Consider the following 57,671-nt stretch of genomic DNA (forward strand, 5'->3'; position numbering starts at 1 on the left):
AGCTTTTCCACCAGCCCCGGCAGATCCTCGAGCCACCGCTGCCCCACCGCCCCGAACACCTCCAGCACCGTCTCCTCGACCTCCGGCGGCACCTCGATCGGCAATGTCATCACCCACCCCACCCTGCCACGCCCACCCGCGTCGGCCCATTACCGCCTGACCGGGGCACGGCGCGATGAAAGTCCCGGACCGTCGGCACCTCGGCAGACGAACCCTTCCCGGTCGGCTCGAAACCCTGCCGGGATTGCTCCCTGCTCAAAAGGCCAGCGACGACCAGGGAATCTCGATCGAGAACGGGTACGGGAAGGAGATACCAGCAGTCGCCCCAGGGCTCCACTCGCCGGCGAGCAGGTAGTTCGCGTGCCGGAGCGGACGCACTCCCGGCGGAAGCTCGGCGTGACCGATTTCGAGGATGTAGACGCGAAGGGCTCCGATGCCGGTGAGATCCTGCGTCAGCTCGACTTCCCAGTACGACGGAATGCCCGCACCCGCATAACGGGCCTTCTTCGCTTCGATCTCGGTGGTTGTGTTCGACGGCGACAGCACCTCACCGACGAGCACCGTGTCGGAGGCGCGGACATCGGCGCCCGGCGACAGGCAGCGGTGAACGAGGAAGTCCGGGGTGACGAAGTCGGACTTTCCGGTGTTGCCGAAGAAGACATTCGTCTCGAGATTTCCTCGCCAGCATCGTTCGGGGTGCGACAACCTGTCGTCGCTGGAACAACGCCTGATTTCCTGCGCAAGTAGCAATGTCGCCAATTGATGTTCACCTGGCCCACGACGCACCCACACAACTCGCCCGTCCCACAACTCGATCTGGGCGGCGACCTCCTCGGGTAGCTTCTCCAGCTCTTCCCAAGTCATCGCCTCGGGCAGGTCAGGGCGGTCGACGCTCGGCACGGCCATTCACCCATGCTACGCAGCGGCGACGACATCTCTCGCGAGACGCAATGCGGCCCCGCCCGGAAACCCGGACGGGGCCGCATTGCGCTCAGCGACGAGACCTTATCCCTTGTGGGACTTCACGGCCTCGGTCAGCTGCGGGGCGACGTTGAACAGGTCGCCCACGATGCCGTAGTCGGCGATCTCGAAGATGGGAGCCTCTTCGTCCTTGTTGACCGCGACGATGGTCTTCGAGGTCTGCATGCCGGCGCGGTGCTGGATCGCGCCGGAGATGCCCAGGGCGATGTAGAGCTGCGGGGAGACCGTCTTACCGGTCTGACCGACCTGGAACTGGCCCGGGTAGTAGCCCGAGTCGACAGCGGCACGCGAGGCGCCGACGGCAGCACCGAGCGAGTCGGCCAGCGCCTCGACGACCGCGAAGTTGTCGGCGGAACCGACACCACGGCCACCGGAGACGACGATGCTCGCCTCGGTCAGCTCCGGACGGTCGCCGCCCACGATCGGCTCACGCGAGATGACCTTGACGACGCCCTCTTCCTGGGCCGGAACCTCGACGACGACCTGCTCGCCCGCGCCGGCCTGCGGGGCCGCCTCGACGGCGCCAGGGCGGACCGAGATCACCGGCACGTCGCCGGTGGCCTTGGCCTCGACGGTGAACGCGCCACCGAAGATGGAGTGCACGGCCGAGCCGTCGGCGTTGACGCCGATGACGTCGACGAGCAGGCCGGAGCCGATGCGCGCGGCGAGGCGGCCCGACACCTCCTTGCCCTCGGCGGTGGCGGCGACCAGCACGGCGGCGGGCGAGGCGGACTCGACCAGACCGGCCAGCACGTCGACCTTCGGGGTGACCAGGAAGCCCTCGATGTCGTCGGACTCGGCGACGTAGATCTTCTCGGCGCCCGCGGCGGCCAGCGCGGCGGCCAGCTTGTCGGCGGTACCGGCCGGGCCGGTCACGACGGCGGCGGGCTCGCCCAGGGTGCGGGCGGCGGTGAGCAGTTCGGTGCTGATCTTCTTCACGGCACCGTCGGCGTGCTCGATGAGCACAAGTACTTCAGCCATTGTTCTTTCTCCTTCGAAGTCTCGGACGGGGCCGGATCAGATGATCTTCTGACCGATGAGGTAGGTGGCGATCTGGTTGCCGCCCTCGCCCTCGTCCGCGATCTTCTCGCCCGCGGTGCGGGCGGGCTTCGGGGTGGAGCCGGTGACCTGGGTGCCGGCGTTGGCGACGCCCACGGTCGACGGGTCGATGCCCAGATCGGCCAGGGTGAAGACCTGAACTTCCTTCTTCTTCGCGGCCATGATGCCCTTGAAGGACGGGAAGCGCGGCTCGTTGATCTTCTCGGTGACCGAGACGATGGCCGGCAGGGACGCCTCGAGCTTGAAGACGCCCTCGTCGGTCTCACGCTCGCCGGTGATCTTGTCACCGTCGACGGTCAGCTTGCGCAGGTGCGTCAGCTGCGGGATGCCCAGGTACTCGGCGATGATCGCCGGCACGGCACCCGCGCGACCGTCGGTGGCCTCGTTACCGGCGATGACCAGCTCGACGCCCTCGACCTGGCCGAGCGCGCCGGCCAGCACCCACGCGGTCTGCACGGCGTCGGAGCCGTGGATCGCCGGGTCGTTGATGTGGATGGCCTTGTCGGCACCCATGGACAGCGCCTTGCGGATGGCCTCGGTGGCGCGATCCGGACCGGCGGCCAGCACGGTGACCTCGCCGCCCTGGGCCTCCTTGATCAGCAGCGCTTCCTCGACGGCGCGCTCGTTGATCTCGTCGAGGACGGCGTCGGCAGCCTCGCGGTCGAGGGTGTAGTCACCATCGGTCAGCTTGCGCTCGGACCAGGTGTCAGGAACCTGCTTGATGAGTACGACGATGTTCGGCATCGGTCTTCGTCGACCTCCTTCTGGATACACGTGTGTGGTGGCCGCACGAGCGGGGGCCGTACGTCCGTGAGTAGCTCAGAGCGGAACACTACCCTACGCTAAGTTACTCGTGGGTAACCTACATGCACAAGAGGTTCCCATCCGGTCCCTGAATCCTGCAAGGACCGGCGGTACCAGTAACGTCGGACGAATGAGCGAGGCTGTGATCCCTGCCGCACCCGTGGCCGCCACACATGAACCACTGCCGTTGACCGGTGAGCGGACCGTGCCCGGCATCGCCGAGGAGAACTACTGGTTCCGTCGGCACGAGATCGCCTACGCCCGGCTGCTCGACCGTTGCACCGGCAAGACCGTGCTCGAGGCGGGTTCGGGCGAGGGCTACGGCGCCGACATGATCGCCGGCGTGGCCGCGCGTGTCGTCGGTGTCGACTACGACGAGGGCGCCGTCGCGCACGTGCGCGCGCGCTATCCGCGCGTCGAGATGATCCAGGGCAACCTCGCCGAGCTGCCGCTGGAGGACGAAACCGTCGATGTCGTCGTGAATTTCCAGGTCATCGAGCACCTGTGGGACCAGGCACAGTTCCTGCGCGAGTGCCTGCGCGTGCTGCGCCCTGGCGGGCAGCTGCTGATCAGCACGCCGAACCGGATCACCTTCTCCCCCGGCCGCGATACCCCGCTCAACCCGTTCCACACCCGCGAACTCAACGCGGCCGAGCTGACCGAATTGCTGGTCGAGGCCGGTTTCACCGTCTCCGAGATGCTCGGTGTGCACCACGGCGCGAGCCTGAAAGCGTTGGACGCCAAGCACGGTGGGTCGTTCATCGACGCCCAGATCGAGCGCGCGCTGGCCGGTGAGCCGTGGCCCGCCGACCTGACCGCCGACGTCGCCGCCGTCACCATCGACGATTTCGATCTGCGCGCGGGCGATATCGACGCGAGCCTGGACCTGGTGGCGATCGCCGAAAAGGCAAGGCGTTGACCGACTCCCGCTCCGCCCGGTCCGGCTCGGTGCCGGGCCAGTTCACGCTCGTCCTACACTCCCACCTGCCCTGGCTGGCCCATCACGGACGCTGGCCGGTCGGCGAGGAATGGCTCTACCAGTCCTGGGCCGCGTCCTATCTGCCCCTGGTGCGGGTACTGAAAAACCTTGCGGCCGAAGGCCGTACGCGTCTGCTGAGCCTGGGCATCACCCCGGTGCTCGCCGCCCAGCTCGACGATCCGCACTGCCTGGCCGGCATGCACCACTGGCTGGGCAACTGGCAGTTGCGCGCCGACGAGGCGTCGATGTCGGGCAATGTGGCGCTGGGCCGACACGAACATCGGCTCGCCGCAACGGCGTTGACCGAATTCGAACGTGACTGGCGGCACGGCAGCGCCCCGGTGTGGCGCTCGCTCATCGACGCCGACGCGATCGAACTGCTCGGCGGTCCGCTCGCCCATCCCTTCCAGCCACTGCTCGACGAGCGACTGCGCCAGTTCCAGCTCACCGAGGGCCTGGCCGACGCGCGACTGCGCTGGGGCACCACCCCCACCGGCATCTGGGCGCCCGAGTGCGGCTACACCCCCGGCATGGAACGTAATTACGACGCCGCGGGTGTGACGCATTTCATGGTCGACGGGCCCTCGCTGCGGGGCGATACCACCCTCGGCAGGCCGGTGCGCGACTCCGATGTGCTCGCGTTCGGACGCGATCTCCAGGTGAGCTACCGCGTCTGGTCGCCGAAACAGGGCTACCCGGGGCAGAGCGCGTACCGCGATTTCCATCACTACGACCACGCGACGGGTCTCAAGCCGTCGCGGGTGACCGGCAAAACCGTCGCCGGTCCTGACAAGGCCCCTTACGATCCCGAACTCGCCGCGGGCGCCATCACGCGCGATGTCGCGGACTTCGTCGAGACCGTCCGCAGCAGGCTGATCGAGGAGTCCGAGCGGATCGGCCGACCGGCCCTCGTGGTGGCCGCCTTCGACACCGAACTGTTCGGTCACTGGTGGCACGAGGGCCCCGAATGGCTCGAGCAGGTGCTGCGCGCCCTGCCGGAAGCCGGCGTGAACGTCGGCACTCTCGCCGACGCCCGTGACAACGGGTATGTCGGCGAACCTGTGCAGCTCAACGACTCGTCGTGGGGTTCGGGCAAGGACTGGCGGGTGTGGGCGGGCGACCAGGTCGCCGACCTCGTCGAGCTCAATGCCGACGTCGTCCGGCTGGCGCTGGACACCCTGGACAAGGTCCGCCGCGACGGCTCGCTGCGCGATCCGGTCGCCGACCAGTTGCTGCGCGAGGCGATCCTGACCGTCTCCAGCGACTGGGCGTTCATGGTCAGCAAGGACTCCGCCGCCGGGTACGCCCGCGACCGGGCCCACGAGCACGCGCACGCCGTGCGCGAACTCGCCGAGGCCATCGGGGCTGGCCAGTTCGCCAAAGCGACCCGTCTCGCGGCAGGATGGAACGCGGCCGACGGATTCTTCCCAGGTCTGGACGCGCGGCGGTTGCCGACCGCTGTCCCGTCGGCCGCCGCTGAAGGATTCGCATGAAGATTTTGATGGTGTCGTGGGAGTACCCGCCGGTCGTGGTCGGCGGGCTCGGTCGGCACGTCCATCACCTGGCCGTGGAGCTGGCCGCGGCCGGTCACGAGGTCGTGGTGCTGGCCCGCAGGCCGACGGGCACCGACTCGATCACCCATCCCACGCACTCCTACATCGCCGACGGCGTGCTCGTCGTGGCCGTGGCCGAGGACCCGCCGTGCTTCGACTTCGGCGAGGACATGCTCGCCTGGACGCTGGCGATGGGGCACGCGATGGTCCGCGCAGGTGTCGCGCTCGGCAAGCCCGGCGTCGGCGAGGGCTGGACGCCGGATGTGGTGCACGCGCACGACTGGCTCGTCGCGCACCCGTCGATCGCGCTGGCCGAGTACTACGACGTTCCGCTGGTGGCGACCATCCACGCCACCGAAGCCGGTCGCCACAGCGGCTGGGTGTCGGGGCGGGTCAACAAGCAGGTGCACTCGGTCGAGTGGTGGCTGACCAACGAGGCCGATCAGATCATCACCTGCTCGACCTCCATGCAGGACGAGGTGGAGCGGCTCTACGGGCCCGAGCTCTCGCCGATCACGGTGATCCGCAACGGCATCGATGTCGGCGCCTGGACCTTCCGTCCGCGCGCACCGCGCTCCGGCCCGCCGAAGCTGCTGTACGTGGGCAGGCTCGAATACGAGAAGGGCGTGCAGGACGCGATCGCCGCGCTCCCCCGCATCCGCCGCGCGCACCCCGGCACCACCTTGACCGTGGCCGGTGTCGGCACCCAGTTCGACTGGCTGCGTGAACGCGCCCGCGTGCATCGCGTCGCGCGGGCCGTGCACTTCGTCGGCAGTCTCGGACACGAGGAACTGCTCGGCTGGCTGCACGGCGCGGACGCCATCGTGCTGCCGAGCCGGTACGAGCCGTTCGGCATCGTCGCCCTGGAAGCCGCCGCCGCTGGAGTGCCGCTGATCGCCTCCACCGCGGGCGGCCTGGGCGAGGCCGTCATCGACGGCGTCACCGGCGCCTCCTTCGAACCGGCCGACGTGGACGGCATCGTCGACGCGGCCCGCGCCGTCCTCGACGACCCCGCGACCGCGCAGGACCGCGCCTACAACGCCCGCGAGCGGCTCACCGCCGACTTCGCCTGGGACGTGGTGGCCGCGGAGACCGCGCAGGTCTACTCGGCCGCCAAACGCCGCGTGCGGACGTCGCTGGGCCGCCCCGACATCGTGGAACGGCCGCTGCCGGAGCGCGATCCGAAGTAGTGGACGCTTCTCGACGCGCGACCGTGGCGGTCGCGCGCCGAGCTCGAGTTCACCCACAACGCATGACGCCGAGGCAGCCACCCGGCTCTACCGTCGCTGGTGCCGACCACCACGACGAAGGAGCCGCGCCATGCCCTTGCAGCAGATCCCGCACCTGCCCGCCGCGACGATCGGCCTGCGCGCGTCCGGAACCGTCACCGCCGAGGACTACACCACCGTCCTCGACCCGGCGATCGACGCGGCCCTCCGACACGAACAGCCGGTCAACCTGGTCTACGTCCTCGGCCCCGACTTCGACCGCTACTCCCTCGACGCGATGTGGCAGGACCTCAAGCTGGTCAGGCTGCCACGCAGCGCCTGGGGCCGCATCGCCCTGGTCACCGACCACAAGGCACTGGGCGAAGCCGTCCACCTGTTCAGCTTCCTCATCCCCGCGGAGGTGCGGGTCTTCCCCGTCGCGAACGAGAGCGACGCCATCGCCTGGGTGGCGTGACAGGTCTTCAGCGTCCGGTGGTGGGCTTCTTCAGGCCGGGTGGATGCCGCCGCCGTGATAGCGGGTGGCGGCGTTCCAGAGGAAGAAGCTGTCGATGCCCGCGTCTCGGGTGGCGTCGATCTGGGCGCGCAACTCGGCGTCGCCGTAGGACACGCCGAGGCTGAAGTCCTGGAGCCACGGGATCACGGTGGCGCCGGTGCCCGCCGTGCTCTTCTGGAAGTCCTGCAGCGAGCGGAAGATGATGTCGTAGGGCTGTGCGTTGGGGTTGGCGACGCCGTACTCACCGGAATTCCAATGCGACGGATAGAGCATGGGCGCGACGAAGTCGACGCTGCGGGCCATGAGCGGGATGTCCTGGGCGATCTCGTCCGGGCGGGTGGAGGCGATTCCGTAGACCGCGGCGCTCAGATGCGCTCCGGCCAGGTGCACCGGGTAGCGGCTCTGGGCGAGGAATTCCGCGACCGCGGCGCTGGGGGTCTCGGTGAGTCCGGCGAAATTCATGCTGGACAGGCTGCCGTCCGGGCGGCGGACGTAGTCGTACATGATGCCGTCGAAGCCGAGCTGTGCGGCCTCCACCGCGAGGTCGATGTTGTATCGGCGCACGTCGGGATGGGCGACATTGGTGAAGGCGATCGGGCCGTAGTGGCTGGAATAGGGCTGCCCGGACGGATTCTGGACAACCCAGTCGGGTCGGCCGTTGTGCCAGGCCCAGGCGGCCACGGTCGGATCGCGGAACGCGACAATGCGGCCGACCACCTGCAGGCCGAGGTCGTGCAATTGCCGCAGGGCGGCGGGCGCATCGTAAATCGAAGCGACAGCACCGGATTCGCGGGCGAGGGGGACCTGGGAGTCGTAGCCGACGACGCCGTCCTCGTCCTTGATGTCGAGCTGCACGGTATCGATACGGCCTTCGCGAGCGAGATCGAGCACGGCTTCGCGCAGGCCCTCGTGCGACCAGGCGTGCGCGGTGACGTGCACGGCCCGCATCCGCGGCAGCGTGCGCGCCGTGACGACGGTGCTGCTGCTCTGATTGCCCGCGGCGTCCGCCGCCACGACCTCGACGGCGGGAGCCCACGGCACGGAGATCTCGAAGGCCCCGTCCGGACCGGGAGTCACCGATTCCTCACCGATGGACACGCGCACGGCGTCGATGGCGGTGCCGCGCAGCACGACCGGGGCGCGATAGGAGCGCACCGGATCAGGTGGTGTCACCTGCAGGGTCGGCGCGACGGTGTCCGCGGCCGAAACCGCGGATCTGCTCAACGCAAATCCGGCCAGCAGCGCGACTACCACCAACGCGAGGACAGCAACTGCGGCGATCATCGCCAAACGCCGCCGATCGACCGACTGGATCCACAATCCCAACGCCCACACCACCTTCCGCTACCGTTGTCAGGCCCACTATTTCGCAGGTCCGATGCAAACTGCCGGGGTATCGAAAGAACACGGGAAAAGCTTTGCCGCCGCGTTACATTATCGCGATGGGAGGCAGATCGAACCCGGTATTCCACCGCGTGTCCACGCTCTTGCTGGCCGCGGCGCTCACCGCCTGCACAGCGGAGGGCGCACCGGCTCCGGCCGGACAACCGGCCGGGCCCGCGACGACAGCGGAATCGCCACCGCCGAATCCGGCCGAGATCGCCGCCAACGAACTCGGATTCGTCCCGGTCCTGATGTATCACCAGATCGCAGCGAACCCGGCCGGCGAATACGACCAGACCCCGGCGGAGTTCCGGGACGAACTGGAACGTCTCTACCGCGAGGGCTACCGCCCGGTGACCGCCGCGCAATACATCTCCGGCGACCTCGACCTGCCCGCGGGCACCCATCCGGTAGTGCTGACCTTCGACGATTCGACCGGTAGCCAGCTCGCCTTCACCGACACCGGCGCCGTGGCCCCGGACAGCGCCGCGGGCATCCTCGCCGAGTTCGGCTCCCGCTACCCCGACTTCCGGCCTGTCGCCACGTTCTACGTCAACAACGAGCCCTTCGGCGGCGACCCGCGCGCCCTGCCCTGGCTCGTCGCCCACGGCCACGAAATCGGCGCGCATACGGCAAGCCACGCCCACTTGGCGAGCCTGGACACCGACGGCGTACAGCGCGAGCTGGTGCAGAACGTGCGCGCGGTGACCGCGGCCGCGCCCGGCGTCACTGTGCGCACCATGGCGCTACCGCTGGGCATCCATCCCCGCGATCAGGCGCTGGCCACCGCGGGCAGCTGGGACGGCACGCCCTACCGCTTCGACGCCGTGATGCTGGTGGGCTCGAACCCCGCCCCAGCGCCGTACGGTGCGGTCGACCCCGGCGGCGTGCCACGCATCCGATCGGGCCGGGGTGCCGTCCCGTTCGATTCGGCCTATTGGCTGGACTGGCTGGCCGCCAACCCGGAACATCGCTACACCGCCGACGGCGACCCGGCGCGCATCTCCTTCCCCCGGCATCTCACGGCGGATCTCGGCGCGCGCTGGTCGGACCGGACCAACCCGTACTGATGCCAGGTCAGGCGTCGGGTGTGAAGGCGAAGATCTCGCCGACGCGGGTGGCCACGACGACCTCGCCCTTCGGTCCGACGGAGGTGCCGGTGGTGGTGCCGGTGGCGGCGGGGAGGACGTCGGAGTCGACGGTGTTGCCGGTGGTGGTGTCGAAGGTGATCAGGCTGAGGCCCGCGCCGATGGCCGCGACGGTGTACCCGATGCCGCCCGCGGTCTGGGCGGGGGTGCCGCGCAGGGCGAGGTCTTTGCGTTCCCAGGCGAGCTCGGCGCGGTCGCCGCGGTCGTGCAGGGCCATCAGGTAGCCGTCGTCGCCCGCGGGGATGATCAGGTCGCCGACCAGGGAGATGCCGCGGCTGGGGGTCCAGCCGAGGGCGTGGGTCCAGCGGGTGCTGCCGTCCTCGGTGTTCACGGCGATCAGGCGGCCGCTGTTGTCACCGACGTAGACGGTGGCGCCGTCGCCGGAGAGGGTCGGGCTGGTGGCGCTGCCGCCGGTCAGCATGTCGGCGCTCCACTCCTGGGCGATTTTGCCGTCGGCGTAGCGCATCGCGCGCAGCGAGGCGGCGGACTTGCCGGGCTCCCACACGGTGACGAAGAACCGGCCCGTCTCGGGGTCGACGGCGGTGGTGTTGGCGACCGCGCAGCGCGGGCCGCCGATCCGGCAGTCGTCGAGACCGTCGCCGGAGGCCGGGCGGGTCAGGCCGGGCAGTTCCAGGAAGTCGGGCTCGCCGAGCAGCTGCAGCGTCGGCACCTCGCGACCGCCGGTCTGGCGGCTCAGGACGTCGACCTGACCGGACTGGGTCACCGTCAGCAGTTTGCCGTCAGCGGTGAACTGGATCGCCACCGGCACCCCCGCCACCGGCGTGCGCCAGCGCGGCTGACCGAGGTAGTTGAAGGAGTTCACCGCGCCGTCGTCGCCGACGTAGACATTGCTGACGCCGTCGACCACGGTCGGCGCCTCGATCGTCGACGGGCCGAGCGGGTTGCAGAAGCGCTTGCGTCCGGTGCGCATCTGGTAGGAGAAGATCGCGCAGTTGCCGGTGCTCGACGTGACGAACATCTGGCCCTCGGGGCCGATCGTCAACGGCTGGGCGATCGGGCCGCCCACCGGGCGCGACCAGCTCAGCGACATCGACTCCGCGCCGGTCACCGGGCTCGCACCGCCGTTGCGGCCGTCGTGATGGGCTGCGGGCCAACCCTTTCCGCTGCCGACCGTGATGTCGTCCACGTCGGTGCCGCATCCTGCCAATGCCACCACACCGGCGGCAGCGAGCGAGGCCGCGACGCGAGTCCGAGTTCGCACCTGCTGATCTCCCTGTGTAATCGAGCCGATGATCGGGGGTATCGCACGGTAAGCGTGCGCTCCGAAAGTACTCTGTGTTACCGATGACCGAATCCCCGGGGCAGGCCCGGTGCGATCACGACGGGAGAGTAGTTCGTGACGAGCATGTGGGGCGCGCCGCTGAGCGCGCGCTGGCGTGGTTCACGCCGCCGCGATCCGCAGCAGGCGCGGTTTCTGACCAGGGACTCGCTGCGCTGGGTGCTCGCCAACCGCGCCTACACCCCCTGGTACCTGGTGCGGTACTACCGGCTGGCCAAGTTCCGGCTGGCCAACCCGCACATCGTGCTGCGCGGCATGGTGTTCCTGGGCCGCAATGTGGAGATCCACGCGACCCCGGAATTCGCCCGCATGGAGATCGGCCGCTGGGTACACATCGGTGACGGCAACGCCATCCGCTGCCACGAGGGTTCGCTGCGCATCGGCGACAAGGTGGTCTTCGGCAAGGACAACGTCGTCAACACCTACCTCGACATCGAGATCGGCGAATCCACGCTGGTCGCCGACTGGTGCTACATCTGCGACTTCGACCACAAGATGGACGACATCACCCTGCCCATCAAGGACCAGGGCATCGTGAAGAGCCCCGTCCGGATCGGCCCCGACACCTGGATCGCCGCCAAGGTGACCGTGCTGCGCGATACCCGCGTCGGGCGTGGGTGCGTGCTGGGTGCGCACGCGGTGGTCCGTGGGGACATCCCCGACTACAGCATCGCCGTCGGCGCGCCGGCCAAGGTCGTCAAGAACCGCAAGGTCGCCTGGGACGCCACCGCCGAGGAGCGGGCCGCCTACATGGCCGCGCTGGCCGATATCGAGCGTAAGAAGAACGCCGCGGCGCGGGCGTAATCACCTCCCGGCTGCGCGGTCGAGGGCTGAGAGGTTTCAACCCCAGGGATGATGGTTTTCCGCTCGTTCTACGAGCAGAGTTATTGGTGTCGATCTTGCGGGACCCTTCGCTTGGCGTGGGTTCCCACATTTCCTACCGAAGGAACCATCATGACCAAGAATAGAATTCGTGTTGCCGCAGCAACTGCGGCGCTCGCGCCGATAATCGCGCTGGGTTCCGGCTTCGCCACCGCGGCTCCCGCCGATTCCGTTGTGCCGGTGATTGCACCGGTACCCGTTCAAGTCGAGCCCGCCGTGCTATTGGTGCCGTTTACATTAGGGCTCAGCCTACTCGGGTTGCCGCTCTGCTTCTTGCCACCGATTCTGCCCTTGGGTACGGTCCCCTGCATCGTCGCTGTATGACCCGCTGAACAAGTACCGCGACGCAATGCGCCGGCCCGGCGAAGGCCAGCGGCGTCATGCACTGCCCCGACATGGTCGCCATGCCGGACCGGCAGGGGCAAAGTAGCCGGCCAGTACCACACCGCCGGTTCCGGCTCGTGCTATCCCTGGCCAAGACTCAACGTTGCGACCCCCGCAAACCAGGGCTCGAGCTGGGTCGAGCTGCCCCGCCCCGCAGCAGCCGACCCGTCCCCGACCGGTATGGAGAGCTGTCGGGGGTGGTCGGTACGGTCGCACCGTGGACAGTTATGCGGCGCTGCTGCGCGGGATCATGCCGACCAACCCGAACATGCGCAACGAGAAGTTGCGCGGCGTATTCGAGGGCCTGGGCTTCGACAAGGTCGCCTCGGTACTGACCAGCGGCAATGTCGTCTTTCGCACCGCCGATGACCGGGCCGACCTGGAAGAGCGTATTCAGCAGGCCCTGGCCACCGAGCTGGGCATCCCCGGCGGGACCATCATCCGTAGTCACTCCGAACTGCGTGAGCTCCTCGACCGCGACCCCTTCGAAGGTCTCCCCCACGAACGCGGTTCCTACCTCACCGTCACCTTCTTCAAGAACACCATGCGCGAAGCGGACACGAAGGCCTTCGACGACGATCCCCTCACGCGCGTGATCGGCTACGACCGCAAGGCCCGCGCCTTCCTCACCGTCATCGACAACAGCACCGGCAAGACCCCCGACTTCATGGCCCGCCTGGAGAAGACCTACGGCAAGGACATCACCACCCGCACCTGGCTCACGGTCCAGCGGGTGGTGAAGAAGATGGAGAGTTAGCTACTGGTACAGGCCCTCGCCGCGCTGGGTGTCGAAGTACTCGCGCACCTCGGAGATCTTGCCGTCCGTGACGACGAAGTTCGCGATGTAGGCGTTGTCGTACTCGTGGCCTGATGTCGTGGTCGCCTTCGATCGCCACTCGACGACGGCGTTCGAGTCGCCGAAGGTCAGGCTGAGCAGGTCGGTGGTGAATGAGCCCGGCTGCATCCGAGCCATCGCGATCGGGAAGAACTCCCCGACGATGGCGTCCGGCCCGTGCCAGGTGCCGGAGTTGGGCAGACGGCCTGGTGCGAACCATCGCGCGTCGTCGGTGAAGCACCCCTTCAAAAGCTCCGGGGTCCCGGACTGGAGTGCGGCGAAGTAACGATGGATGGCGGCCTCGGCGGAGTTCTCGTTGGTCACCGGCACAGCTTAGCCGCAGTGGGGAACATATGTTCGATAGCGGCTACGCCGCGCCGGCTCGGACGTGTCCTACCGGGCAGCGTGGGCCGTACAGAGGAAAACCGTTGCGTTGCGGCCGATTCGAGTGATCACCAAGATATAGGGCCGGGTGCCGCGCTGCTTGAGCTTCTTACGCAGGGCGTCCGGGTCGATATCGACGCCTCGGATGAGGATTTCCAGCGAACCGCAGTCGCGCCGGGACAACTCCTGGCGCAGCGTCTTCTCGCGGAGTTCGAAGCGGTCCTCGATACGGAAGCCGCGCATGCCCGTGGGGACGGTGTCGCCGGTGAGGTAGGCGATCTGGGGATCCAGTTGCCAGAGACCGTGTTTCGCGGCGTAGTGGCGCACCAGGCCCGCGCGCACGATCGCGCCGTCGGGGTCGACGATCCACTCGCCGGGGGCGCGCTCGGGGATGTCGTCGGGGTCGGCGTCGGTGAGAGTGGTTGCGCCGCCGCGGGAATCGAGGACGGTGGCGCGGCGGGTGATGCCGGATTCGGTCAGCCCGGGCGACCACAGGCACGCTTCGCGGACCGCGCCGTCGAGGGAGACCACCTCGATCTCACCGTCCCAGCCGAGCCGGTCGAAATCCAGTCCGGGAGCGGACTTCACGGCGATATCGCGGCCCGCGTAGGCGGCCAGCAGGTCGGGCAACGGGGGCTGGAGTTTCGCGGGGTCATAGGTGCGGCGACCGTCGGCGCGGCGGGCCGGATCGGCGATGATCACGGTGTCCCGGGACGTGGGGGTGAGGGCATCGGCCTTGGCCAGCACTATGTTTCGTCCGCGGATCGGCGAACCCACCTCATGCGGAGCCCCGTCGGCGCGAGTAGCGGCCTGCTCGACGGCTGTGCCGAAACCTGTCGCCGACAGCGGCGCGACACCGAGGTTGTGGGCGGCCATCGCCAAACGCACCTCGTCGAGGTCGCTGCCGATGACGGCGGGGCACACCTCGGCCAGCTGGGCCAGCTCGGCCCCGATCGAACAGGTGACATCGTGCACCGCCCGACCGGCCAACCGCGCGGCCCGGTGCCGGGCGACCAGCGCGGGCGTGGCCTGCTGCAACGCGTCATCGGTGAACAGCCACTCGGCCGCCGCGGGCAGCTTCACCGCGGCCTTGCGCCGCAACCGCACCGTCTCGATCAGCGCGGCGGCATGCGCGTCGTGCGAGCGACGCACCTGCTCGATATCGCGCAGGTGCGTCGCCGGGGTCAGCTCCAGCCGGTCGACCTCGGCGAGCGCGGCGGATCCCGCCGCGCTGCCCAGATAGGCGACGTCGTCGCGGCCGAAGCGGTACCCCACTTACTTCTGCGCTGCGCCCGGCTTCACGCCGGTGATCATCGCGTTGTAGAAGAACTCGCGCGGGACGACCTTGCGCAGGACGTTCTCGTCGAGCCAGCTCAGGCCCAGCCAGGCGCGGTACTGCGCCATGCGGTAGCCGATGGTCAGCTTCTCGTCGGGGACGGCGGCCTCGAAGGTGCGCACCGGCCAGCCCCACAGGGCGGCGGCGAACTCTTCGGTGGTGGCCTTCACGTCGACGGCACCGGCCGACTTGGCCATCTTCTCGAGATCGCTCGGGTCGAAGGTGTGCAGGTCGACGACGGCCTCGAGCGCAGCGGCGCGGGACGACTCGTCCAGCTCGGTCTGTGGACGACGCCAGCCGGACAGGAACGGCAGCTTGGTGATCTCGGTGGTCACCTTCCAGGTGGCCTGGCCGAGCTTGCGAGCGTAGAGGTTGCCGATGGTGGTCGGCTCACCGGCGAACACGAAACGCCCGCCCGGCTTGAGCACCCGCAGGCACTCCTTGAGGGCCAGCTCCACGTCCGGGATGTGGTGCAGCACAGCGTGGCCGCAGACCAGGTCGAAGGTGTCGTCGTCGTACGGGATGGTCTCGGCGTCGGCGACGCGACCGTCGACATCCAGGCCGAGGTGCTCGGCGTTGCGCAGCGCGACCTTGACCATGCCGGGCGAGAGGTCGGTGACCGAGCCCTTCTTCGCGATGCCGCCCTGCATCAGGTTCAGCAGGAAGAACCCCGTGCCGCAGCCGAGCTCGAGCGCCCGTTCGTAGGGCAGCGGGGCGGGGCCGACCGCGAGGTCGAACCGGCCGCGGGCATACGCGATACAGCGTTCGTCATAGGAGATCGACCACTTGTCGTCGTACGTCTCCGCTTCCCAGTCGTGATACAGGACCTGGGCGAGCTTGGTGTCCTTCAGCGCTGCTTCGACCTCGGCCTCGGTGGCGTGCGGGTTCGGCGCCGGGTCATCGGGGTGAACCGTCATAACCGCCAAGAGTAATAGGAGACCCGCGGCCCGCCGCTCCGGGTACTCGGCCGGGGCTGTGAGCGCGGTTCTTCAGGCACCGGGCATGCGGTTCCAGCCACGTCGATGGGAGGTGGCTGGGAAGTTACCCATGTGCTCACGAGATCACCAAGCGCGAAGTTAACGATGGTTCCGGTCGAGTTGCTACCGTCCGGTGAATGTCGCGCTGTTCGGACCCTCGGCGGCGAAGGTGCGGGTGCCGGTGCAGGCGTCGTCGGTGTCGAACAGCGCCGACCATTCGGTGACGGCGGTGGAGTGACCGTGCGGGCCCGCTTCGAAGACCGCCTTGGCGGCGGCCAGGGCCCGCGGCGCGGCCGTCACGAACTGCTCGGCCCAGCGGCGGGCCGCGGTGAGGACGTCGTCGGGCGCGACGACCTCGTCGACCAGACCGAGCGCCGCGGCTTCCTCGGCGTCGACGAATCGACCGGTGTAGACCAGGTCCTTGGCGCGGCTCGCGCCGATCAGCAGCGACAGCCTGCGGATCCCCGACAGCGGGATCAGCCCCGCCTTGATCTGCGGCAGCCCGAGTTTGACGTTGTCGCCGATGATCCGGTGGTCGGCGCCCAGCGCCAGCTCCAGACCGGCGCCGAGGCAGTAGCCGGTGATCGCGGCGACCGTCGGCTGCGGCACCCGGGTGAGGCAGCCGAGGGCGGCCTGCAGATCCGCCGCCATCGCGGCGGCCTGCCCGGCGTCGAGCTCGGCGAGCTCGGTCATCTCGTCGCCCGCGCTGAACACCCGCTCGTCGCCGTAGACGATGAGCGCGGCCACCCCGGGATGCCGGCCCACCGTCTCGGCCGCCGCGGCGACCTCACGGGCCAGCTGGGCATCGACCAGGTTCAGCGGCGGACGATCGATGCGCAGCAGCGCGACGCCGCGAGCGGACGGGTCGGTGGGCAGCTCGAGGGTGACGAATTCGGCCATGCGGCCAACCTACCGGCCGCCCAGTGCACCCAGCTGCGGCAGCTCCGCGAAATACCGGCCGTTGTCCGGGAAGTCGGTCAGCGGCGGGCCCTCGGCATTGGGCGTGTAGTGCGGCATGATCGGGGTGATCGCCCGGTCGGCGGCCAGCACGGCCGCGGTATCGGCGAAACCGCACAGGCCGTCGAGCTGCGACCACGTCGGCGGCAGCAGGACGTGCTCGCCCGCCCGCCAGCTCGCCAGGGCGTCCCGCGGAGTCGCCCAGAGGACCTGGGCGGCCTCAGAGGTCGCGCCGTCGGCGATCTGGCCCTGCGGCAGCACGGCGACGAAGAACCGGGTGTTGTAGCGGCGCGGTTCGGCTTCGGGGGTGATCCAGTTCGACCACGGCCGCAGCAGATCGGCGCGCAGCACCAGACCCTCGGCCGCGAGGAAGGCCGCGAGCGACAGCTCACGGCGCTCGAGCTTGCCGCGGGCCTCGCGGTAGACCGCGGAGTCGTCGACGACGGTATCGGCGGTAGGCCCGGCCAGCAGCACGCCGCACTCCTCGAAGGTCTCCCGGACCGCGGCCGCGACCAGCGCCTGGGCTGCCTGCTCGGTCGTCGCGAAACGCTCGGCCCACCACGCCGGTGCGGGTCCGGCCCAGGCGATGTCGGCGGTGCCGTCGGCGGCGTCGACGCCACCGCCGGGGAAGACGGTCATCCCGCCCGCGAACGCCATACCGCTGACGCGGCGCTGCAGGAACACCTCGATGCCCGACCCACCGTCGCGCACCAGCATCACCGTCGACGCGTCGCGCGCGGCTACCCCGGACTCACTCATACCCGTTCCTCTCCACCGCCGGGCACGGCCCGGCGACCGACTCCGACCGGCCCCATCGCCTGCCGGAGCACCGGGCAGGCCGCGCGCGTATCGCCGCGGCCGCGATTCCGGCCTCCTCTGCACCCTAACGCCCGCTTGGTTCGCGATGGAAACGGTTCCGCCGGGCCGGTCCACGGTTCCCGCTGAGTGGGCGTCAGGCGCGGCGGTGCTGCCCCGCCCGGCGCGCCCGGCGCGCGAACCAGCGCCCGTCGACCCGGTCCAGTGCGATGGACTGACTGAACGCGGCGCTGAGATTCTCGGCGGTGAGCACGTCGTCGAGCAGACCCTGCCCGACCACCTCGCCCTCCCTGAGCAGCATGGCGTGGGTGAAGCCCGGCGGGATCTCCTCGACATGGTGGGTCACCAGGACCATCGCGGGCGCGTCGGGGTCGGCGGCCAGATAGCCGAGCCGCTCCACGAGTTCCTCGCGCCCACCCAGGTCCAGGCCGGCGGCGGGTTCATCGAGCAGCAGCAGTTCCGGGTCGGTCATCAGGGCGCGCGCGATCAGCACACGCTTGCGTTCGCCCTCGGACAGGGTGCCGTAGGTGCGGTCGGAAAGGTGTTCGGCGCCCAGGGTTTCCAGCATGTCGACGGCGCGTTCGGTGTCGATGTCGTCGTAGCGTTCGCGCCACCGGCCGAGCACCGCGTAGCCGGCCGACACCACCAGGTCGCTGACCTTCTCGTCGACGGGGATGCGGCTGGCCACCGCCGCCGAGGACAACCCGATGCGCGGCCGCAGCTCGGTGACGTCGACGCGACCGAGCGTCTCCCCCAGCAGGTTCGCGTCACCGGAGGTCGGATGGACCTCGGCGGCGGCCATTCTCAGCAGCGAGGTCTTGCCCGCCCCGTTGGGGCCGAGCACCACCCAGCGTTCGTCGAGTTCGACCTGCCAGCTGACCGGGCCGACGAGCGTTCGGCCCGAGCGGCGGATGGTCACGTCGGAGAAGTCGATGAGCAGATCGGGATCGGGTTGCGACACGCGCTCCATCTTGGCCCACGCGGGCCCTCAGCGGAACGACCGGCCCGGGTGGGATTCGTCGCCGCTGGTCGGCGCGGAATCGCGGTGCCCGCCCGGCTCATCGCGCAGCATCCGGGCGGCGAGGAACGAGATCGGCACCGACAGCACCGCCCACACGATCAGGATCACCACAATCGTGGTCACCATCGCGGAACCTCCCTACGCCTCGATGCCAGGACCGTCGGTTTCATATACCCCCACGATCCCCCAGATACACCCCGGCGGGACGGCGAGTCGCGAAAACCTGCACCGAACCGCCGGATTCGGCGGCGCGTGCCGGCAGGTCAGGGCTGGGCAGGCACCGCGATCACCGTCATCGAGCCGGGTGCCACCTCGGTGAAGCCCGCGTCGCGCACGGCCACCGCGCGACCGCCGGCCACCTCGGCCACCAGTCCGGCCCACCGCTGGTCGTCGGCATCGCGGACCGCGCACCGGAAGTCGTGCGCGGCCCAGGCCGCGGTGGCCGTCACGGGCAGGGCACCGGCCAGCAGCATGCTCGCGTGCCCGACCTGCGCGGCCGCCTTGCCGACCGACATCTCGAGCGCCGCGTTGACCCACAGCACCGGCATTCGCGGGTCCGGCGGGCCCGGCTCATCGTGCTCGAGATCGGTGCCGCCGATCTGCAGCTTGCGGATCCGCGGATCGATCGCGCCGACCGGGCCGGGAACGAACGCACGGGCCTGCGCGCCGTCGACATCGATCGTGACACCGTCGACCGCGCCCGCGGACACCCACTGCGCGCCGCGGGCCCGCCGGGCGACCTTCCTGATCCTGGACCGCTTCCACGCCAGATACCGCGGCTCCCACTCCCCGCCCGGCCCGGAGCGCGGGTCGAGGCACACGGCGACGGCCGCGGCCGCCGCGGCTTCCAGGAGCGCGCTGCGGGCGGGCGGATGGGTCTTCGGAATGTGCAGCACCATCTGCATCGCCTGCACCATGGCCGGGTCGTCCGGGTCGCCGTTGCCGCCGTAGCCACGCGCCAATTCGGCGTGCCGCACAGCGAATTCGGCCGCCTCGTCCCTGATCTCCGCCTCGGTCTCCACGCTGCTCAGTTCCGCGCTGCCCATGCCACAACACCCGATTCGATCGACGCCACCAGTCCGGCCCAGCCTAGCGAGCCGACCGACCGGTCTCCGTCGCCGCTACGCGACCTGCACGAACAGGATGAACTGCGGCCCCGGCTCGATCGGTGGCTGACTGGACGGGCCGAAGACGAACTGGATGGTCGCCATGCCGGGCCCGATACCACGGAACGGCCACACCGTGCTGTCGCCCTCGGACTGGGGTGGCTCCGGGGACAGGACACCCTCCTCGATATTCACCGGTTTCCACTGCTCGGTGTCGTCCGGGTTCTGCGGTAGCCGGACCAGCAGGATCTGACCGAGCTCCACGCCGACCGTGCTGCCGTTGAAGGTCTGGTCGACCTCGACCGGGCTCACCGCGGCCGCCGGTGCGGTGGTCGGCAGCTCGATGGTCGTCGAGGTGATGTCGCCGGACGAGTCGTCGCCACATCCGGCGAGCAGGCCTGCGACGGTGGCCAGGACGAGCAAGCCTCGCGGAACCAGACGACCAGCACCCGCAGCGTCCGCTCGAGCCGCGAGCAGGACATTCCGCATGGAGCTCTCCCAACGCCGAAGGACACCCTGCGCTGGAGGCTAACGCCGTGCCGCACCCATCCGGCCGCGACGCGCCAGGACTACCGCCCGAGCAGCGGAACCCGGCGTACCCCGCCGTCGCGGGCGTCGGCCGCCTCGACCTCGTCGCGGGTGACGCCGAGAATGAACAGCACCGCGTCCAGGTACGGATGCGACAGTGCCGTGTCGGCCACCTCGCGCAGCGCGGGCTTGGCGTTGAACGCGACGCCGAGCCCGGCGGCGTTGAGCATGTCGATGTCGTTGGCACCGTCGCCGACCGCCACGGTCTGTTCCATCGGCACGCCCGCTTCGGCGGCGAACTTGCGCAGCGCGGTCGCTTTGAAGGCCCGGTCGACGATCTCGCCGACCACCCGGCCGGTGAGCTTGCCGTCGACGATTTCCAGGGTGTTGGCCTGCACGAAGTCGAGTTCCAGCTCGTGCGCGAGCGGCTCGATGACCTGCCGGAACCCGCCGGAGACCACACCGCAGCGGAAGCCGAGCCGACGCAGGGTGCGGATGGTGGTGCGGGCGCCGGGGGTGAGCTCGATCCGGTCGGCGACCTCCTCGATCACCGACTCGTCGAGACCTTCGAGGGTCGCGACCCGCTGACGCAGCGATTCGGCGAAGTCGAGCTCGCCACGCATCGCGGCCTCGGTGACCTCGCGGACCTGCTCCTCGACACCGGCGTGCGCGGCCAGCATCTCGATGACCTCGCCCTGGATGAGGGTGGAGTCGACGTCGAACACGATGAGCCGCTTGGCCCGGCGGGCCAGCCCGGCCCGTTCCACGGCGATGTCGACCTGCTCGGCGACGGCCACGTCGGCCAGCGCGGTGCGCAGCCGGGAATCGGTGTCGGCGCCGGAATCGATCGCGGAGACCATCAGTTCCATGCCGGTCACCGGGTAGTCGGCGATGCCGCGAATGGTGTCGATATTGGCGCCGAGGCCTGCCAGCAGCCGCGAGATCGCGCTGAACGCGTGCGCGGTGACGGGCGCGCCGAGCACCACGACGGCGTGCGTCGATATCGGCGGCTTGCCGATCTGCGCGTCGACGGACACGTCGACCTGCATGCCGACGGTGTTCATCGCCTCTTCGAGGTCGTCCTGCAATGCCTCGGCGTCGTTCGGGCACGACACCAGCACACCGAGGGTGAGCCTGCCCCTGATGACGACCTGTTCCACGTCCAGCAGGCTCACCTGATGCTTGGACAGTGCCGCCAGGAGGACCGACGTGACGCCGGGTCGGTCGGGTCCGGTGACGGTCACGAGAACTGTGGTGTCGGCCAAGTCGGTCTGCTCCATATCCGGGCCCTTCCCTGGGGTGAGCCGTCCCTGCTCAACTTAGTCTAGAAACAGCGCATGCACCTGCTGGTCACCCAGCAGGTGCACACCCTGGTCTTGCGGAGTTTCTACTTCTTCGCCAGCGTGCCTTCGGTGACATGCGTGGCGTGCTTGGCCGAGCCCCAGCCGACGTGCGCTTCGGCCTTCATGCGCTGGACCATGTGCGGGTAGTGCAGCTCGAACGCCGGGCGCTCCGAGCGGATGCGCGGCAGCTCGTAGAAGTTGTGCCGCGGCGGCGGGCAGGTGGTGGCCCACTCGAGGGAGTTGCCGTAGCCCCACGGGTCGTCCACCGTAACGACCTCGCCGTAGCGGTAGCTCTTGAAGGTGTTCCACACGAACGGCAGCATCGACGAGCCCAGGATGAAGGCACCGATGGTGGAGATCGTGTTCAGCGTGGTGAAGCCGTCGCTGGGCAGGTAGTCGGCGTAGCGACGCGGCATGCCCTCGGCGCCCAGCCAGTGCTGCACCAGGAAGGTGGTGTGGAAGCCGACGAAGGTGGTCCAGAAGTGCCACTTCGCCAGGCGCTCGTCCATCATGCGGCCGGTGATCTTCGGGAACCAGAAGTAGATACCGGCGAAGGTGGCGAACACGATGGTGCCGAAGAGCACGTAGTGGAAGTGCGCGACGACGAAGTACGAGTCGGTGACGTGGAAGTCCAGCGGCGGCGAGGCCAGGATGACGCCCGACAGACCACCGAAGAGGAAGGTCACCAGGAAGCCGATCGACCACAGCATCGGTGATTCGAAGGTCAGCTGCCCCTTCCACATGGTGCCGATCCAGTTGAAGAACTTCACACCGGTCGGGACCGCGATGAGGAAGGTCATGAAGGAGAAGTACGGCAGCAGCACGGCGCCGGTGGCGTACATGTGGTGCGCCCACACCGCGATCGACAGCGCCGCGATACCGAGGGTCGCGTAGACCAGCGTGGTGTAGCCGAAGATCGGCTTACGGCTGAACACCGGGAAGATCTCGGACACGATGCCGAAGAACGGCAGCGCGATGATGTAGACCTCGGGGTGGCCGAAGAACCAGAACAGGTGCTGGTAGAGCAGGATGCCGCCGGTGGCCGGGTCGTAGATGTGGCCGCCCAGGTGACGGTCGTAGGCCAGGCCGAACAGCGCCGCGGTCAGCAGCGGGAACGCCAGCAGCACCAGAACCGAGGTCACCGCGATGTTCCAGGTGAAGATCGGCATGCGGAACATGGTCATACCGGGCGCGCGCAGGCAGACCACGGTGGTGAGCATGTTGACACCACCGAGGATGGTGCCAAGACCGGAGACGGCCAGACCCAGGATCCACAGGTCGGTGCCGACGCCGGGCGAGTGCAGGATGTCGGTCAGCGGCACGTACGCCGTCCAGCCGAAGTCCGCGGCGCCACCGGGGGTCACGAAGCCCGCGGTCGCCATGGAGCCACCGAACAGGTACAGCCAGTAGCTGAACGCGTTCAGTCGCGGGAAGGCGACGTCGGGGGCGCCGATCTGCAGCGGCAGGATGATGTTCGCGAAGCCGAACACGATCGCCGTCGCGTAGAAGAGCAGCATGATCGTGCCGTGCATGGTGAACAGCTGGTTGAACTGTTCCGGCGAGAGGAACTGCAGACCCGGGCGCGCCAGCTCGGCGCGCATGAGCAGCGCCATGAGACCGCCGACCAGGAAGAAGCTGATCGCCGTCACCAGGTACATGGTGCCGAGCACCTTGGGGTCGGTGGTGGTGACCGCCTTGTACAGGAACGAGCCCTTGGGCCCGGTCCGAGCAGGATACGGTCGAGTCGCTTCCAACTGAGGGACTGGCCTGGGCTCTACCGCAGTCACTGATCCTCCTGAAGATGCCTGTACGTCACTCGCAGGCCCTCCGTCCTCCGGTCAGAGGCAGACGACGGTCAGCATGCGTTGAGTGAATCGTAAACCGTGCTGCCGCAGCATCACGCGCGGGTCCTACTCTGTGTCGTATTCAGCGCGCCGTAGACGGACGACGGCAGGTCGGCCGGACGCCGGTCTCGATCTTCCTCCGCAGGTCGGGCGGGTGCAACGGTTGGCTGCGATGACTTTTCGACCGCCGGGGCGTCATCATCGATGACGGTGGGCGCGCCCGCCACCGTCTCTGTCGAGCTATTCCCCCGCAGCCGAGGAGTCGTCATGTTCCGTGCCCCGCAGCCCGGTGATCCCACCTGGGTCGATCTCTACACCGCCGATCTCGACCGTGCCATCGCCTTCTACGGCGAGCTGTTCGGCTGGACCGCCGAACGCGGCGGCGAGGAATTCGGCGGCTACACCACCCTGCGCAAGGACGGTAAGGCCGTCGCAGGCGCGATGAGCCGGATCCCCGACGCCGGTGACCCGTATCCCGATCGCTGGACCGTCTACCTGGCCTCCACCGACGCCGCGGCGACCACGGCGAAGGCGAGCGCCGCGGGCGGCAACATCTTCGTCGAGCCGATGGCGGTCGGTGACCTCGGCACGATGGCGGTGCTCGCCGATGTCGGCGGCATCGGTGTCGGCGTCTGGCAGGCGGGCGAGTTCCCCGGTTTCGAGGCGATCGGCGATGTCGCCGACGGTGTCTGGAGCAACCACGACGGCGTGCCGTCCTGGTTCGAGCTGATGACCCGCGCCTACGAGCCGTCGCTGACCTTCTACCGCGAGGTCTTCGGCTGGCACGACACCTTCACCGTCGCCGACTCCCCCGAGTTCCGCTACACGACCATCCACGCGACCTCACCGATGCGTGGCGGCGTGATGGACGCCGACGGTCACCTCCCCGAGGGCGTCCCCGGCGCGTGGACGGCCTACTTCGGCGCCGACGACGTCGACAAGACCGCCGAACTGGCCAAGACCCTCGGCGGCGCCGTCGTCTTCGAGCCGATGGACACCCCCTACGGCCGCCTGGCCGGTCTCACCGACCCCACCGGCGCCCACTTCAGTATCGGCGGCAACGCGCGCTGAGCGGTGTGGCGGCGCGTCTTCCGCGTCGCCACCACTGGCGCTAGTCTCGAGCCGACACCCAGTGGGGTGGTGTCGATCGAGTCCTTATCCGGGGGGGAACATGTCCGACGATCAGTCGACCGAACATGCGCGTTCGCAGGGTCCGTGGCCGATGGTCGCGGGTCTGGCCGGCGCCGTGCTGGTCGCCGGGGGTGTCGTGCTGGCGCTGTACAGCCAGTTCGTCGCCGCGCCGATTCCGGTGCCGTTCGACAGCTACGCCGAAACCGGCGATTTCCCTGCCCGCCTCGTCCGGGGAACCCTGATCTTCGCGGGCGCGATCGTGCTGATCGGGGCGGTGGTGCTGGTCCGGGGCCGCCGCGGTGACGAGCGAGGCGCGGGTATCACGGCGAGTGGTGTGCTCGCCTTGCTGGCGGTGCTGATCGGCGGAATCGTGTTCGCGGTCACCGCGCACATCCCATCGACCTATCAGCGGCTGACCTCGGTCTTCGTCGTCACGCCGCGAGTACCGTCCGCGATCGCCGCGCTGACCCTCGCTGTCCTCGGTGCCGTGCTGATCTTCGTGCACGTGGCGACGCCGACCGCCGCGGCGCCCCGGCGGTCGGCGCTCGCCGCGGCCCTCGTCGTCGGCATCGTGCCAGTGCTCGGTGCCGCCGGGATCGCGGTCCGGCTGGGGGATGACACGGCCGCGACCGATCACGCAACCGCCGATCCCGGCCCGGATGCCGCCGTGCCCGCCGTGCTCGGCCCGGAGAGATTTCGGCTCCAGCTCCCGGCCGCTCGCAGTAACAAGGACACCCGAATCGTCTTCACCGGAACCGGATTCGTCGTCTCGACCAGGGTCGGCATCACGCTGTACGACGGTGTGACCGGCGCCGAGCGCTGGCACTATCGGCGCCTCGGTGTCAGCGCCGACAACGTGGAGAACGTGCCCAACGAGACCAGGGCCTTCCCCGGCGAGAACGTGGTGCTGACCTACTGGGCGAAGCGCGGCTGGATGGCCTTCGACTCCGTCACCGGCGAACTGCTCTGGACCGAAGGGGACTTCACCCGCGAGAGCAACGTCATCATCCGCGGGTACCTGAGCGACTTCACCCGCGCCAACGACGTCATCGTTCGCGGGCACCTGCTCGCCACCACCTCCGCCCGCGGGACGGTGACTCGGTACGACGCCAGGACCGGCCGCAGTATGTGGACCACCCCGACCGAACCCAGCGACTGTGCCTCGACCAGTGAGCGTGTCGTCGCCTCCATGACCACGATCTACCGAGCCGCGACCTGCGGCGCCGGGGAGACGGCGACGGTGGCCGTCACCGCGTTCGATCCGCAGTCCGGCGAGGTTCGCGACCGGCGCGGTCTTCCCACGCCGCGCGTGGAGTCGTCCGCCGATATCGAGGTCCGGGTGCTCGACAGCGGCTTCGTCTGGATGACGTGCCGGCACGATGGTGCCGGGACCGAGTTGTTGCTGCCGCCGAACGCCCCGTTGTCGTCGGCCATCGTCGATTCGCGCCGCGATGACCTCCGCGTGCACGCCGCCGACAACGACGTCCTGGTCAGCTCCGCGAACCCAGGCGGGTACATGCTGCCCGATCGATGGGAAGTCCTGTCGGCGGCCGAGGGCGAGTCCACCGAGCTCGACATGACGACGCCCGACGGGCGAGCGCAGTACGCCGAAGCGGCCGCGCTGCTTGCCGACCAGATCGTCGCGATCACGTTGGACGGCGGCTACACCCTGCGAACGTGGGACCGGTCGACCGGCCGCGCGGGACCGGTTTTGCCGGTCACCCTGGCGCAGGGGACCAGGTCCCTACGATTCACCACCACCGCGGGCTCCCCTGTGCTGATCGCGACCGATCGCGAACACCGCAACATCGAGGTCATCGGCTTCGGCTGACGCCCCACCGGCCGTGGCGACAACGAGGACGACCACCGCCGGGTTCAGCCACCTTGGGGTGGTAAACGCGCCCCCTGGGAGGTCGCCCCCCAACGCTGGGGTTGCTGTCGGAGTCCCCGCCCGGCGACGACAGTAGAGGTTACCGAAAAGGACCTCCTACCAGCGCCAAGGGGACACCACGATGAGCACGATGACCACCGCGATCGCCGACAACGTCATCCAGCTGGCGCGCAAGCAGGCCGGCCAGATCGCCACCGATGGTCACCTCGCCGACTCCGATCAGGATCGCTGGGCCAACCGGCTGGCGCGGCTGCTGCTGGACCGCGGCGCCACCGCGGGCACCCGGATCGCGCTGGCGGTCGACGCCACGATCGAGGCGGTCATCGCCGAGGCTGCGGTGCGCAAGATCGGTGCGATCCCCGTCTCCGTGACCGACGACGAGTTCGTCTTCGGCGCCTACACCGGCATCACCACCCGGGCCGGCAGGCCCGAACTGACCGACGTCGTCGACTGGCTGGTCCTCGACGACCGCTCGACCCTGCAGCGCTATCTGGTCAGCTCCGACGCGCCGCTGTCCACGGCCGATCTGCGTGCTGTCTCCTGAACCCATTCCGGTCTGGTCCTCGCAGGTCCAGAATGGATCGAGAGCGCAGTACGCAGCGGCGGGTACTACCTACCAGGTGGCACCCGCCGACCGGGGACACATGGTGAATACCGAGCTCCAGACATGAGAACGCAGGACTGCTCATGACCCAGTCTTCCTCGCAGGGATCGGGCACCGTCGCACGCGACGGCGCCTTCCCTTTGTCCGCCGCCCAGCGCGGGATCTGGTTCGCCCAGCACATCGCAGGTGACACCCCCATCTCCATCGCCCAGTACGTCGAACTGTCCGGCCCGATCGACCACGAACTGCTGACCGAGGCCGTCCGGCGCACCGGTCGTGAGTTCGGCACCGGCTACCTGCGCCTGATCGACATCGACGGTCAGCCGCACCAGCTCGTCGACCTGAGCCTCGACGCCGAGATGGACGAACTGGACTTCCGGACCGGCCCCGACCCGGAACAGGCCGCGCACGCCTGGATGCGCGCCGAGTACTCCGCCCCGCTCGATGTGATGCGGGACCGGCTGATCCGCCTGTCGATGCTGCGGGTCGGCGACGACCGCTGGTTCTGGTACGTGCGGATACACCACATCGTGCTGGACGGCATGGGCGCGCTGGCACTGGTGCAGCGGGTGGGCGAGCTCTACAACGCCGCCTTCGACGGCAGGGAGGCGCCGCCGGCCAAGGCCGAACCGTTGCAGAAGATCGTCGAGGCCGATCTGGCCTACCGGACCTCGGCCCGCTTCGAGGCCGACCGCCAGTACTGGCGCGAGCACCTGGCCGGAATGGCCGACCCGGTGAATCTCGCCGGCCGCGAGGCCGAGGTCGACGCCCACCCCATCCGTGTCTCCGGCGCACTGCCCGCGGAAACGACCGCGCTGCTCGATTCCGTCGCCGCGGCGGTGAACTCCGGTGTCGCGCCCACGGTGGTGGCCGCGTTCGGCGCCTACCTCGCCGCGATGACCGGCGCACCGGAGGTCGTGCTGAGCCTGCCGGTGTCGGCACGGACCTCGGCGACGCTGCGCCGTTCGGGCGGAATGCTCGCCAATGTCGTCCCGCTGCGCGTCGCCTTGACGCCCACGACCACGGTGGGCGCCGCGATCCTCGCCGTGCAGGGCGAGCTGACCGGCGCGCTGCGACGCCAGCGGTACCGGCAGGAGGACATCGTCCGCGATCTCGGCTGGGCGATGGACGAGGCGGCGTCGTTCGGTCCCGCCGTGAATCTGATGATGGTCGACACCAGGATCGCGCTCGGCCCGGTGGTCGGACGGCTGCACGTGCTCACCTCCGGGCTGATCGACGATCTGTTCGTCAATGTCTATCCCGGGGTGGGCGGCGAGAGCACCCACATCGATCTCCAGGGCAACGGAAACCTGTACAGCGAAGCCGATCTGGCGGCGCACCACGAGCGATTCCTGCTGTTCCTGCACCGGTTCCTCGTCGCGGGCCCCGATGCTCCGCTGTCGACGGTGCCCGTCCTCTCTGCCGCGGAGCACGCCGCATCGGTGCCCGCGCGCGGTCCGGCGGGTGTCGAATCCCGCACGCTGCCCGAGATTCTGGCCGAGGGCGCCGCGATCGACCCGAACGCGGTGGCCCTGCGCTGGGGCGCGGACGACACACTCACCTATCGCGAGGTCGACGAGTACTCGAATCGCCTTGCCCGCGTGCTGATCGCGGCCGGTGCTGGACCCGAGCACGGTGTGGCACTGTCGATTCCACGGTCGGCGGAATCGGTGCTCGCGACCATCGCGGTGGCCAAGACCGGCGCGCCGTTCGTGCCGATCGATCCGACCTACCCCGCGGACCGGATCGAGCACATGGTGGGCGACAGCGGTGTGGTCACCGGTCTGACGGTCGCCGAGGCGCGAAAGTCGTTGCCGGACCGGGTCGATTGGCGGTCGCTGGACGACGAGGCGACCGCCCTGCTCATCGCCGCCCAGGACGCCGGTCCGCTCACCGATGCCGAACGGCGGGCCGCGATCCACCCGGATCAGGTCGCCTACGTCATCTATACCTCCGGATCGACCGGCCTGCCCAAGGGCGTGCTCGTGTCGCACCGCGGTCTGGCGAATCTCGTCGCCAGTTCAGGGGCCGGGTTCGGTGTCGATGCGGAATCCGTTGTGGCCCATGCAGTTTCACCGAGCTTCGACATCTCCGTCGAGGAGATCTTGGTGACACTGGCGACGGGCGCCACCCTCGCGGTGGTGCCGCCGTCGGCGTACGCGGGCGAGGACATGGCGCAGGTGCTGCGCGCGCATCGGGTCACCCATCTCAATGTCACCCCTGCGGTCGTCGGCTCGCTCGATCCGGCGACGCTCCCCGATCTGCGCACCATTGTCGTCGGCGGTGACGCGTGCCCGCCGGAGCTGGTGTCGAAGTGGGCAGGGCGGGCGCTGCTCAACGGCTACGGTCCCACCGAGACCACCATCACGACAACGCTGACCGAGCCGCTGACCCCGGGTGCGCCGGTGACGATCGGCAGTCTCGTCCGCGGTGTCACCGGTCTGGTGCTCGATCCCTGGTTGCGCCCCGTCGCCGCGGGCACCGTGGGTGAGCTGTACCTCGCGGGTCCCGGTGTGGCGCGCGGCTATCACCGGCGCAGCGGGTTGACCGCGAGCCGCTTCGTCGCCGATCCCCACGCACCCGGCGAGCGGATGTACCGCACCGGCGATCTGGTGCGGTGGGCAGGCATCGACGGCCGGTTCACGCTGGCCTACCAGGGCCGCAGCGACTTCCAGGTGAAGGTGCGCGGCTACCGGATCGAACTCGGCGAGATCGACGCCGCCCTGCAGCGCCTGCCCGCCATCGATTTCGCGCTCACCCTCGGGGTCGACACCGCCGCGGGCGCGACCGCGCTGGTGTCCTATGTGACGACGGCACCCGGTGCCGAGGTGCACCCCGAAGCGGTGAAAGCCGCTGTCGGCGAACAACTCCCGGCCTATATGGTGCCGTCGTCCGTCATGGTGCTCGACCGTGTCCCGCTCACGCCGCTCGGCAAGGTCGACCGCAAGGCGCTGCCCGCACCGGATTTCGGCGCCCGCACGGTCACCAGCCGGGCGCCGTCCACGCCGCGTGAGGAAGTACTCGCCGCACTCTTCGCCGAGGTCCTCGGACTCGACACGGTCGGGGTCGACGACAGCTTCTTCGCCCTCGGCGGCGACAGCATCGTCTCCATTCAGCTGGTCTCCCGCGCGAAATCGGCCGGAATCGCGTTCAGCGCCAGGGATGTCTTCGAGCGCAAGACGGTCGCCGCGCTGGCCGCGGTGGCGGGCGAGACCACTGTCCACGTGGTGCACGAGCTGCCCGGTGGCGGTATCGGACCGGTAGATCTCACCCCGATCGTGCACGCCATGGTGGAACACGGTGACACGTGGGGCCGGTACAGCCAGGCGGTCTTGATCGGCCTGCCCGCGGGCACCACACGGGCGTCGCTCACCGCCGCACTCCAGGTGCTGATCGACCACCACGATGTCCTGCGCTCCACCCTGCGCACGACCGGCGGCGGCGACTGGGAATGGGTTGTCGCCGACCGTGCTTCGATCGACGCGGACACCCTGATCGAGGTGGTGCGGGCAGGTTCCGACCTCGACGACACGATCGAGAGCGCGGTGCAGCACGCCGCCGATCTGCTCGACCCCACCGCCGGTGTCGTCGCACGCTTCGTCCTGATCGACCGCGCGGAGGAACCGCCGCTGTGCTGGCTGGTACTGCACCACCTGGTCACCGACGGCGTCTCCTGGCGAATCCTGCTGCCGGACTTGGCGACCGCGGCCTTCGGCGGCACCCTCGATCCGGTCGGCACCTCGTTCCGGCGCTGGGCGCACGGCCAGGTGGCGCAGGCGGCCGCACGGATCGACGAATTGCCGTTGTGGGAGCGCATTCTGGCGACACCCGACCCGGCGGTCGGCACAGCCACCTTCGATCCGGCCACCGATGTGGTCGGCACGATGGCGCAGTGGCGGACGACGGTCCCGTCGGATGTCGCACACACGGTCCTCACCACCTTGCCCGAGCAATTCCATTGTGGTGCCGACGATGTGCTGCTCGCCGCGCTGACCATGGCGGTATGCCGATGGCGCGACCGCACCGGCGCACTGCTGACCTTGGAAGGCCACGGTCGCAGCGAATCCCTCCTGCCCGGCGCCGATGTCGCCCGCACGGTCGGCTGGTTCACCAGCGTGTATCCGGTGGCCGTCGATCTGGCCGGAATCGACCTGGATGAGGCGTTCGCCGGTGGCCGCGCGGCGGGATCGGCGATCAAGGCGACCAAGGAGCAGCTGCGCGCGCTGCCCGATCGCGGTATCGGCTTCGGCCTGCTGCGCTATCTGAACAGCGAGTCAGCGGCGACGCTGGCCGCCGCGCCGACACCCCAGCTGAGCTTCAACTATCTGGGCCGGGCGGTGACCGGCGGCCACGACGCCTGGGTACCGCAACGGTTCGCGGCGACCGATGACGACCGCGCGCCGCTGGCCGCCGTCGTCGACATCAATGCCGTCCTCACCGACGCCGGCCTGGACGTCACCTGGGCCTACGCGGGCAGACTGCTCGACGAGACCGCCGTGCGCGACCTGGCCGAGCTGTGGTCCGCGGCGCTGGACGCCCTCGTCGCCCACGCGCGCAGCGGCGATTCGGGCGGCCGGACCCCCTCGGACTTCGCGCTCGTCACGGTCGACCAGCCGCAGATCGACAGCTGGGAACGGACCTATCCGAACCTCGCCGATGTGTGGCCACTGTCGCCGTTGCAGTACGGCCTGCTCTTCCACGCGCTCTACGACTCCGACACCGCCGACGGCTACACGGTCCAGTCGCTGCTCACCCTGGCGGGCACCGTCGACGCCGCCCGCCTGCGCGGCGCCGCGCAGGCGCTGATCGATCGGCATGCGAACCTGCGGGTGGCCTTCGTGGAGACCGACGACGGCCCGCGCCAGCTGGTCCTCGCCGATGCCGAGATCCGCTGGGAAACCATCGATCTCACCGAGATCGCCGACGACGAGGAGCGGGCGCGCGAACTCGACCGGATCATCGCCCTCGACGCGCTGACCCGCTTCGAACTCACCCGTCCCCCGCTGGTCCGCTTCACCCTGATCCGGACCGCGCCAGGGGAATTCCGGCTCATCATGACCAATCACCATCTGGTGCTGGATGGTTGGTCGACACCGCTGCTGGTCCGGGAGCTGCTCACGCTGTATGTCACCGCGGGTGACCCCTCGGTCCTGCCGCCCGCGCGCTCCTACCGGGAATTCCTGTCCTGGCTCGGCGAACAGGACACCGAGGCATCGATCGCCGCCTGGAAGCAGGCGCTGGCAGGCATCGACACCCCGACCCGCGCCGTCCCCACCCTGGCCGGGATCGAGTCGGCCGAGACCGCGATGATCTCGCACGACCTGTCCGCCGAGACCGTCGCCGTGCTCGAGTCCGCGGCACGCGAAGCGGGCGCGACCGTGAACACCCTGGTCCAGGCGGCGTGGTCGATGCTGCTCGCCATGCTCACCGGCCGCACCGATGTGGTGTTCGGCAGCACGGTCTCCGGCAGGCCGCCGGAGCTGTCCGGCGTCGAGGACATGGTCGGGCTGTTCATCAACACCGTCCCGGTGCGGGTGACGCTGGACCCCGCGGAGAAGGTCAGCGACCTGCTGGCCCGTGTGCAGGCCGAGCAGGCGCGGCTGATGGACCATCAGCACGTCGGCCTGGCCGCGATCCACCGCGCCGTCGGTCTCGCCGAACTGTTCGACACGCTGACCGTCTTCGAGTCCTATCCCATCGACCGCGAGGCGCTGTCGCAGGCGCTGGACATCGCGGGAATGCGCGTGCTCGACGTGGAAGGCACCGACGCGACGCCCTATCCGCTCAACCTCATGGTGATTCCGCTGCGCGGCACCGCCGGGGCGGGCGACGCCCTGCGGATCACCGTGAAATTCATGGCCGACCAGATCGAACACGCTGCCGCGCAATCATTCCTGGATCGATTCGTCCGGCTGCTCGGACAGCTCGCCGAGAACCCGCACGCTCTCGTCTCGCAACTCCAGTACTGCGACGACACCGAACTGGCCATGCTGGCGCCGGTCCGCGGTCCGCACCCGCTGCCGATGCGGACACTGCCGGACATCCTGGCGGCGGGCGCGCGCCTCGATCCCGGCGCGATCGCGGTCAGCACGGGCGAGCTGACCATGAGCTACGGCGAACTCGATGCCTGGTCGAACCGGTTCGCCCGGGTCCTGCTCAGTCGCGGTGTCGGGCCCGAGGTGTTCGTCGTCCTCGCGCTGACCCGGTCGCTGGAATCGGTGGTCGCGGTGTGGGCGCTGGTCAAGTCGGGCGCGGCTTTCGTGCCGCTGGATCCGTCCTATCCGGTGGAGCGGATCGAGCACATGCTCACCGATTCGAAGGCGCCGGTCGGCGTCACCGTGACGGCGACCGGTGAAACACTGCCCGGCACCATCGACTGGCTGCTCCTGGACGACCTGAACACCATCCGCCGCGCCATGCTGGTCTCCGACGCGCCGATCACCGACGACGAACGCGGCGGACCCATCGATCTCGACCACACCGCCTACCTCATCTACACCTCCGGTTCCACCGGCAAACCGAAGGCCGTGCTGCTCAGTCATCGCGGCGTCGCGAATCTCACTGCCGCCCAGCGCGACACCCTGGCGCTCGATCCGTCCGCGAGCGCACTGCAGGTCGCGTCCCCCAGTTTCGACGCCTCGGTCTTCGAGATGCTCACCGCGCACGCGGCGGGCGGACGGCTGGTCGTGTCGCCGCCGGAGGTGTACGGCGGCAGCGAGCTCGAGGCGCTGCTGCGCACCGAGCGGGTCACCCACGCGGTGATCACGCCGTCGGCGCTGGCGACGATGGAACCCACCGAGCTGACCGCGCTGCGGGTGCTCTCGGTCGCCGGCGAGGCGGCCACCCCGGAGCTCATCGAGAAGTGGGCGGCGGGCAGGCGGATGGTGAATCTGTACGGCCCCACCGAGTTCAGCATCTGGGCCACCGGGCCCGCGGAACTCGTGGCGGGCGAGCCGATCACCATCGGCGGGCCGATCCGCGGCGCGGCGGTGGTGGTACTGGACGGCTGGTTGCGGCCGGTTCCGGTCGGCATCCAGGGCGAGCTGTATCTGGCCGGGCCCGCGCTGGCACGCGGCTATTTCAACCGGTTCGAGATGACCGCGAGCCGGTTCGTCGCCAACCCCTACGGCGACGCCGGTGAGCGCATGTACCGGACCGGCGACATGGTGCGCTGGGTCGAGCGAGACGGTGAGCTCGTACTGGAATACCTGGGCCGCAGCGACTTCCAGGTCAAGATCCGCGGCCTGCGGATCGAGCTCGGCGAGATCGACGCGGTCCTCTCGCGCGACGAGGAGGTCGACTACGCGGTGACCATCGGGCGCGCGGGACCGGCGGGTGCGACCGTGCTCGTCTCCTACGTCCTGCCCGCGCCGGGCGTCGACCTCGACACCGAGCGGCTGCGGGCATGCGTGGCCTCGGAACTGCCCGGCTACATGGTGCCCGCCTATGTCGTCGTGCTGGACGACATCCCACTCACCCCGGTCGGCAAGCTGGACCGCAAAGCCCTTCCGGTGCCGGACTTCTCGGCCGCGCAACGGCCCTACCTCGCCCCGCGCACGCCGACCGAACAGACCGTCGCCGAGGTGTTCGCCGAGGTACTCGGCACCGACCGGGTCAGCGTCGACCAGTCCTTCTTCGAACTCGGCGGCAACTCGCTGAGCGCGACCAAGGTTGTCGCCCGGGTCAATTCGGCACTCGGCTCCACCATCGCGCTGCGCGACCTGTTCGACGCGCCGACCGCGGCGCAACTGTCGTCCCGGGTCGTCCCCGCGGGCGACGGTGGCCCCGGCCGCCCGGCCCTCGCGCCACGCATCCGCCCAGACCGCATCCCCCTGTCCCCCGCACAACAGCGCATGTGGGTGCTCAACCAGCTGGACCCGGACTCGGCCGCCTACAACATCGCGATCGCACTGCGTCTCACCGGCGACCTGGATGTGGCTGCCATGCGCCGCGCACTCGCCGATGTGGTGCAACGCCAGGAAAGCCTGCGCACCCGATACCCCGCCGACGCCGAAGGACCACGTCAGGTGGTCGTCGGCATGGACACGGCCACACCCGCACTTCCGGTGATAGATACCGAAGACGGTGCACCGCTGCGTGATCGGATCAACGAGCTCGCGGGCACCGGTTTCGATCTCGCGAGGGAGGCCCCGCTGCGCGTCGGGTTGTTCCGGCTCGCCGACCTTGCTCCCGGTGCGGCGTCGGGTACCGAGGGCGACACTCCGACCCCCGGCACCACACCGGGCTCCGGTTCCCGGGATGACACCTCACCCTCCAGGCCGGCACTGGGTCCCCGGGATGATGCCCCCGTCCACGTCATCGTGCTCGTGGTGCACCACATCAGTGCCGACGGTGCTTCGATGGCGCCCCTGGCCGCCGATCTGGTGACCGCCTATTCAGCGCGCGCGGCGGGCAACGCACCCACCTGGTCTCCGCTCGCCGTGCAGTACACCGATTTCGCCCTCTGGCACCGCGAGCTGCTCGGTAGCCCTTCGGACGTGGATTCCGTGGCAGCACAGCAGATCCGGTACTGGAGCGAGACTCTCGCCGACACACCCGACGCACTGGAACTGCCCACCGACCGCCCCCGGCCCGCAGTGCAGTCCATGCACAGCGACGATGTCGAGTTCACCATCGACGAGCAGATGCACCGCGCCCTGGTCGATGTCGCCGCCGCCAACAATGTCAGCGTCTTCATGGTGGTGCACGCCGCGCTCGCGGTCCTGCTGGCACGGCTTGGCGGCACCGACGATGTCGTCATCGGCACACCGGTCGCCGGTCGCGGTGCGGCGGCGCTCGACGACCTCGTCGGCATGTTCGTCAACACCCTGGCCCTGCGCACACCGGTCGACCCCGGCACTGGATTCCGCCAGTTGCTCGCGACAGTCCGCACCGCCGACCTCGACGCGTTCGCCCACACCGACGTACCCTTCGAACAGCTCGTCCAGGTGCTCGACCCCACCCGCTCGACCGCGCACCACCCGATCTTCCAGGTCTCGCTGTCGCTGCAGAACTACGTCGAGCCGGTACTCGAGCTGCCCGGATTGCGGTTCGAGGTGGAGGATTTCGACCGCAGCTCCTCGGCCTTCGATCTCACCCTCGACCTGCGCGAACGGTTCTCCGAGTCCGGCCCCGCCGGCTTCGACGGCGTCCTGACCTACGCGACCGACCTGTTCGACGCCGCCACAGTCGGCGCGTTCGCGACACGGTGGCGGCGGGTGCTCGCGGCCGTGCTCGCCGATATCGACGTCCGCCTCGCCGACATCGACCTCCTCGACGAATCCGAACGCGCGGAACTGATTCCGGTCCGCGGCCCCGCGACCGTGGGCACCACGACGCTGCCGCAGCTACTCACCGACACCGCCACCGCATTTCCACAGCGACCCGCACTGGTATCGGACGCGACCACCACCTACGGTTCGCTCGACGCCCGCTCGAACCAGCTGGCGCGGCTGCTGACCGAAGCGGGAGCGAGCACGGAAACCGTAGTGGCACTGGGCCTTCCCCGCTGCGCCGACCTGCACACCGGCATCTGGGCCGCCGCGAAGGTGGGCGCGGCCTTCCTGCCGGTCGACCCGAAACATCCGGCGGACCGGATCGAGCACATGCTCACCGATTCGGGCGCGCGGGTCGGACTGACCCTGGCCGAGCACCGGCCGAAGCTCCCCGACACCACCCGCTGGCTGGTCCTCGACGACGAAGCCTTCGCCGCACGCCTGCGCGCAGCCGACGATGCCGCACTCACCGCCGGCGAGCTCCCGATCCCGATCCGCGTCGACAACCCCGCGTGGATGATCTACACCTCCGGCTCGACCGGAACACCGAAGGGCGTCACCGTCACCCACCGCGGACTGGCCGACCTGGTGGCGGCCCAGCGCGCCGACCTCGATCTGGACGAGCACTCCCGCGTATTGCAGGTCGCCTCACCGAGTTTCGACGCCTCGATCTTCGAGGCCCTGATGGCGTTCGGCTGCGGTGGCGCCGCGGTGATCTCACCACCGGATGTCTTCGGCGGCGCCCCACTCGCGGAACTGATCGCCGCCGAGTCGGTCACCCACATGGTGATCACCCCGTCGGCGCTGGCCACCATCGATCCGGCGGAGGTGTCGAGCGTGCGGGTGCTCGCGGTGGCCGGTGAGGCCGTCGGCCCCGACCTGGTCGCACGCTGGTGTGGGGGGTCGTCCGGCCGGACGATGGTCAACCTGTACGGCCCGACCGAATACACCATCTGGGCGACCGGGTCCGCGCCGCTGGCGGCGGACGAACCGGTCACCATCGGCACGCCGATCCGCGGTGCGGCCGTCCTCGTCCTCGACGACCGGTTGCGCCCGGTGCCCGTCGGCGTCGCGGGCGAGCTGTATCTCACCGGTACCGCCCTGGCGAGGTGCTATCACGCCCGGCCGGGCCTGACCGCCGCGCGATTCGTCGCCGATCCCTACGGGGATCCCGGCGAACTCCTCTATCGCACCGGCGATCTCGTGCGCTGGACACGCAGCACGGGCCGCTTGACCGTGGAATACCTCGGCCGCACCGACTTCCAGGTGAAGGTGCGTGGTCAGCGCATCGAACTCGGCGAGATCGACGCGGTACTCGGCCGCCTCGACGGCGTCGATGTCGCGCTGACGCTGGGTGTTCCCGGCCCCACCGGCGCGACCGCGCTCGCAGCCTACCTGGTGCGCGCACCGGGCGCCGACCTCGATATCGCGCGGGTGCGGGCCGAAACCGCCGACATCCTGCCCGCCTACATGGTGCCCGCCGCTTTCGTCGTGCTGGACGCGATCCCCATCAACGCGGTCGGCAAGCTCGATCGAAAAGCCTTGCCGGAACCGGTGTTCGCGGTCGAGGAGACACCGTACCGCGCGCCAGGGACACCGACCGAGCATGTCCTCGCGCAGATCTACGCCGAGCTGCTCGGCCGGGAGAAGGTCGGCGTCGACGATTCGTTCTTCGCGCTCGGCGGCGACAGCATCCTGGCGATCCAGCTGGTGACCCAGGCGAAACTGGCCGGCGTGCACTGCACACCACTGCAGGTGTTCGAACATCGCACGGTGGCCGCGCTCGCCGCCGCCGTCGACGCCGCGGGCACGGTGGAGGCGCTCGAGGAACTGCCCGGCGGCGGCGTCGGCGCACTGCCGCTGACGCCGATCGTCCGCTACATGATCGAGCGCGGCGGCGATTTCGACCGCTTCGCCCAGACCGCCGTCCTGGAGCTGCCCGTCGGCATCGAGCGTGCGCAGCTCGTCGAGACCCTCACCGCCGTGATCGATCGGCACGACATGCTGCGGGCGCGCCTGTGGCAGGCCGAGGACAGCTGGCAGCTGCGGGTGGCCGACCCGGGCTCGGTCGACGTGGATTCCCTCGTGCACCGCACCGAATACGACGCCGCCGACCCGGTCGAACTGCGCGAATACGCCCAGATCGAGCTCGACGCGGCCATGGACCGCCTGGATCCGGCCGACGGTGTGGTGCTCCAGTTCGTCTGGCTCGACCCGGTCGGTGACGCGGGGTCGCGCACCAGGCCGGGCCGCCTGATCGTCGTCGCGCACCACCTCGCCATCGACAGCGTCTCGTGGCGAATCCTGGTGCAGGACTTGATCGGCGCGTGGGCGCAGGTGTCGGTCGGCAACACCCCGGTCCTCGCCGACGTCGGCACCTCCCTGCGCCGCTGGTCGCACGCGCTCACCGAGGAGGCGCGCAGCGAGCGGCGCCGGGCCGAACTCGGGTACTGGCAGCAGGTCGCCGGCGGTCCCGACCCGCTGCTCGGCGAGCGGCACCTCGATCCGGCGATCGACCAGGCCCACACCGTGCGCCGCCTCGACATCGAGGTCGACGACGATGTCACCACCGCGCTGCTCACCACCCTGCCGCGGTTGTTCCACGGCAGCGTCACCGACGCCCTGTTCGCCACCATGGCACTGGCGCTCGTGCGCTGGCGCGCGCGCCGTGGCGTCGACGAGCGCTCGGCGCTGCTGCGGCTGGAAGGCCATGGCAGGCAGGAGGAAATCGTGCCCGGCGCCGATTTGTCGCGGACCATCGGCTGGTTCACCTCGCTGTACCCGGTGCGCCTCGACCTCGCCGGTATCGACGTCGAGGACGCGCTCGCCGGCGGCCCGGCCATGGGCGCGGCGATCCGCGCGGTCAAACACCAGCTCCTGGCTGTGCCGGACAAGGGCATCGGCTTCGGCCTGCTGCGCTATCTCGATCCCGGCACGGCCGCCCAGCTCCCGCAGCGGCTTCCCGGCCAGATCACCGTGAACTACCTCGGCAGGCATACGACGGCCGAGGTCCCCGCCGGGCTGGAAGGTCTCGGCTGGCTGCCCACCGACGACCTCGGTGACCTGCACGCGGGCGAACACGCCGAGGTCCCGCTCATGTCGGCCATCGACGTGAACGCCATGGTGGTCGGCAACCGAGTGCACGCCGACTTCGGCTACCCGGAACACCTGCTCGCCCGCGACGATGTCGCCGAACTCGCCCAGCTGTGGGTCGAGGCACTCGGCGCCGCCGCGCATTTCGCGGCCACCCCGGCCGCCCAGACCGCTTCGGCCGAAGAAACCGCCGCCCTCGCCGCGCAGACGGCAGCGGCGGCGGAACCGGCAGCCCCCGGGCAGGCCGGACTGGGTCTCGATGTGCTGCTGCCGATCCGGCTCGGCGGCGATCGGCCCGCACTGTTCTGCGTGCATTCGTCCTCCGGAATGTCGTGGAGCTACCTGGGATTCGCCGAACAGCTCGCCCCGGACCGGCCGATCTACGGACTCCAGGCGCCCGACCTCAGCGGCCGCGAGCCCTCGGCCCGCTCCATCGAGGAATTCGCGCGGCGGTACGTGCGCGAGATCCGCGCGGTGCAGCCGACCGGCCCCTATCACCTGCTCGGCTGGTCGTTCGGTGGTCTGATCGCGCACGCCATGGCGGTCGAGCTGGCGGCGGCGGGCGAACGGGTCGGCGTGGTGGCACTGCTGGACACCGACACCGCCGATATCGACGGCGACACCATCGAGCGCTTGTCACCGGGCGCCTTCATCAACACCTTCGGCTCGATCTTCGGCATCGACAATGTCCCCGCCGACGCCACCGCCGCGGAAGCGGCCGAGCTCATCACGGCAAAGCTCGGCGGCGTCGAACTCATCGATGCCGCCACCATCGAACGCATGGCCGGCTCGTACAACGCCTCCGCGGGGACCAGGACCGGCTATCAGCGCCCGGTCTACCACGGCGACATCCTCTATTTCAGCGCCACCGTCGACCCCTCCGCCTGGATGGGCCCGGACGGCTGGCGGCCCTACGTGACCGGCGACATCGTCAACTGCGATGTCGACGTGACCCACGACGAAATGACCAATCCCCATGCACTGTCGGTCATCTCGCCGGCACTCGACGAGCACATGGAAGCAGGAGACCGGATATGAGCGTCGAACGCACTGTTGTCCAGAGCCCGACAGCCACCTCCGGCGGTGTGGTCGTCGAAGGGATCGAGAAATCCTTCGGCGACGTGCACGCGCTGCGCGGCATCGATTTCGTCGCGGCGCCCGGTGAGGTGCTCGGCATCCTCGGCCCCAACGGCGCGGGCAAGACGACCATGGTGAACGTCCTGTCGACGCTCATCGCGCCCGATCGCGGCCGCGCGGTGGTCGCCGGGCACGATGTCGTCGCCGACCCTGCGGCGGTCCGTCGATGCATCATGTTGACCGGGCAATACGCCGCCCTCGACGACATGCTCAGCGGCTACGAGAACCTGGTCATGTTCGGCAGGCTGATGGGTCTGCGCAAACCCGCCGCCCAGGCCCGCGCCAGGGAACTGATCAGCGAATTCGATCTCGACCAGGCCGCGAACCGGCGGGTCGGCAACTACTCGGGCGGTATGCGGCGGCGTATCGATATCGCCTGCGGACTGGTGGTGCGCCCGGACGTGGTCTTCCTCGACGAACCGACCACCGGCCTGGATCCCCGCAGCAGGCAGGGGGTCTGGGATCTGGTGCGCAGCTTCAAGAGCGCGGGCATCACGACCCTGCTCACCAGCCAATACCTGGAGGAAGCCGATGCGCTCAGTGATCAGATCATCGTGATCGACCACGGCGTGGTGATCGCCGCAGGCACCGCGGACGAACTGAAACACCGTATCGGCGGCAGCTACTGCGAGATCGTCCCGCTCGCTCGCGCGGAGCTGCCCGCCATCGCCGCCGCGCTCGGGCCGCTGCTGCCCGCGGAGATCCTGGCGGCGATGACACCGGAATCGGATCGCATCACCATTCCCGCGCCGGATGGCGCCAAGACGCTCGCCGAGGCACTGCGGCGGCTGGACAACGCGTCGATCGAACTCGTCGACATCGCCCTGCGGCGCCCGTCGCTCGATGACGTGTTCCTGCAACTCACCGGCCATCTGGCCTCGGCCGAGACCGAATCGGAGGCCGTCTCATGACGGCCACCCTGTGGCACACCCACGTCCGCGCCGCGCCGGACACGGTGCAGCAGTGGTGGGTACTGACCACGCGGCTGATCGTGCCCTCGGTCAAGTCCGGGGAGGTCTTGATGGCGGTGGTGGCGCCGGTGGCGTTCGCCGCCAGCTTCTACATCCCGCTGAATACCGTGATGATGTTCTCCGGCAACGGTTTCAGCAGCTACGCCCAGTACATGATGCCGCTGGTGGTGTTGCAGTCCGCGTCGTTCACCGCCATCTCGGCGGCCTTCCGGTCGGCCAGCGATGCCGTGGCCGGACTCAATCGCCGCTTCGGCTCGATGCCGCTGCGCCCGCTCGTCCCCGTCGCGGCGCGGATGTCGGCCAACATACTCCGGGCGCTGATCGCGCTGGCCGGGGCGATCGTGGCGGGCTATGTCATCGGCTTCCGCTTCCGGCTCGATGCGTGGCATACCCTCGGGTTCCTGGCGTTCTCGCTGGTCATCGGCATCGTGTTCACCCTCGGCGGTGATGTCATCGGCTCCGCGTCCAAGAGTCCGGAGGCGACGTCGCAGCTACTCATCCTCCCACCGTTGATCTTGGGCATGCTCTCGACCGGTTTCGCACCGGCGAGCCAGTTTCCCAGCTGGATCCAGTGGTTCGTCCGTAATCAGCCCGTCTCGCAATACGCGATCGCGCTGCGCGCGCTGGCCGGTGACACCTCGGGCAACGCGGGGACGGTGAGCTGGTCGCTGATGGGGCCGCCGTTGCTGTGGGCCGCCGGCACCCTGCTGCTCTGCGTGCCACTGGCCATCCGGCTCGGTTCGAGGAGGGCATGATGGTGGAGCGCTCGGAGACCTCGCCGGTCTCGCTGATCCAGCACACGCTGATCCAGACGCAGCGCCTGCTGGTGCGCTGGGCACGCAATCCGGCCACCGTGCTGGAGACGCTGCTCGTCCCGTGTCTGCTGCTGATCATGCTGGACGTCGTCATCGGCGGCCAGATCCAGAAGTTCACCGGTGACGACGCCCTCTACGGTTCGGTCCCGATGGTCGCCGTCGTCGGCGCGCTCTCGGGCGCCGTCGCGAGCGGTGTCCTGCTCGGCCGCGAACGGGACGCCGGTCTGCTGGCCAGGTTCTGGGTGCTGCCGGTGCACCGTGCTTCCGGTCTCGCCTCCCGCGTCCTCGCCGAGGGCTGCCGCATCGTGGTCGGCACCCTCGCCGTGGTGATCGTCGGCTTCCTGCTCGGCTTCCGCTTCCATCAGGGCCTGCCGGCCGCGCTGGTATTCCTGCTGGTTCCGGTGATCTTCGGGCTCGCCTTCGCCACGATCGTCACCGCGGTCGCCGTCTTCACCGCGAAAGCCGCACTGGTCGAAGCGATCACCATCCTCACCTCGCTGATGATGTTCTTCAGCACCGGCTTCGTCCCGCTGGCCGCCTTTCCGACGTGGATTCAGCCGGTGGTGCGCAATCAGCCGATGTCGGTCGCCGTCGACGCGATGCGAGGTCTCGCCGATCAGGGCCCGATCGCACGGCCCCTGACCCTCGCCCTGCTCTGGTCGTTCGGCGCTATCGCCCTGTTCACCGTCCCCGCCACCATCGGCTTCCGGCGCGCCAGCCGGCAGTGAGATCGGGCCGCGGCGCCCACGTCAGCGGCCACGCAGTACCCTCGTGCGCATGCCGGTGAGCGCCCGAGAACGCACCCGATTCCGTCGCACCGCGAAGCAGGGCCGCCGCGCCCGCTCGCGCGGCATCGCCGCCGCGCTGCTGTGCGCGGCCGTGGTCACCGCGGGCTGCGCGGACAAGCACGACGACGCGAGCACGATCATCCGCACCACGACCAACATCGCGGGTGCGGGCGTGGTCGGCGTGGCGCGGGACACCGCGACCGCCTGTCCGCTGCCGAGCGCACCCGATCCCGCCGCGGGGGCGACCCGCACGGTCACCCATGCCGGTGGGGTCTCGGAGGTCCCCGCCGACCCGCAGCGCATCGTCGTGCTCACCAGTTCGGCGCTCGACGCGGCCTGCGCGGTCGGCCTGTGGGAGCGGGTCGCGGGCGCGGTCACCCTCGACGGCGAGCGCCCGCAGCCGATGTACCTGGGATACGGCGTACTGAAGGTTCCCAGCGTCGGTCCGATCGGGCAGCCCGATCCCGCGCGCATCGCGGAGCTGAAGCCCGACCTGATCCTCGGCGATGTCGCCCCCGCCGGCGGTTACGAGGCACTGAGCGCGATCGCCCCGACCGTGCTGGTCGGTTCCGGCGGCAGCTGGCAGTCCGATTTCGCGGCCTACGCCGCGGGCATGGGCCGGCGCGGCGCCGCCGACACCGCCCTGCAGACCTACCTCACCGAGGCCCGCGACCTCGGCAAGGCACTGAACGCGAGCCAGTCGCAGGCCTCGGTGCTGCGCTTCACCGCCGACACCACCCAGGTCCAGGGCACCGAGACCTTCGCCGCCCAGGTCCTGTCCGACGTCGGCGTCCAGCGCCCGACCGCCCAGCGCGGCACCTCCTTCGACATCGGCACCGCCGACCTGGCCACCAAGGCCGAAGGCGACCTCATCTACGTGATGTTCGCGGGCAAACCCGGCGAGGACCACGGCAAGCAGGTCCTGCGCTCGGACCAGTTCACCGAACTCAGCGCCTCCACCGACAGCCGCGTCTTCGCCGTCGACGACACCATCTGGCACACCACCGGCCTCACCGCCGCCCGCGCCGTCCTCACCGACCTGCGCAACAGCCTCAACGGCTACGTCACCGACTGACCGGGAGCCGTCGGTCGCACCGACCCCCGTCACGCCCACAGTGATACCGTGGATATCCAAGGCTGGAACATCGGATATCCGACGAGGTGAGTGCAGTGGGTACATCCAAGACTCCGATCGAGATCGACCAGGAAGCACTGGCGACCGCCGCCGAGGTTCTCGGCACCAAGACCAAGAAGGACACTGTCAACGCGGCGCTGCGCGAGGTCGGCCAGCGTCTTGTGCGGATGCGCGCACTCGCCGCTCTGGGCGAGATGGCCGACCGCGGTGACTTCGACGAGTATCTCGGCAACAAGTCCGCCTACCGCCGGTGACGCCGGCCATCTACCTCGTCGACACGTCAGGGTTGTTCCGCATAGCTACGGAGCCGTACCGGAAGTCATGGGCAGACCAGCTGACCGCGGGTGTGGTCGCGATCTGCCCGATCGTCGAGCTGGAGTTTCTCTACTCGGCCCGATCGCTGGCAGACCGGCTGGAGCGGCAACGACACCTTCGCGACCTTTTCGGCTGGGTCACCATGCCGGACCGGGTCGTCGAACGCGCCGCCGAAATACAGCAACTGATGACCGAACAGGGTCTGCATCGGTCAGCAGGACCCGTCGACCTGCTCATCGCCGCTACCGCCGAGCATCACCGATTGACAATCCTCTGCGACGACAAGGATTTCGCGGCCGTGGCCCGCGTCACCGGACAACCGGTCACGTTTGTCACGCCTTGTGACGCCCCGTGAGTTCGCCGAAGCCCGCCGGTCTCCCAGCGAACCCCCAGCGTGCTCCCAGCTCCGGCGCAGTGCCCGCGCCTACCGTCGTCGACGACACGGTATGAGCGAAGGAGCAGCATGGACGACCACGATCTCGGACTGGGGCACGATCTGCGGGTGATGTCGCGCAGGCGGGTGCTCGGCATGATCGGCGCCGCGGGCGTGGCGGCGGCCGCGGCGGGGTGCGCGGCGGCGACGGATTCGGGTGTCGGCACGGACGCCTCGGCGACCGCGGCGGACTCGGCGACCCCGGCCGCGGCACCCCAGGAAACGGCGGGCCCCTACCCGGGTGACGGGTCCAACGGCCCCAATGTACTGATCGAGTCGGGCGTGGTCCGCTCCGACATCACCAGCAGCTTCGGCGCGTATTCCGGTGTCGCCCAGGGTGTTCCGATGACGCTCACCCTGAACCTGCGCGACCTTGCCACGAATGCCGCGGGCACCGGCATGGCGGTCTACGTCTGGCATTGCGACCGCGAGGGCCGCTACTCGCTCTACAGCGAAGGCGTCACCGACCAGAACTACCTGCGCGGCGTCCAGGTCGCCGACGACAACGGCACCGTCCGCTTCACCTCGATCTTCCCCGCCTGCTACGCAGGCCGCTGGCCGCACATCCACTTCGAGGTCTACGACTCCCTCACCACCGCGGTAGCAGGCGACAACGCCCGCCTCACCTCCCAGATCGCCCTCCCCCAAGCCGCCTGCGAGTCCGTCTTCGCCGCCGACTCCGGTTACTCCGCCAGCATCAAGAACATGTCCGGCGTGAGCCTGTCCTCGGACAACGTCTTCGGCGACGGCTGGGACGCCGAACTGGCCACCGTCACCGGGACCCCCGCCACCACCATGGCCGTCTCCCTGACAGTCGGTGTCGCCGAGAAGTCACAGAACGCCCAGTCCGGCAACGGTTCTCCCGGTTCGCCTCCAGCCGGTTCATCCCGGGGAGGCGGTCCCGCCGGTTCACCGCCGCCTGGTGGCCCCGCACCCCGCTGACAGCGCAGCCGAGGACCCGGACCTACGAGTCCTCGGATCCCCAGCATGCTCGGGTTTACCGGAACAAAGCTCGTACACCGCACGGCCTTTGCCCGGGCCTTTGCAGTCGGCAACGACCGAAACGCCGCCGACAATGTAGCCACCAGGAACATTCGCGAATCCAAGCGATATCCATGTCATGCGTGCTGCCGAGTTCTCGGGTTAGGAAGTCAGATAGATGCGGGCGCAGCCAGACTCGGCCGCCCAATCCTTGATGTGCGTCAGGAGTGCGCTGGCGATGCCGCGGCGGTAGTCGGGTTGAGCCCAGGACGAGCATCGACAGGGCGATGTGGGCATCGGCGGCGCCAGCGGATAAATCAACCGAATTTGATCATCGAATCCGCGTCTGGAGTGAAGATCAAATGTGAGATCGAATCCGCCGCACGTAGATACGCGGCATTGTCGGATAAAACAACTGAATTTGATCATCAAATCCGCATCCGGGTGAAGATCAAATTGAGTTACCTCGGCACAATATAGTGTTTGCCCATTATTAACTATGATTCATATCACAGTAACAACAGCGGATTTACAGATCTCTTTTGCATAACATTGCTGGAGCGCGCCCATTATGGCGTCGTAATCCATCCGTGGAAGGAAGCTCCGTACATGTTCTCTCGCAAGATCCTTGTCGCCGCCGGCGCCGTCTCCGCCGCCGCCCTGTTCTTCGGCCCGGTCGCGGTGGCCTCCGCAGCCACCGGCTCGGCAGGCCTGGCCACCGGCTCGGCAGGCCTGGCCTCGGGTTCGGCCTCAGGTTCGGCCGGCTCGTCCTCGGGTTCGGCCGGCTCGTCCTCCGGTTCCGCCATGCTCGAATCCGGCAGCTCGGCCGCCGACAGCGGCACCTCCGCCATCGTCAACATCATCGAAGCGATCGCCGGCGTCAACGCCCTGAACCAGCCCAAGCCCGCCGCCTGATTCGGTCTCGGTAGACCACCGTTCAGTGCCGCACCTGCACTCAGGTGAGTGGGTGGCCGCGGCGTCGGGCCGGCAGCCAGTGTCCGCACCCCGCCTTCCGGGTGCCGTCGATCGCGTCGACGTCCCGGTCCGCGGCCCGCAACAACCGTTGCATCCCGTCCGGGGCGCCCTCAGTCCGTCGGGCGGGCGGCCGCGGCCACCAGTCCCAGGTGCACGATGTCGGTGAAGGTGGTGAGATCCCTGATCAGGGTGTCGATCTCGCCGGTGGATCCCGCGTCGGTGTGATGCAACCAGTCGGCGACGGTGTCGAACAGGCCGCCGATCGTGGAGACCGCGAGTGCGTGCAGGTCGATGCCGATGCCCTCGTCGGGGACGAAACCGTATTCGCGCCAGAGGGTTTCGAGGAATTGGGCCGCCCAGCGGCGGTTGGTGCGGCGTTGCTGTTCCACCCTGGCGGAGATGCCGCTCGCTTCGCCGAAGGTCACCTGGGCGACGCGGGGGTCGTCGACGAGTGAGTGGGCGAAGGCGGCGATGACGGTGGAGATCACCTCCTGGCGGTCGCCGGTGCATTCGGCCAGTGCGGTGGCGACCTCGGTTTGCGCGCGTTCGCTGAGCTGCTGGAGCAGGGCCAGGTAGCAGGATTCCTTGCTGTCGAACAGTTCGTAGAAGGCCTTGTTGCCGACGAAGGCGGTCTGGCAGATCTGCTCGATCGCGGTGTTGACGTACCCCTCGGCGGCGATCAGTTCGAACGCGGCCGCCAGGATCTGCTCGCGCCTGCGCGCGCGGCGTTGCTCGGCGTCCATGCCCTGGATGCGCCGGGAGCGAACTTGACTCTTTTCCGTCGACGTCACGCAGCTCAGCCTACCGATCACCAAATAAGAACAAGAACTCTTGTTCCAAACAAGAGAACCTGCTGTAATCGGCATCACCTAGTGAAGGAGATGCCATGCAGCGCAGCACGGCCACCTACCGATCCCGGCGCTTCGGCGCCACCGCCCTGCTCAGCGTCGCGGTGCTGGCACTGGCCGCGGGTCCCGCCGTCGCCGAGGACTTCGAACTGCCGCCGTTGCCGAACGAGGCGCAGGTGTATCCGGCGGTCGTGCCGCTGCCGACACCGCAGAACGACCCCTGGTACGACGATCCGGCCGATTTCGGCGGCTACGCCAACGGCGATGTCATCCGCAGCCGCGTCGTGCAGACCTACACGCTCGGCATCCCCGTCCCGGTGCACACCACCCAGCTGCTCTTCCGCAGCACCGATGCCCAGGACAACCCGCTCGCGACCGCGACCACCGTGCTCGTGCCCGGCATCCCGTGGCTGGGTCCCGGTGCGCGCCCGCTGATCTCGTATCAGGAGGCGATCGACAGCCTCGGCAGGCAGTGCAATCCCTCGTACACGCTGCGGGCGGGGATCCAGAAGGAAGTTGCGCTGATGGCGCAGTTCCTGGCCGCGGGCGCCGCGGTGGTGGTCACCGATTTCGACGGCAAGCAGAACACGATCATGTCCCCGGCCGAGGGCCGGATGGTGCTCGACGGTATCCGCGCGGCCCAGCGCGGCGGGCTCGGTCTCGCGGCGTCGCCGGTGGGCCTGTGGGGCTACTCCGGTGGCGGCAATTCCTCGGCGTCGGCGGCCGAGCAGCGCCGTCACTACGCGCCCGAGCTCGACATCCGGGGCAGCGCCCAGGGTGGCATCCCGGGTGACAAGGTCGCGATCGCGCCGTTCGCCATCTCGGGCCGGCAACCGCAGGCCAACTTCACCGGCTGGCTCGCCATCCTCGGCCTGGCCCGCGAATACCCCGAGTTCGATCAGGCATTGCAGCGATACCTCACCCCGGAGGGACATCAGGTCGCCCGCGATCTGGAGAACCGCTGCCTCTACACCGCTGTCGCCTCCACACTGCTGCGCCCGGTCGTCGACTACCTGACCGATCCGCAGGCGGCGCTGGCCGCCGCGCACGAAGCGCTGTCGGCGGCGAGCTTCGGCCGCCCCGAGAACACGCCCGACATCCCGCTGCTCATGTGGCATTCGACCACCGATCAGCTGCTGCCCGCCGAACTGGCCATCGACGATATCGCCGCCGCCTACTGCGCGCGCGGGGTGAATCTGCGCATGTTCTGGGTGCCGATGTCGGAGCACATCAGCGCCGAGATCGTGCCCGAGATCGGGACCGTCGCCTGGCTGCTCGCGGTGACCGCGGGTGCGGACCCGGGGCCGAGGGTATGTTGAGCCGCCTACGCGGGCAGCGGGATTCGCGATGAGCGCGGCTGCCTGGGTGCGTGCCGCGAGCACGTCGGCACGACAGCTCCGGGTCATGCAGCGGGCCGGGCTCGTCGACTTGCGGCGGCCCGCTCAGCTCGTTCGCACGGCCCGTGCGATGCGCACCTTCGGCCCGATCGCCGGCGGCATCCTGACCTCGGCGCGGCGGACACCGCATCGGATCGCGCTCGTCGACGGTGATCGGCGGGTCAGCTATCGCGAACTCGACGAGCGCGGCGATGCGATCGCGGCCCGCTGGCACGCCGCCGGCCTGACCGCGCAGGACACCATCGGGGTGCTGTGCCCCGACGGGCTGCGCCTGGTCGAAACCATGGCCGCCGCAGCGAAACTCGGTTCGCGGCTGGTGCTGCTCAACACCGGTTTCGGTGCGGCGCAACTGCGTGATGTGCTGGCCCGTGAACAGGTCGGGGCGCTGGTGCTCGATCCGAGTCTGTCCACCCTCGGCGGTGATCTGGCCGACAGCATCACTCTGCTCGACACCGCGGGCGCCGATCCGGGAACCCGGGCGCCCGTCCCGGCCGAGCAGGGCGGCTTCGTCCTGCTCACCGGCGGGACCACCGGAACACCGAAGGGCGCACCGCGACGGGTCGAATCACCGTTGGCCGGTGCGCAATTCGTCGATCGGGTGCCGTTGCGTCGCGGGCAGACCGTGCTGTTGTGCGCGCCGCTGTTCCACGGCACGGCGCTCTCACAGTTCATTCTGGCACTGAATCTGGGCTCGACCATCGTGTTGCACGGCAGGTTCGATGCCCAGCGGGCGCTCACCCAGATCAGCGAGCATCGCGCCGACATGGTGGTGCTCGTCCCGACGATGCTGCGCCGCATTCTCGATCTGGGCCCAGAAGTGTTGTCCGCCACCGACACCAGCTCCCTGCGGATCGTGTTCACGGCGGGCGCCGCGCTGCCCTCGGCGCTGGGCACCCGGGCGATCGAGACGTTCGGCCCGGTCATCTACAACTTCTACGGCTGCACCGAGACCGGCACCGCCACCATCGCGACCCCCGAGGACTGGATCGCCGCTCCCGGCACCGTCGGCACACCGCCGGTCGGCATCACCGTGGCGCTCTACGACGGTGACACCCGGGTCACCGAACCGGGAACCGTCGGCACCGTCCATGTCGGCAACTCGATCGCCTTCCACGGCTACTCCGGCGGCGGCTCCAAACAGCTCAGGGGCGGTCTGATGAGCACCGGCGATCTCGGCCATTTCGATGCCGCCGGACGGCTTTTCATCGACGGCAGGGACGACGACATGATCGTCTCCGGCGGCGAGAACGTCTTTCCCGGCGAGATCGAGGACCTGCTCTACCGGCATCCCGCCGTCACCGAAGCCGCGGTGATCGGCGTCCCCGACGAGGAGTTCGGGCAGCGCCTGGCCGCCTTCGTCGTCCGTGCGGGCGACCTCGACGCCGATGCCGTCCGCGCGTATGTGAAGTCCCACCTGGCCCGGTTCAAAGCTCCCCGTGACGTGGTGTTCGTCGACGAACTGCCGCGCACGCCGACCGGCAAGATCGACCGCCGCGGTCTGGCCGCGCTGCGCTGACCCGGTGGCGGCGACGAACGGCGCCGCCACCGTCAGCTCGCGGCGCGCTGTGCCGTCGCCCACCCCGCGAGGGCGGCGGCCAGCACGGGCCCGATCGTCCGCAGCGCGGCCGCGCCGGTGATGTCCCAGTGGGTGGCGTCGACGGCGACGTCGCGGATGTCCCCGGCGATGTGATCCCGCCACGCCCCGGCGGCTCTGCCCTCGCCGCGGTCGTCGCGGTCCGCGGTGAAGAACAGCAGGTCACCGTGGAAGACGCGGGGGCGATGCGCCGCGCCGATCACCTGTGCGTGCAGGATGCCCGCGAAGAGCCGGTGTACGCGTTCCTCGGTCAGCTCGTCGAACGGGCCGGGCAGGTTCGACACCAGCGCGACGGCGTCCTCGGGGGTGAAATCGGTGACCGGCGTGGCGAGTTCGTGGTCGGTGCCGAACTGGCCGAGCAGATCGCCGACCGTCACCGGCGCCTCGCTGCGGTAGCCGACGTCGCCGACGAAGGAATCCAGCATCGCCAGCACCTCGACCTGTTCCCCCAGGTCCTGCAACCGCACAGCCATGGCGTGCGCGATCACACCGCCGACGCACCAGCCGAGCAGCCGGTACGGTCCGTGCGGCTGGACGGCGCGCATTCTGGTCACGTAGTCGGCGGCCAGCGCGTCGATCGACTCGGGCGGCGGAGCGTCCTCGACGATCGCCGGGGATTGCAGCCCGTACAGCGGGCAGTCCACTTCGGCGGACAGACCGGCGAAACTCCAGGACAGGCCCACCACGGGATGGACGCAGAACAGCGGTGGGCCGCTGCCACGCGCGCGCAGGGCGAGCACCGGTGCCAGCGCCGATTCCTCGACCGTGTCCTCGGCGACCCGGCGAGCCAGACCGGCCGGGGACGGATCGCTGAACAGCCAGGCGAGGGCGACCTCGGCCGACAATTCGGTGCGCAGTCGAGCCACCAGCCGGGTCGCGACCATCGAGTTGCCGCCGAGGTCGAAGAACGAGTCGTCGGCGCCGACCCGGTCGCAGCCGAGCAGCTCGGCGAACACGGCCGCGATCCGCTGCTCGACCGCGCCCTGGGGTGCGCGGTAGGCACGATCGGAGCTGAACGCGGGGCCCGGCAACCGGCCGAGATCGAGTTTGCCGTTCGCGGTCAGCGGCAGCGCGTCGATGATGACGACCGCCGCCGGAATCTGATGCTCGGGCAGCCGATCCCGCAGCTGCGCGCGGATCCCGCCACCGGTGATCGCGGTGTTCCCGGCACCGGTGATCGCCCTGTTTCCACCACCCGGCACGACATAGCCGACCAGCTGGCGACCGGTCGCCGGATCGTCGCGCACGACCACGGCCGCGGCGCCGACACCGGGGCAATCCAGCAGTGCCACTTCGACTTCGGCGGGCTCGATGCGGTAGCCGCGAACCTTGACCTGCCGATCCGCGCGCCCGAAGTGTTCGATCGTGCCCTCGCGCGTCCACCGGCCGAGATCGCCCGAGCGGTACATGATGCCGCCCACCGCACCGGGATTCGCGACGAATCGGGTGGCGGTGAGGCCGGGCCGGTGCAGGTAGCCGCGCGTCACCTGAGCACCCGCGACATAGATCTCACCGGTGACGCCCGTGGGCACCGGCCGCAACCGGCCGTCGAGAATCTGCACGGTGAGTCCGTCGAGCGGCTGTCCGACCGGGCTGCCCGCCCGCGAATAGGCACCCGTGGCGATCGTCGCGTGCGTGACATGCACCGTGGTCTCGGTGATGCCGAACATGTTGACCAGCGCCGGCCCGGCGGCACCATGCCGGTCGATCCAGGCGGCGAGCCGTCGCGGATCCAGCGCCTCACCGCCGAAGACGATGCGGCGCAAGGCGAGTGGAGCACCGGTGGCGCGCGCGTCGGCGCCGTCCAGCCCGGCGAAGGCCGACGGAGTCTGGCCGAGCACCGAAACCTGTTCGCGGACCAGGAGTTCCCGCAGCTGCTCGGGTGAGCGTGCCGTGTCCTTGTCGATCACGACGAGCGTCGCGCCGGTGGTGAGCGCACCCCACAGTTCCCACACGGAGAAGTCGAACGCGACCGAATGGAACAGCGCCCACACATCGGTGGACCTGGTCGACAGGATGCGCCGGGTCTGCTCCAGCAGGGCGACGACCTGGCGATGCTCGACCGCCACCCCTTTCGGTGCCCCCGTCGAGCCGGAGGTGTAGATCACGTAGGCGACGTTCTCTGACCGGGCGCCGCGAATCGGGCTGGTCCCGAAAGCCACCCGATCGGTCTCGACCGGGTGCCCGGCACCGATATTTCCTTCCCACTCGGCCGCGACTTCCTGCAGCACAGCATCACTGGACACACTGGCCGAGTCGTGTCCGGCCTCGACCGGAGCAGGTCGTGTCCACGTACCTGTGCCGACCACACGCTGCTCACCAGGCTCGTCGCTCGATTCGGCGATCGATCCCTGGCCCGGCTCGTCCACCCCGTGGACGGTCAAGCCCGCCGCGATCACACACACCGGCCGTGCATCGGCCAGCACATAGTCGATCCGTTCGCGCGGATAGTCGGGATCGACGGGAACATACGCCGCGCCACTGCGCACCACCGCGACGATCGCCACGACCAGGTCAGCCGAGCGGGGCATGCGGACGACGACCCGCCGCTCCGGGCCCGCTCCGGAAGCCACGAGCTTCCGAGCGAGGGCCGCGCTGCGGTCGTCGAGTTCCCCGTAGGTCACAGTGGTTTCGCCGAACCGTATCGCTACGGCATTCCGATGGCGATACGCCGCGAGATCGAACAGGTCGCTCAGCGTCCGCTGGTCCGGGCGGATCGACGCGGGGACCCGCGCCGCCGGGCCGGTCTCGTCGATCAGGTCGATGTCGCCGACCGTTGCCGACGGGTCGGCGGTGACCGCGCGGGTGATCCGCTCCACGGTGTGGACGAGCTGGTCGATCGTGTCGCGGTCGAACAGGTCGGTCGCGTAGGTGATCGCCACGCCGATAGTGGCCGCGGCAGGGTCCGACATCGTCAGCTGGAGGTCGAATTTCGCCGGGGATTCGACCGGGTCGACGGGTTCGACTGTCAGCCCGCCCAGGTCGGTCCCGACCGCGCCTGCATCGGTCGCCGCGGTGAGCACCGCCTGGAACAGCGGGTGGTGGGCGCGGGTGCGCGGCGGGTCCAGCGCCTCGACGACCCGCTCGAACGGGATGTCGGCGTTGGCCAGCGCGCCGAGGTCGATATCGCGGACGCGGGTGAGCACTGCCGCGAAGGAGTCTGCCGGGTCGACCGTGGTGCGCAGCACGACCATGTTGACGAACATGCCGACGAGATCGTCGAGTTCGGGTCCGCCGCGCCCGGCCACCGGTGTGCCGATGGCGATATCGGGGCCGCCGCCCGAGCGGGCCAGTGCCACCGCGAGTATCGCGTGCAGCACCATGAACTGGGTCGCGCCGTGCGCCACCGCGATCCGGCGGATCCGGGCGGTGAGCGCGGCGTCGAATTCGAACGCGGTCACCGCGCCGCGCCCTGACGCGACCGGCGGATGCGGGCGGTCGACCGGCAGTTCCAGCCGCGGAGCCAGTCCGGCGAGCCTGGCCCGCCAGTACCGCAGCTGACCATCGAGGGTCGCGGCACCGGAGACATGCGCCAGCCAGTCCCGCTGTGCCAGCGCATAATCGACGTACGAGACGGGCAGCGGCTCGAGCGCGGGTCCGAGCGGCCCACCTTCCCCTCTGGCCCGATCCGCCGCGAGCGCCGGATCTGCCTCGGCCGCCTGATCTGCCGCAGGCACCCGATCGGCCCCGGGCGCCAAATCCGCCGCAGGCATCGGATCGGCGGAGGTGCCAGCAGTCGGGAAACTCGCTCGGCGACAACCGGTCTGACGTAGGTGAGCGGCGTACGCGCCGAGCAGATCCCGCAGCAACGGACCGAGCGACCAGCCGTCGGCGCTGATGTGGTGGACGACCACGGCCAGCACATGCTCGTCCTCGCCGAGCGCGAACAGACGCGTCCGCAGCGGCATCTCGGTGGTGAGATCGAAACCAGCCGTGCCGAATTCGGCCAGGGCGGCGGTGAGGTCATCAGACCGCAGCCGGACCGGGGCGAGAGCGGTTCGCGCGCGATCGATCGGCAGGATGTGCTGGACGCCGACGCCCTGCTCGTCGGGGTAGAGCGTGCGGAGTGGTTCGTGCCGTTCGACCACATCATCGAACGCGGCCCGCAGCGCGGCGACCGAGAGCGGCCCGCGCAGCCGCACCGCCAGCGCGATGTTGTCCGCCGGCGACCGGTGGTCGAGCCGGTTCAGGATCCACAGGCGTTGCTGGGCGGGAGCCAGCGGCAGCGATTCGGGCCTGCTGCGGCGGGTCACCGGGGGGCGCGGCGCCGTCTTCGACAGATGCCGCACCGCCACCGCGAGCCGCGCCACGGTCGGCGCGTCGAACACGGTGCGCACCGGGACGTACTTGCCGGTCGCCGCCGCCAATCGCGCGCTGAGCTGGGCGGCGAGCAAGGAATTACCGCCCAGGGCGAAGAAGTCGTCATCGGCGCCGGCCGAATCCACCCCGAGCAGACCGGCGATGACAGTGCCCACCAGGCGTTCGACCGAATCCGTCGGCGACGGACCGCCGTTCGACGCGAACACCGGGGCGGGCAGCGCGGCACGGTCGACCTTGCCCACGGGAGTCAGCGGCAGCTCGTCGAGGACGACCACCGCGGCGGGCACCGCGTGCGCGGCGAGCCTTTCCCGCGCGAACGTCAGCAGCGCGCCGGTGTCGACGGCGCGCCCCGGCTCCGGCGTCACATAACTCACCGGAACCAGTGCACCCGCCGGTGTCTGACACCCGGTCGTGATCGCGGAACGGACGGCCTCGTGCCCGGTGAGCACCGCGTCGATCTCCCCCGGCTCGAGCCGGATGCCGAGCACCTTGAGCTGAAAGTCCGTGCGGCCGAGGAATTCCAGTGCCGCGCCGTCGGCGGGACGCACACGGACCAGATCGCCCGTACGGTACATCCGCCCGCCCGCCGGACCGAAAGGATCGGCCACGAAGTGTGTCGCGGTCGCGCCCGGCCTGCGCCGGTACCCGCGCGCGACACCGGGGCCGGACAGGTAGAGCTCACCGGGCTCGCCGGGCGGCACCGGGCGCAGCCGCTCGTCCAGGATCCGCGCCGACCAGCCGTCGAACACCGGGCCGAGCACGACCGGCTCACCCGCCACCAGTGGCGCTGCGGTGACGACCACGGTCGTCTCGGTCGGGCCGTAGCTGTTCACGTAGGTCCGGCCGGGCGCCCAGCGGGCGACCAGCGCCGGATCGGAGACGTCACCGCCCACCACCAGCCCACGCAGCGTCACGTGCCGGTTCGGGTCGAGGGTCGCCAGCACGCCCGGCGTGAGCACCGCATGGGTGACTCTCTCCCGCGCGATGAGCTCGTCGAGCTCACCGCCACCGGTGATCTCCGGTGGCACGATGACCGCGGTCGCACCGTGGGTGAAGGTCAGGACGAGTTCGTGCACGAAGATGTCGAAACCCGGTGAGGCGGACTGCAATACGCGCGCCTGTGGCATCGGGCCGAGCCGCGCCGACACCTCGGCGACCAGCGGCGCCAGGCCGCGGTGGGTCACCGCAACGGATTTCGGCGCACCGGTCGACCCGGAGGTGTAGAGGACGTAGGCGAGCTGGTCGAGGTGCGTCGGCCGGACACGGTCGGCATCGGTGAGCGGCGCCGGATCGCGGTCGGCACACCGCCGCGCGAGGTCCGGGTCGTCGAGCACCAGCCAGGTGATCCACGCAGGCAGGTCGGCGAGCATCGCCCGGGTGGTGATGCCGATCGTGGCGGCGGAGTCGGCCAGCAGATAACGTCGCCGGGCTTGGGGCTGGCGCAGGTCCATCGGCAGAATCGCGGCGCCGGTCGCCGCGACCGCGCACACCGCCCGCACCAGCTCCGCCGACCGCGGCAGCGCCAGCACCACCACGGTCTCCGGGCCCACCGCGTGCGCGATCAGCTCCCGGGCGAGCCGATTCGCCGAGTCGGCCAGGGCGGCGTAGGTCCAGGTACGGCCACCGTCGACGACGGCGATGCGGTCGCCGGTGCCGCCGCGACCGAGGATCGCACCGAGCGTGGCCTGCTGTCCGATCGCGGTCATCTCCCGATTAGATCCGCAACCACGCACCTCGGAAAAGCCCGATTTCCATGGGCAAACCGCAGGTAGTCAGCGCAGACCCCGGAAGAACGCGCGGATATCGCCCACCAGCAGGTCCGGCGCCTCCATCGCCGCGAAATGCCCACCGCGATCGAATTCCGACCAGTGCACGATGTCGGCATTGCCCTCGGCGTAGCGGCGGATCGCGACGTCCTCGGCGAAGACCGCGACACCGGTCGGCGTCGTCAGCGGCGTGGTGGGCCAGGAACGGGTGTGCATGGCCTCGTAGTACAGGGCCGCCGAGGAGCCCGCGGTGCCGGTCAGCCAGTAGAGCATCACATTGGTGAGCAGGCGATCACGGTCCACCGTCGCCTCGGGGAGGTCGTCGGCCGGGAACGTCCACTCCTTGAACTTCTCGACGATCCACGCGAGCTGGCCGATCGGTGAGTCGTGCAGGCCGTAGGCCAGCGTCTGCGGACGGGTCGACTGCATGCGGAAGTAGCCGCTGCCCTCGCTCTTGAACAGTGCGAGCCGGTCGAGCCGGGCCAGCTCGGCCTCGGTCATCGTCGCCTTCTCCGCGTCGGAGACCGGGCCGAACGGGATGAACCCGAAGGTCGCGGCATTGACGTGGATGCCGATCACCCGGTCACCGCCCGCGCGCCCGACCTCCGGGGTGATGAACGCGCCCCAGTCGCCACCCTGTGCCCCGTACCGCTCGTAACCGAGCCTGCTCATCAACTCGACCCATGCCGCGGCGATCCTGGTCGCGTTCCAGCCGGGCTCGGTCACCGGACCGGAGAATCCGTACCCGGGCAGCGAGGGAATCACCAGGTGGAAGGCATCGGCAGGGTCGCCGCCGTGGGCGCCGGGGTCGGTGAGCGGCCCGATCACGTCGAGGAATTCGACGATCGACCCCGGCCAGC

General features: G+C 69.5%; 43 protein-coding genes (2 of these 43 only partly in view). 22 read left to right on the forward strand and 21 right to left on the reverse strand.

Going from position 1 to position 57,671, the window contains the following annotated elements:
* The 4 genes from ACFVAV_RS07265 to ACFVAV_RS07280 form a co-directional block, all read right to left on the reverse strand.
* Positions 1-110 carry the start of an aminoglycoside phosphotransferase family protein gene (locus ACFVAV_RS07265; protein WP_379031351.1) on the reverse strand. The gene continues 853 nt to the left of window position 1, outside the view, so 110 of the gene's 963 nt are visible here — the first part of the coding sequence; its start codon is at positions 108-110; its stop codon lies beyond the left edge, outside the window.
* Positions 111-255: 145 nt separating this feature from the next.
* On the reverse strand, positions 256-906 hold the full coding sequence (locus tag ACFVAV_RS07270; RefSeq protein WP_379031354.1) for a Uma2 family endonuclease: 651 nt from the start codon (positions 904-906) through the stop codon (positions 256-258).
* A gap of 99 nt (positions 907-1,005) precedes the next feature.
* The gene (locus tag ACFVAV_RS07275; RefSeq protein ID WP_379031356.1) at positions 1,006-1,962 is read right to left on the reverse strand and encodes an electron transfer flavoprotein subunit alpha/FixB family protein; all 957 of its coding nucleotides are present in this window, start codon (positions 1,960-1,962) and stop codon (positions 1,006-1,008) included.
* A gap of 36 nt (positions 1,963-1,998) precedes the next feature.
* The gene (locus tag ACFVAV_RS07280) at positions 1,999-2,784 is read right to left on the reverse strand and encodes an electron transfer flavoprotein subunit beta/FixA family protein (protein WP_189027240.1); all 786 of its coding nucleotides are present in this window, start codon (positions 2,782-2,784) and stop codon (positions 1,999-2,001) included.
* A gap of 190 nt (positions 2,785-2,974) precedes the next feature.
* Here ACFVAV_RS07280 and ACFVAV_RS07285 point away from each other — a divergent pair, with 190 nt between their 5' ends.
* The 4 genes from ACFVAV_RS07285 (at position 2,975) to ACFVAV_RS07300 (ending at position 7,059) form a co-directional block, all read left to right on the forward strand.
* Positions 2,975-3,763, forward strand: a complete 789-nt coding sequence (locus ACFVAV_RS07285) for a methyltransferase domain-containing protein (RefSeq protein WP_379031359.1) — start codon at positions 2,975-2,977, stop codon at positions 3,761-3,763.
* Positions 3,760-5,316 (forward strand): 1,4-alpha-glucan branching protein domain-containing protein, encoded by a 1,557-nt coding sequence (locus tag ACFVAV_RS07290; RefSeq protein WP_379031362.1) that lies wholly within the window; start codon positions 3,760-3,762, stop codon positions 5,314-5,316. Before ACFVAV_RS07285 ends, ACFVAV_RS07290 begins: the two co-directional genes overlap by 4 nt.
* Complete coding sequence (locus ACFVAV_RS07295) at positions 5,313-6,566, forward strand: glycosyltransferase family 4 protein (protein ID WP_379031365.1); 1,254 nt, start codon at positions 5,313-5,315, stop codon at positions 6,564-6,566. Before ACFVAV_RS07290 ends, ACFVAV_RS07295 begins: the two co-directional genes overlap by 4 nt.
* Positions 6,567-6,696: 130 nt before the next feature.
* Positions 6,697-7,059: an STAS/SEC14 domain-containing protein gene (locus ACFVAV_RS07300; protein ID WP_379031368.1), complete on the forward strand. Its 363-nt coding sequence runs from the start codon at positions 6,697-6,699 to the stop codon at positions 7,057-7,059.
* Positions 7,060-7,089: 30 nt separating this feature from the next.
* Here the strand turns inward: ACFVAV_RS07300 and ACFVAV_RS07305 are convergent, their stop codons facing one another.
* Complete coding sequence (locus ACFVAV_RS07305) at positions 7,090-8,424, reverse strand: putative glycoside hydrolase (protein ID WP_379031371.1); 1,335 nt, start codon at positions 8,422-8,424, stop codon at positions 7,090-7,092.
* A 116-nt stretch (positions 8,425-8,540) separates the two neighbouring features.
* Here ACFVAV_RS07305 and ACFVAV_RS07310 point away from each other — a divergent pair, with 116 nt between their 5' ends.
* Positions 8,541-9,551: a polysaccharide deacetylase family protein gene (locus tag ACFVAV_RS07310; RefSeq protein ID WP_379031374.1), complete on the forward strand. Its 1,011-nt coding sequence runs from the start codon at positions 8,541-8,543 to the stop codon at positions 9,549-9,551.
* Between the two features lie 7 nt (positions 9,552-9,558).
* Here ACFVAV_RS07310 and ACFVAV_RS07315 read toward each other — a convergent pair whose 3' ends face one another.
* Positions 9,559-10,851: a PQQ-binding-like beta-propeller repeat protein gene (locus ACFVAV_RS07315; protein ID WP_379031376.1), complete on the reverse strand. Its 1,293-nt coding sequence runs from the start codon at positions 10,849-10,851 to the stop codon at positions 9,559-9,561.
* A 144-nt stretch (positions 10,852-10,995) separates the two neighbouring features.
* Between ACFVAV_RS07315 and ACFVAV_RS07320 the strand changes: the two genes are divergently transcribed.
* The 3 genes from ACFVAV_RS07320 to ACFVAV_RS07330 all read left to right on the forward strand — a co-directional run bounded on the left by ACFVAV_RS07320 (position 10,996) and on the right by ACFVAV_RS07330 (position 12,952).
* Entirely contained in the window at positions 10,996-11,733 is a 738-nt protein-coding gene (locus ACFVAV_RS07320) for an acyltransferase (protein WP_379031834.1), read from the forward strand.
* Between the two features lie 150 nt (positions 11,734-11,883).
* Positions 11,884-12,135 (forward strand): hypothetical protein, encoded by a 252-nt coding sequence (locus ACFVAV_RS07325; protein ID WP_379031379.1) that lies wholly within the window; start codon positions 11,884-11,886, stop codon positions 12,133-12,135.
* A 277-nt stretch (positions 12,136-12,412) separates the two neighbouring features.
* Positions 12,413-12,952, forward strand: coding sequence for a DUF1697 domain-containing protein (locus ACFVAV_RS07330; protein ID WP_379031382.1), 540 nt, complete (start codon positions 12,413-12,415; stop codon positions 12,950-12,952).
* On the opposite strand, the gene ACFVAV_RS07335 is transcribed toward ACFVAV_RS07330, so the two are convergent.
* The 11 genes from ACFVAV_RS07335 to ctaD form a co-directional block, all read right to left on the reverse strand.
* Positions 12,953-13,354 carry a nuclear transport factor 2 family protein gene (locus ACFVAV_RS07335; RefSeq protein ID WP_379031385.1) on the reverse strand — a complete coding sequence of 134 codons (402 nt, stop codon included), beginning with the start codon at positions 13,352-13,354 and terminating at the stop codon, positions 12,953-12,955. It abuts the gene before it with no gap.
* A gap of 69 nt (positions 13,355-13,423) precedes the next feature.
* The gene (locus ACFVAV_RS07340; protein WP_379031388.1) at positions 13,424-14,689 is read right to left on the reverse strand and encodes a class I SAM-dependent methyltransferase; all 1,266 of its coding nucleotides are present in this window, start codon (positions 14,687-14,689) and stop codon (positions 13,424-13,426) included.
* On the reverse strand, positions 14,690-15,667 hold the full coding sequence (locus ACFVAV_RS07345; RefSeq protein WP_189027215.1) for a class I SAM-dependent methyltransferase: 978 nt from the start codon (positions 15,665-15,667) through the stop codon (positions 14,690-14,692).
* A 183-nt stretch (positions 15,668-15,850) separates the two neighbouring features.
* Complete coding sequence (locus tag ACFVAV_RS07350; RefSeq protein ID WP_379031391.1) at positions 15,851-16,627, reverse strand: enoyl-CoA hydratase-related protein; 777 nt, start codon at positions 16,625-16,627, stop codon at positions 15,851-15,853.
* 9 nt (positions 16,628-16,636) lie between these two features.
* On the reverse strand, positions 16,637-17,443 hold the full coding sequence (locus tag ACFVAV_RS07355; RefSeq protein WP_379031394.1) for an NUDIX hydrolase: 807 nt from the start codon (positions 17,441-17,443) through the stop codon (positions 16,637-16,639).
* A gap of 193 nt (positions 17,444-17,636) precedes the next feature.
* Positions 17,637-18,470 (reverse strand): ABC transporter ATP-binding protein, encoded by an 834-nt coding sequence (locus ACFVAV_RS07360; protein WP_379031397.1) that lies wholly within the window; start codon positions 18,468-18,470, stop codon positions 17,637-17,639.
* Positions 18,471-18,488: 18 nt separating this feature from the next.
* Positions 18,489-18,647, reverse strand: a complete 159-nt coding sequence (locus ACFVAV_RS07365) for a hypothetical protein (protein ID WP_379031400.1) — start codon at positions 18,645-18,647, stop codon at positions 18,489-18,491.
* A 137-nt stretch (positions 18,648-18,784) separates the two neighbouring features.
* Positions 18,785-19,567: a peptidyl-tRNA hydrolase gene (locus tag ACFVAV_RS07370; protein ID WP_379031403.1), complete on the reverse strand. Its 783-nt coding sequence runs from the start codon at positions 19,565-19,567 to the stop codon at positions 18,785-18,787.
* A gap of 75 nt (positions 19,568-19,642) precedes the next feature.
* Positions 19,643-20,116 (reverse strand): hypothetical protein, encoded by a 474-nt coding sequence (locus ACFVAV_RS07375; protein ID WP_379031406.1) that lies wholly within the window; start codon positions 20,114-20,116, stop codon positions 19,643-19,645.
* Positions 20,117-20,196: 80 nt separating this feature from the next.
* The gene (serB, locus tag ACFVAV_RS07380) at positions 20,197-21,435 is read right to left on the reverse strand and encodes a phosphoserine phosphatase SerB (protein WP_379031409.1); all 1,239 of its coding nucleotides are present in this window, start codon (positions 21,433-21,435) and stop codon (positions 20,197-20,199) included.
* Between the two features lie 107 nt (positions 21,436-21,542).
* Positions 21,543-23,285: a cytochrome c oxidase subunit I gene (gene ctaD, locus ACFVAV_RS07385; protein ID WP_379031412.1), complete on the reverse strand. Its 1,743-nt coding sequence runs from the start codon at positions 23,283-23,285 to the stop codon at positions 21,543-21,545.
* A 324-nt stretch (positions 23,286-23,609) separates the two neighbouring features.
* Here ctaD and ACFVAV_RS07390 point away from each other — a divergent pair, with 324 nt between their 5' ends.
* From ACFVAV_RS07390 to ACFVAV_RS07440, 11 genes are all read left to right on the forward strand, one after another.
* Positions 23,610-24,413, forward strand: coding sequence for a VOC family protein (locus ACFVAV_RS07390; RefSeq protein WP_379031415.1), 804 nt, complete (start codon positions 23,610-23,612; stop codon positions 24,411-24,413).
* 100 nt (positions 24,414-24,513) lie between these two features.
* Complete coding sequence (locus ACFVAV_RS07395) at positions 24,514-26,304, forward strand: PQQ-binding-like beta-propeller repeat protein (protein ID WP_379031417.1); 1,791 nt, start codon at positions 24,514-24,516, stop codon at positions 26,302-26,304.
* Between the two features lie 181 nt (positions 26,305-26,485).
* The gene (locus tag ACFVAV_RS07400) at positions 26,486-26,908 is read left to right on the forward strand and encodes a hypothetical protein (RefSeq protein ID WP_379031420.1); all 423 of its coding nucleotides are present in this window, start codon (positions 26,486-26,488) and stop codon (positions 26,906-26,908) included.
* Positions 26,909-27,051: 143 nt separating this feature from the next.
* Positions 27,052-40,374, forward strand: a complete 13,323-nt coding sequence (locus ACFVAV_RS07405) for an amino acid adenylation domain-containing protein (protein ID WP_379031423.1) — start codon at positions 27,052-27,054, stop codon at positions 40,372-40,374.
* Positions 40,371-41,384 carry an ATP-binding cassette domain-containing protein gene (locus tag ACFVAV_RS07410; protein ID WP_379031427.1) on the forward strand — a complete coding sequence of 338 codons (1,014 nt, stop codon included), beginning with the start codon at positions 40,371-40,373 and terminating at the stop codon, positions 41,382-41,384. The genes ACFVAV_RS07405 and ACFVAV_RS07410 overlap by 4 nt, the downstream gene beginning before the upstream one ends.
* Entirely contained in the window at positions 41,381-42,199 is an 819-nt protein-coding gene (locus ACFVAV_RS07415; protein WP_379031430.1) for an ABC transporter permease, read from the forward strand. The genes ACFVAV_RS07410 and ACFVAV_RS07415 overlap by 4 nt, the downstream gene beginning before the upstream one ends.
* Positions 42,199-42,987, forward strand: a complete 789-nt coding sequence (locus tag ACFVAV_RS07420) for an ABC transporter permease (RefSeq protein ID WP_379031433.1) — start codon at positions 42,199-42,201, stop codon at positions 42,985-42,987. The genes ACFVAV_RS07415 and ACFVAV_RS07420 overlap by 1 nt, the downstream gene beginning before the upstream one ends.
* Positions 42,988-43,036: 49 nt before the next feature.
* The gene (locus ACFVAV_RS07425) at positions 43,037-44,122 is read left to right on the forward strand and encodes an ABC transporter substrate-binding protein (protein ID WP_379031436.1); all 1,086 of its coding nucleotides are present in this window, start codon (positions 43,037-43,039) and stop codon (positions 44,120-44,122) included.
* 95 nt (positions 44,123-44,217) lie between these two features.
* Positions 44,218-44,436, forward strand: a complete 219-nt coding sequence (locus ACFVAV_RS07430) for a type II toxin-antitoxin system VapB family antitoxin (RefSeq protein ID WP_378853253.1) — start codon at positions 44,218-44,220, stop codon at positions 44,434-44,436.
* A complete protein-coding gene (locus ACFVAV_RS07435; protein ID WP_379031439.1) occupies positions 44,433-44,852 on the forward strand; it encodes a PIN domain nuclease in 420 nt (139 codons plus the stop codon). Before ACFVAV_RS07430 ends, ACFVAV_RS07435 begins: the two co-directional genes overlap by 4 nt.
* 108 nt (positions 44,853-44,960) lie before the next feature.
* A complete protein-coding gene (locus ACFVAV_RS07440) occupies positions 44,961-45,872 on the forward strand; it encodes a dioxygenase (RefSeq protein WP_379031442.1) in 912 nt (303 codons plus the stop codon).
* Between the two features lie 201 nt (positions 45,873-46,073).
* Here ACFVAV_RS07440 and ACFVAV_RS07445 read toward each other — a convergent pair whose 3' ends face one another.
* Positions 46,074-46,340, reverse strand: coding sequence for a GNAT family N-acetyltransferase (locus ACFVAV_RS07445; RefSeq protein WP_379031445.1), 267 nt, complete (start codon positions 46,338-46,340; stop codon positions 46,074-46,076).
* A gap of 180 nt (positions 46,341-46,520) precedes the next feature.
* On the opposite strand from ACFVAV_RS07445, the gene ACFVAV_RS07450 reads away from it, so the two are divergent.
* A complete protein-coding gene (locus ACFVAV_RS07450; protein ID WP_379031448.1) occupies positions 46,521-46,826 on the forward strand; it encodes a hypothetical protein in 306 nt (101 codons plus the stop codon).
* A gap of 170 nt (positions 46,827-46,996) precedes the next feature.
* On the opposite strand, the gene ACFVAV_RS07455 is transcribed toward ACFVAV_RS07450, so the two are convergent.
* Complete coding sequence (locus ACFVAV_RS07455) at positions 46,997-47,677, reverse strand: TetR/AcrR family transcriptional regulator (RefSeq protein ID WP_379031450.1); 681 nt, start codon at positions 47,675-47,677, stop codon at positions 46,997-46,999.
* Positions 47,678-47,772: 95 nt separating this feature from the next.
* On the opposite strand from ACFVAV_RS07455, the gene ACFVAV_RS07460 reads away from it, so the two are divergent.
* Both ACFVAV_RS07460 and ACFVAV_RS07465 read left to right on the forward strand, forming a co-directional pair.
* A complete protein-coding gene (locus ACFVAV_RS07460) occupies positions 47,773-49,053 on the forward strand; it encodes a lipase family protein (protein ID WP_379031453.1) in 1,281 nt (426 codons plus the stop codon).
* 28 nt (positions 49,054-49,081) lie between these two features.
* The gene (locus ACFVAV_RS07465; RefSeq protein WP_379031456.1) at positions 49,082-50,647 is read left to right on the forward strand and encodes an AMP-binding protein; all 1,566 of its coding nucleotides are present in this window, start codon (positions 49,082-49,084) and stop codon (positions 50,645-50,647) included.
* A 32-nt stretch (positions 50,648-50,679) separates the two neighbouring features.
* Here ACFVAV_RS07465 and ACFVAV_RS07470 read toward each other — a convergent pair whose 3' ends face one another.
* Together ACFVAV_RS07470 and ACFVAV_RS07475 are read right to left on the reverse strand one after the other, a co-directional pair.
* Complete coding sequence (locus ACFVAV_RS07470; protein ID WP_379031459.1) at positions 50,680-56,751, reverse strand: amino acid adenylation domain-containing protein; 6,072 nt, start codon at positions 56,749-56,751, stop codon at positions 50,680-50,682.
* 66 nt (positions 56,752-56,817) lie between these two features.
* Positions 56,818-57,671, reverse strand: the 3' portion of a protein-coding gene (locus tag ACFVAV_RS07475) for an epoxide hydrolase family protein (protein WP_379031461.1). It continues 304 nt past the right edge of the window; 854 of the gene's 1,158 nt are visible here — the last part of the coding sequence; its start codon lies off the right edge, out of view; its stop codon occupies positions 56,818-56,820.

It is taken from the genome of Nocardia sp. NPDC057663 (assembly GCF_042799895.1).
Lineage (GTDB): Bacteria > Actinomycetota > Actinomycetes > Mycobacteriales > Mycobacteriaceae > Nocardia.

Bases quoted from the DNA above. Each gene is read 5' to 3' on its own strand.
- ACFVAV_RS07415 (WP_379031430.1), top strand. From the start codon at position 41,381: ATGACGGCCACCCTGTGGCACACCCACGTCCGCGCCGCGCCGGACACG.
- ACFVAV_RS07310 (WP_379031374.1), top strand. From the start codon at position 8,541: ATGGGAGGCAGATCGAACCCGGTATTCCACCGCGTGTCCACGCTCTTG.
- ACFVAV_RS07410 (WP_379031427.1), top strand. From the start codon at position 40,371: ATGAGCGTCGAACGCACTGTTGTCCAGAGCCCGACAGCCACCTCCGGC.
- ACFVAV_RS07270 (WP_379031354.1), bottom strand. From the start codon at position 906: ATGGCCGTGCCGAGCGTCGACCGCCCTGACCTGCCCGAGGCGATGACT.
- ACFVAV_RS07285 (WP_379031359.1), top strand. From the start codon at position 2,975: ATGAGCGAGGCTGTGATCCCTGCCGCACCCGTGGCCGCCACACATGAA.
- ACFVAV_RS07375 (WP_379031406.1), bottom strand. From the start codon at position 20,116: ATGCGGAATGTCCTGCTCGCGGCTCGAGCGGACGCTGCGGGTGCTGGT.
- ACFVAV_RS07300 (WP_379031368.1), top strand. From the start codon at position 6,697: ATGCCCTTGCAGCAGATCCCGCACCTGCCCGCCGCGACGATCGGCCTG.
- ACFVAV_RS07360 (WP_379031397.1), bottom strand. From the start codon at position 18,470: ATGGAGCGCGTGTCGCAACCCGATCCCGATCTGCTCATCGACTTCTCC.
- ACFVAV_RS07405 (WP_379031423.1), top strand. From the start codon at position 27,052: ATGACCCAGTCTTCCTCGCAGGGATCGGGCACCGTCGCACGCGACGGC.
- serB (WP_379031409.1), bottom strand. From the start codon at position 21,435: ATGGAGCAGACCGACTTGGCCGACACCACAGTTCTCGTGACCGTCACC.
- ACFVAV_RS07355 (WP_379031394.1), bottom strand. From the start codon at position 17,443: ATGAGTGAGTCCGGGGTAGCCGCGCGCGACGCGTCGACGGTGATGCTG.
- ACFVAV_RS07420 (WP_379031433.1), top strand. From the start codon at position 42,199: ATGGTGGAGCGCTCGGAGACCTCGCCGGTCTCGCTGATCCAGCACACG.
- ACFVAV_RS07425 (WP_379031436.1), top strand. From the start codon at position 43,037: ATGCCGGTGAGCGCCCGAGAACGCACCCGATTCCGTCGCACCGCGAAG.
- ACFVAV_RS07325 (WP_379031379.1), top strand. From the start codon at position 11,884: ATGACCAAGAATAGAATTCGTGTTGCCGCAGCAACTGCGGCGCTCGCG.
- ACFVAV_RS07460 (WP_379031453.1), top strand. From the start codon at position 47,773: ATGCAGCGCAGCACGGCCACCTACCGATCCCGGCGCTTCGGCGCCACC.
- ACFVAV_RS07465 (WP_379031456.1), top strand. From the start codon at position 49,082: ATGAGCGCGGCTGCCTGGGTGCGTGCCGCGAGCACGTCGGCACGACAG.
- ACFVAV_RS07395 (WP_379031417.1), top strand. From the start codon at position 24,514: ATGTCCGACGATCAGTCGACCGAACATGCGCGTTCGCAGGGTCCGTGG.
- ACFVAV_RS07280 (WP_189027240.1), bottom strand. From the start codon at position 2,784: ATGCCGAACATCGTCGTACTCATCAAGCAGGTTCCTGACACCTGGTCC.
- ACFVAV_RS07440 (WP_379031442.1), top strand. From the start codon at position 44,961: ATGGACGACCACGATCTCGGACTGGGGCACGATCTGCGGGTGATGTCG.
- ACFVAV_RS07275 (WP_379031356.1), bottom strand. From the start codon at position 1,962: ATGGCTGAAGTACTTGTGCTCATCGAGCACGCCGACGGTGCCGTGAAG.
- ACFVAV_RS07365 (WP_379031400.1), bottom strand. From the start codon at position 18,647: ATGGTGACCACGATTGTGGTGATCCTGATCGTGTGGGCGGTGCTGTCG.
- ACFVAV_RS07320 (WP_379031834.1), top strand. From the start codon at position 10,996: ATGTGGGGCGCGCCGCTGAGCGCGCGCTGGCGTGGTTCACGCCGCCGC.
- ACFVAV_RS07470 (WP_379031459.1), bottom strand. From the start codon at position 56,751: ATGACCGCGATCGGACAGCAGGCCACGCTCGGTGCGATCCTCGGTCGC.
- ACFVAV_RS07390 (WP_379031415.1), top strand. From the start codon at position 23,610: ATGTTCCGTGCCCCGCAGCCCGGTGATCCCACCTGGGTCGATCTCTAC.
- ACFVAV_RS07370 (WP_379031403.1), bottom strand. From the start codon at position 19,567: ATGGGCAGCGCGGAACTGAGCAGCGTGGAGACCGAGGCGGAGATCAGG.
- ACFVAV_RS07450 (WP_379031448.1), top strand. From the start codon at position 46,521: ATGTTCTCTCGCAAGATCCTTGTCGCCGCCGGCGCCGTCTCCGCCGCC.
- ACFVAV_RS07345 (WP_189027215.1), bottom strand. From the start codon at position 15,667: ATGACGGTTCACCCCGATGACCCGGCGCCGAACCCGCACGCCACCGAG.
- ACFVAV_RS07400 (WP_379031420.1), top strand. From the start codon at position 26,486: ATGAGCACGATGACCACCGCGATCGCCGACAACGTCATCCAGCTGGCG.
- ACFVAV_RS07295 (WP_379031365.1), top strand. From the start codon at position 5,313: ATGAAGATTTTGATGGTGTCGTGGGAGTACCCGCCGGTCGTGGTCGGC.
- ACFVAV_RS07350 (WP_379031391.1), bottom strand. From the start codon at position 16,627: ATGGCCGAATTCGTCACCCTCGAGCTGCCCACCGACCCGTCCGCTCGC.
- ACFVAV_RS07445 (WP_379031445.1), bottom strand. From the start codon at position 46,340: ATGATCAAATTCAGTTGTTTTATCCGACAATGCCGCGTATCTACGTGC.